This is a genomic window from Pseudomonas sp. RIT288, assembly GCF_000631985.1.
GTDB lineage: Bacteria > Pseudomonadota > Gammaproteobacteria > Pseudomonadales > Pseudomonadaceae > Aquipseudomonas.
Genome location: NZ_JFYN01000012.1, coordinates 112,229 through 168,428 on the forward strand (window position 1 = coordinate 112,229; position 56,200 = coordinate 168,428).

General features: G+C 59.8%; 55 protein-coding genes and 1 pseudogene (1 of these 56 only partly in view). 36 read left to right on the forward strand and 20 right to left on the reverse strand.

Annotated elements, in window-relative coordinates; genetic code table 11:
* The 13 genes from BW33_RS12210 to lpxC all read left to right on the forward strand — a co-directional run.
* Positions 1 to 127, forward strand: partial view of a peptidoglycan D,D-transpeptidase FtsI family protein gene (locus BW33_RS12210; protein ID WP_177325626.1) — the end only. 1,613 nt of this gene lie to the left of the window's left edge; only the last 127 of its 1,740 coding nucleotides appear in the window; its start codon lies beyond the left edge, outside the window; its stop codon occupies positions 125 to 127.
* Complete coding sequence (locus BW33_RS12215) at positions 127 to 1,590, forward strand: UDP-N-acetylmuramoyl-L-alanyl-D-glutamate--2,6-diaminopimelate ligase (RefSeq protein WP_047599225.1); 1,464 nt, start codon at positions 127 to 129, stop codon at positions 1,588 to 1,590. Before BW33_RS12210 ends, BW33_RS12215 begins: the two co-directional genes overlap by 1 nt.
* The gene (locus BW33_RS12220) at positions 1,583 to 2,950 is read left to right on the forward strand and encodes a UDP-N-acetylmuramoyl-tripeptide--D-alanyl-D-alanine ligase (RefSeq protein WP_047599226.1); all 1,368 of its coding nucleotides are present in this window, start codon (positions 1,583 to 1,585) and stop codon (positions 2,948 to 2,950) included. The genes BW33_RS12215 and BW33_RS12220 overlap by 8 nt, the downstream gene beginning before the upstream one ends.
* Positions 2,950 to 4,032 carry a phospho-N-acetylmuramoyl-pentapeptide-transferase gene (mraY, locus tag BW33_RS12225; protein WP_025109289.1) on the forward strand — a complete coding sequence of 361 codons (1,083 nt, stop codon included), beginning with the start codon at positions 2,950 to 2,952 and terminating at the stop codon, positions 4,030 to 4,032. The genes BW33_RS12220 and mraY overlap by 1 nt, the downstream gene beginning before the upstream one ends.
* 5 nt (positions 4,033 to 4,037) lie before the next feature.
* Entirely contained in the window at positions 4,038 to 5,384 is a 1,347-nt protein-coding gene (gene murD, locus BW33_RS12230; RefSeq protein WP_047599227.1) for a UDP-N-acetylmuramoyl-L-alanine--D-glutamate ligase, read from the forward strand.
* Positions 5,381 to 6,598: a putative lipid II flippase FtsW gene (ftsW, locus tag BW33_RS12235; RefSeq protein ID WP_047599228.1), complete on the forward strand. Its 1,218-nt coding sequence runs from the start codon at positions 5,381 to 5,383 to the stop codon at positions 6,596 to 6,598. Before murD ends, ftsW begins: the two co-directional genes overlap by 4 nt.
* Positions 6,588 to 7,658 (forward strand): undecaprenyldiphospho-muramoylpentapeptide beta-N-acetylglucosaminyltransferase, encoded by a 1,071-nt coding sequence (gene murG, locus BW33_RS12240; protein WP_027612180.1) that lies wholly within the window; start codon positions 6,588 to 6,590, stop codon positions 7,656 to 7,658. Before ftsW ends, murG begins: the two co-directional genes overlap by 11 nt.
* Positions 7,651 to 9,111, forward strand: coding sequence for a UDP-N-acetylmuramate--L-alanine ligase (gene murC / locus BW33_RS12245; RefSeq protein WP_047599229.1), 1,461 nt, complete (start codon positions 7,651 to 7,653; stop codon positions 9,109 to 9,111). The genes murG and murC overlap by 8 nt, the downstream gene beginning before the upstream one ends.
* A complete protein-coding gene (locus BW33_RS12250) occupies positions 9,108 to 10,082 on the forward strand; it encodes a D-alanine--D-alanine ligase (protein WP_027612179.1) in 975 nt (324 codons plus the stop codon). The genes murC and BW33_RS12250 overlap by 4 nt, the downstream gene beginning before the upstream one ends.
* Positions 10,083 to 10,086: 4 nt before the next feature.
* A complete protein-coding gene (locus BW33_RS12255; protein ID WP_007961636.1) occupies positions 10,087 to 10,953 on the forward strand; it encodes a cell division protein FtsQ/DivIB in 867 nt (288 codons plus the stop codon).
* Between the two features lie 15 nt (positions 10,954 to 10,968).
* Positions 10,969 to 12,228 (forward strand): cell division protein FtsA, encoded by a 1,260-nt coding sequence (gene ftsA, locus BW33_RS12260; RefSeq protein ID WP_003228014.1) that lies wholly within the window; start codon positions 10,969 to 10,971, stop codon positions 12,226 to 12,228.
* Positions 12,229 to 12,296: 68 nt separating this feature from the next.
* Positions 12,297 to 13,493: a cell division protein FtsZ gene (gene ftsZ / locus BW33_RS12265; protein ID WP_047599230.1), complete on the forward strand. Its 1,197-nt coding sequence runs from the start codon at positions 12,297 to 12,299 to the stop codon at positions 13,491 to 13,493.
* A gap of 112 nt (positions 13,494 to 13,605) precedes the next feature.
* A complete protein-coding gene (gene lpxC / locus BW33_RS12270; RefSeq protein ID WP_007961638.1) occupies positions 13,606 to 14,517 on the forward strand; it encodes a UDP-3-O-acyl-N-acetylglucosamine deacetylase in 912 nt (303 codons plus the stop codon).
* Between the two features lie 149 nt (positions 14,518 to 14,666).
* Here lpxC and BW33_RS12275 read toward each other — a convergent pair whose 3' ends face one another.
* The 7 genes from BW33_RS12275 to BW33_RS12305 form a co-directional block, all read right to left on the reverse strand.
* On the reverse strand, positions 14,667 to 16,172 hold the full coding sequence (locus tag BW33_RS12275) for a sensor domain-containing diguanylate cyclase (protein ID WP_047599723.1): 1,506 nt from the start codon (positions 16,170 to 16,172) through the stop codon (positions 14,667 to 14,669).
* A gap of 141 nt (positions 16,173 to 16,313) precedes the next feature.
* Positions 16,314 to 17,630 (reverse strand): OprD family porin, encoded by a 1,317-nt coding sequence (locus BW33_RS12280; RefSeq protein ID WP_047599232.1) that lies wholly within the window; start codon positions 17,628 to 17,630, stop codon positions 16,314 to 16,316.
* Between the two features lie 197 nt (positions 17,631 to 17,827).
* Positions 17,828 to 18,049, reverse strand: coding sequence for a hypothetical protein (locus tag BW33_RS12285; protein WP_047599235.1), 222 nt, complete (start codon positions 18,047 to 18,049; stop codon positions 17,828 to 17,830).
* A gap of 287 nt (positions 18,050 to 18,336) precedes the next feature.
* Positions 18,337 to 19,701 carry a heavy metal sensor histidine kinase gene (locus BW33_RS12290; protein ID WP_047599236.1) on the reverse strand — a complete coding sequence of 455 codons (1,365 nt, stop codon included), beginning with the start codon at positions 19,699 to 19,701 and terminating at the stop codon, positions 18,337 to 18,339.
* Positions 19,691 to 20,368, reverse strand: a complete 678-nt coding sequence (locus tag BW33_RS12295) for a heavy metal response regulator transcription factor (protein ID WP_047599237.1) — start codon at positions 20,366 to 20,368, stop codon at positions 19,691 to 19,693. Before BW33_RS12295 ends, BW33_RS12290 begins: the two co-directional genes overlap by 11 nt.
* 9 nt (positions 20,369 to 20,377) lie before the next feature.
* On the reverse strand, positions 20,378 to 23,479 hold the full coding sequence (locus BW33_RS12300) for a multidrug efflux RND transporter permease subunit (protein ID WP_047599239.1): 3,102 nt from the start codon (positions 23,477 to 23,479) through the stop codon (positions 20,378 to 20,380).
* Entirely contained in the window at positions 23,476 to 24,636 is a 1,161-nt protein-coding gene (locus BW33_RS12305) for an efflux RND transporter periplasmic adaptor subunit (RefSeq protein WP_047599241.1), read from the reverse strand. The genes BW33_RS12300 and BW33_RS12305 overlap by 4 nt, the downstream gene beginning before the upstream one ends.
* 1,019 nt (positions 24,637 to 25,655) lie before the next feature.
* On the opposite strand from BW33_RS12305, the gene BW33_RS12310 reads away from it, so the two are divergent.
* Positions 25,656 to 26,018 carry a DUF6124 family protein gene (locus BW33_RS12310; RefSeq protein ID WP_047599243.1) on the forward strand — a complete coding sequence of 121 codons (363 nt, stop codon included), beginning with the start codon at positions 25,656 to 25,658 and terminating at the stop codon, positions 26,016 to 26,018.
* A 291-nt stretch (positions 26,019 to 26,309) separates the two neighbouring features.
* Positions 26,310 to 26,549, forward strand: coding sequence for a hypothetical protein (locus BW33_RS12315; protein ID WP_041071739.1), 240 nt, complete (start codon positions 26,310 to 26,312; stop codon positions 26,547 to 26,549).
* 187 nt (positions 26,550 to 26,736) lie between these two features.
* Here the strand turns inward: BW33_RS12315 and BW33_RS12320 are convergent, their stop codons facing one another.
* From BW33_RS12320 to norR, 5 genes are all read right to left on the reverse strand, one after another.
* Positions 26,737 to 27,486: a YkgJ family cysteine cluster protein gene (locus BW33_RS12320; RefSeq protein ID WP_047599245.1), complete on the reverse strand. Its 750-nt coding sequence runs from the start codon at positions 27,484 to 27,486 to the stop codon at positions 26,737 to 26,739.
* A gap of 86 nt (positions 27,487 to 27,572) precedes the next feature.
* Positions 27,573 to 27,896 carry a hypothetical protein gene (locus BW33_RS12325; protein WP_047599247.1) on the reverse strand — a complete coding sequence of 108 codons (324 nt, stop codon included), beginning with the start codon at positions 27,894 to 27,896 and terminating at the stop codon, positions 27,573 to 27,575.
* A gap of 142 nt (positions 27,897 to 28,038) precedes the next feature.
* Positions 28,039 to 28,497 carry a GNAT family N-acetyltransferase gene (locus tag BW33_RS12330; RefSeq protein ID WP_047599248.1) on the reverse strand — a complete coding sequence of 153 codons (459 nt, stop codon included), beginning with the start codon at positions 28,495 to 28,497 and terminating at the stop codon, positions 28,039 to 28,041.
* 27 nt (positions 28,498 to 28,524) lie between these two features.
* Positions 28,525 to 29,427, reverse strand: coding sequence for a chemotaxis protein CheV (locus tag BW33_RS12335; RefSeq protein WP_047599250.1), 903 nt, complete (start codon positions 29,425 to 29,427; stop codon positions 28,525 to 28,527).
* Between the two features lie 261 nt (positions 29,428 to 29,688).
* A complete protein-coding gene (gene norR / locus BW33_RS12340; protein WP_047599251.1) occupies positions 29,689 to 31,245 on the reverse strand; it encodes a nitric oxide reductase transcriptional regulator NorR in 1,557 nt (518 codons plus the stop codon).
* A gap of 162 nt (positions 31,246 to 31,407) precedes the next feature.
* On the opposite strand from norR, the gene hmpA reads away from it, so the two are divergent.
* From hmpA to BW33_RS12395, 11 genes and pseudogenes are all read left to right on the forward strand, one after another.
* Positions 31,408 to 32,589, forward strand: coding sequence for an NO-inducible flavohemoprotein (hmpA, locus tag BW33_RS12345; RefSeq protein ID WP_047599253.1), 1,182 nt, complete (start codon positions 31,408 to 31,410; stop codon positions 32,587 to 32,589).
* Positions 32,590 to 32,807: 218 nt separating this feature from the next.
* On the forward strand, positions 32,808 to 33,368 hold the full coding sequence (locus BW33_RS12350) for an ester cyclase (protein WP_047599255.1): 561 nt from the start codon (positions 32,808 to 32,810) through the stop codon (positions 33,366 to 33,368).
* A 25-nt stretch (positions 33,369 to 33,393) separates the two neighbouring features.
* Positions 33,394 to 33,903 (forward strand): disulfide bond formation protein B, encoded by a 510-nt coding sequence (locus tag BW33_RS12355; RefSeq protein ID WP_025109264.1) that lies wholly within the window; start codon positions 33,394 to 33,396, stop codon positions 33,901 to 33,903.
* A gap of 826 nt (positions 33,904 to 34,729) precedes the next feature.
* Entirely contained in the window at positions 34,730 to 35,671 is a 942-nt protein-coding gene (cyoA, locus tag BW33_RS12360; protein WP_027612162.1) for a ubiquinol oxidase subunit II, read from the forward strand.
* A 3-nt stretch (positions 35,672 to 35,674) separates the two neighbouring features.
* Positions 35,675 to 37,702, forward strand: a complete 2,028-nt coding sequence (cyoB, locus tag BW33_RS12365) for a cytochrome o ubiquinol oxidase subunit I (RefSeq protein WP_007968380.1) — start codon at positions 35,675 to 35,677, stop codon at positions 37,700 to 37,702.
* Positions 37,703 to 37,705: 3 nt separating this feature from the next.
* On the forward strand, positions 37,706 to 38,329 hold the full coding sequence (locus tag BW33_RS12370) for a cytochrome o ubiquinol oxidase subunit III (RefSeq protein WP_047599257.1): 624 nt from the start codon (positions 37,706 to 37,708) through the stop codon (positions 38,327 to 38,329).
* Positions 38,329 to 38,664 (forward strand): cytochrome o ubiquinol oxidase subunit IV, encoded by a 336-nt coding sequence (gene cyoD, locus BW33_RS12375; protein ID WP_047599258.1) that lies wholly within the window; start codon positions 38,329 to 38,331, stop codon positions 38,662 to 38,664. The genes BW33_RS12370 and cyoD overlap by 1 nt, the downstream gene beginning before the upstream one ends.
* A gap of 10 nt (positions 38,665 to 38,674) precedes the next feature.
* Positions 38,675 to 39,562, forward strand: a complete 888-nt coding sequence (gene cyoE, locus BW33_RS12380) for a heme o synthase (RefSeq protein ID WP_003227980.1) — start codon at positions 38,675 to 38,677, stop codon at positions 39,560 to 39,562.
* A 126-nt stretch (positions 39,563 to 39,688) separates the two neighbouring features.
* A pseudogene (locus BW33_RS12385) lies at positions 39,689 to 40,033 on the forward strand (toxin).
* On the forward strand, positions 40,030 to 40,344 hold the full coding sequence (locus tag BW33_RS12390; protein ID WP_047599259.1) for a helix-turn-helix domain-containing protein: 315 nt from the start codon (positions 40,030 to 40,032) through the stop codon (positions 40,342 to 40,344). The pseudogene BW33_RS12385 and the gene BW33_RS12390 overlap by 4 nt, the downstream one beginning before the upstream one ends.
* Positions 40,345 to 40,542: 198 nt before the next feature.
* Positions 40,543 to 41,034: a RidA family protein gene (locus BW33_RS12395; protein ID WP_047599260.1), complete on the forward strand. Its 492-nt coding sequence runs from the start codon at positions 40,543 to 40,545 to the stop codon at positions 41,032 to 41,034.
* 67 nt (positions 41,035 to 41,101) lie between these two features.
* On the opposite strand, the gene BW33_RS12400 is transcribed toward BW33_RS12395, so the two are convergent.
* From BW33_RS12400 to BW33_RS12410, 3 genes are all read right to left on the reverse strand, one after another.
* On the reverse strand, positions 41,102 to 41,803 hold the full coding sequence (locus BW33_RS12400) for a hypothetical protein (protein WP_047599261.1): 702 nt from the start codon (positions 41,801 to 41,803) through the stop codon (positions 41,102 to 41,104).
* A gap of 159 nt (positions 41,804 to 41,962) precedes the next feature.
* The gene (locus tag BW33_RS12405) at positions 41,963 to 42,367 is read right to left on the reverse strand and encodes a GNAT family N-acetyltransferase (RefSeq protein ID WP_047599262.1); all 405 of its coding nucleotides are present in this window, start codon (positions 42,365 to 42,367) and stop codon (positions 41,963 to 41,965) included.
* A 55-nt stretch (positions 42,368 to 42,422) separates the two neighbouring features.
* The gene (locus tag BW33_RS12410) at positions 42,423 to 43,328 is read right to left on the reverse strand and encodes a LysR family transcriptional regulator (RefSeq protein ID WP_047599263.1); all 906 of its coding nucleotides are present in this window, start codon (positions 43,326 to 43,328) and stop codon (positions 42,423 to 42,425) included.
* Between the two features lie 102 nt (positions 43,329 to 43,430).
* Between BW33_RS12410 and BW33_RS12415 the strand changes: the two genes are divergently transcribed.
* The gene (locus BW33_RS12415) at positions 43,431 to 44,603 is read left to right on the forward strand and encodes an aspartate aminotransferase family protein (protein ID WP_047599264.1); all 1,173 of its coding nucleotides are present in this window, start codon (positions 43,431 to 43,433) and stop codon (positions 44,601 to 44,603) included.
* A 237-nt stretch (positions 44,604 to 44,840) separates the two neighbouring features.
* Here BW33_RS12415 and BW33_RS12420 read toward each other — a convergent pair whose 3' ends face one another.
* From BW33_RS12420 to BW33_RS12435, 4 genes are all read right to left on the reverse strand, one after another.
* Positions 44,841 to 45,224, reverse strand: a complete 384-nt coding sequence (locus BW33_RS12420) for a hypothetical protein (protein ID WP_047599265.1) — start codon at positions 45,222 to 45,224, stop codon at positions 44,841 to 44,843.
* 32 nt (positions 45,225 to 45,256) lie between these two features.
* Positions 45,257 to 47,176, reverse strand: a complete 1,920-nt coding sequence (locus BW33_RS12425; protein WP_047599266.1) for an alkaline phosphatase D family protein — start codon at positions 47,174 to 47,176, stop codon at positions 45,257 to 45,259.
* A 72-nt stretch (positions 47,177 to 47,248) separates the two neighbouring features.
* A complete protein-coding gene (locus tag BW33_RS12430; RefSeq protein WP_047599267.1) occupies positions 47,249 to 47,980 on the reverse strand; it encodes a hypothetical protein in 732 nt (243 codons plus the stop codon).
* Between the two features lie 109 nt (positions 47,981 to 48,089).
* Positions 48,090 to 48,464 (reverse strand): hypothetical protein, encoded by a 375-nt coding sequence (locus BW33_RS12435; protein ID WP_047599268.1) that lies wholly within the window; start codon positions 48,462 to 48,464, stop codon positions 48,090 to 48,092.
* 120 nt (positions 48,465 to 48,584) lie between these two features.
* Here BW33_RS12435 and BW33_RS12440 point away from each other — a divergent pair, with 120 nt between their 5' ends.
* On the forward strand, positions 48,585 to 49,334 hold the full coding sequence (locus BW33_RS12440; protein ID WP_047599269.1) for a hypothetical protein: 750 nt from the start codon (positions 48,585 to 48,587) through the stop codon (positions 49,332 to 49,334).
* A gap of 38 nt (positions 49,335 to 49,372) precedes the next feature.
* Here the strand turns inward: BW33_RS12440 and BW33_RS12445 are convergent, their stop codons facing one another.
* On the reverse strand, positions 49,373 to 49,702 hold the full coding sequence (locus tag BW33_RS12445; protein ID WP_047599270.1) for a hypothetical protein: 330 nt from the start codon (positions 49,700 to 49,702) through the stop codon (positions 49,373 to 49,375).
* A 116-nt stretch (positions 49,703 to 49,818) separates the two neighbouring features.
* Between BW33_RS12445 and BW33_RS28470 the strand changes: the two genes are divergently transcribed.
* The 8 genes from BW33_RS28470 (at position 49,819) to BW33_RS12480 (ending at position 56,182) form a co-directional block, all read left to right on the forward strand.
* A complete protein-coding gene (locus BW33_RS28470; RefSeq protein ID WP_236645216.1) occupies positions 49,819 to 50,121 on the forward strand; it encodes a DUF7079 family protein in 303 nt (100 codons plus the stop codon).
* A 61-nt stretch (positions 50,122 to 50,182) separates the two neighbouring features.
* Positions 50,183 to 51,166, forward strand: a complete 984-nt coding sequence (locus tag BW33_RS12450; protein ID WP_047599271.1) for a helix-turn-helix domain-containing protein — start codon at positions 50,183 to 50,185, stop codon at positions 51,164 to 51,166.
* A gap of 159 nt (positions 51,167 to 51,325) precedes the next feature.
* Positions 51,326 to 51,571 carry a DUF1254 domain-containing protein gene (locus BW33_RS30200; RefSeq protein WP_052032714.1) on the forward strand — a complete coding sequence of 82 codons (246 nt, stop codon included), beginning with the start codon at positions 51,326 to 51,328 and terminating at the stop codon, positions 51,569 to 51,571.
* A gap of 348 nt (positions 51,572 to 51,919) precedes the next feature.
* Positions 51,920 to 52,954: a DUF1254 domain-containing protein gene (locus BW33_RS12460; protein ID WP_047599272.1), complete on the forward strand. Its 1,035-nt coding sequence runs from the start codon at positions 51,920 to 51,922 to the stop codon at positions 52,952 to 52,954.
* Between the two features lie 71 nt (positions 52,955 to 53,025).
* Complete coding sequence (locus BW33_RS12465) at positions 53,026 to 53,868, forward strand: MipA/OmpV family protein (RefSeq protein ID WP_047599273.1); 843 nt, start codon at positions 53,026 to 53,028, stop codon at positions 53,866 to 53,868.
* Between the two features lie 14 nt (positions 53,869 to 53,882).
* Positions 53,883 to 54,698 carry an acid phosphatase gene (locus BW33_RS12470; protein ID WP_047599274.1) on the forward strand — a complete coding sequence of 272 codons (816 nt, stop codon included), beginning with the start codon at positions 53,883 to 53,885 and terminating at the stop codon, positions 54,696 to 54,698.
* 16 nt (positions 54,699 to 54,714) lie between these two features.
* On the forward strand, positions 54,715 to 55,482 hold the full coding sequence (locus BW33_RS12475) for a hypothetical protein (RefSeq protein WP_442965400.1): 768 nt from the start codon (positions 54,715 to 54,717) through the stop codon (positions 55,480 to 55,482).
* Between the two features lie 280 nt (positions 55,483 to 55,762).
* A complete protein-coding gene (locus tag BW33_RS12480; RefSeq protein WP_047599276.1) occupies positions 55,763 to 56,182 on the forward strand; it encodes a hypothetical protein in 420 nt (139 codons plus the stop codon).
* The last annotated feature ends 18 nt before the right edge of the window (positions 56,183 to 56,200 follow it).

A 56,200-nucleotide genomic window follows, 5' to 3' on the forward strand; every position in this document is an offset into this window, starting at 1 on the left:
GGTGTTCAGCCGTGTGATGTCCGGCACCCTGCGTCTGATGAACGTGACCCCGGACAACCTGCCGACCACCCAACAGGCCAACGCTACCCCGGTCGTTCCGCTGAAAGCCAATGGAGGGCGCGGCTGATGTCTCTGAGTCTGAACAAGATATTTCCCCACGCCGGCCACGATCTGTTGATCCGTGAATTGGCGCTGGACAGCCGCAACGTACGCGCGGGTGACCTGTTCCTCGCCGTGCCGGGCGGCAAGTTCGATGGCCGTGCGCACATCGCCGATGCCTTGCAGCGCGGCGCGGCGGCGGTTGCCTATGAAGTGGACGGCGCCACCGTGCTGCCGATCACTGAAGTGCCGTTGATTCCGGTCAAAGGCCTGGCGGCGCAGTTGTCGGACATCGCCGGGCGTTTCTACGGCGAGCCGAGCCATCACTTGAACCTGATCGGCGTCACCGGCACCAACGGCAAAACCAGCGTGACCCAACTGGTTGCGCAGGCACTCGATCTGCTCGGTCAGCATTGCGGCATCGTCGGTACGCTGGGTTCCGGCTTCTATGGCGCGCTGGAAAGCGGCCTGCACACCACGCCGAATCCGATCGCCGTGCAAGCGACCCTTGGCGACCTGAAAAAGGCCGGGGCCAAAGCCGTGGCCATGGAAGTTTCGTCTCACGGTCTGGATCAGGGCCGGGTCACTGCATTGGCGTTCGACGTCGCGGTGATGACCAACCTGTCCCGCGATCACCTGGATTATCACGGCACCATGCAGGCATACGCCGAGGCCAAGGCCAAACTGTTCGCCTGGAATGACCTGAAGTGCCGCGTGGTCAACCTCGACGACGATTTCGGCCGGCAACTGGCTGCCGAAAAACGCGATTCGCGCCTGATCACTTACAGCCTGCTCGACAGCAGCGCCTACCTGTTCTGCCGTGAAGCGCAGTTCGATGACCACGGCGTACGCGCCACGCTGGTCACGCCGCAGGGCGAACATCATCTGCGCAGCACGCTGCTCGGCCGTTTCAACCTGAGCAACGTCCTGGCGGCGGTCGGCGCCTTGCTCGGTCTGGATTACGCGCTCGACGAAATTCTCAAGGTGCTGCCGAAACTCGAAGGCCCGGCCGGACGCATGCAGCGTCTGGGTGGCGGCACTCAACCGCTGGTGGTGGTCGATTACGCCCATACCCCGGATGCCCTGGAAAAGGTTCTGAGCGCACTGCGCCCACACGTCAAAGGCCAGTTGCTGTGCCTGTTCGGCTGCGGCGGTGATCGTGATCGCGGCAAGCGTCCGCTGATGGCCGAAGTGGTCGAGCGTCTGGCTGATCGCGTACTGGTCACCGATGACAACCCGCGCACGGAAGACCCGGCGCAGATTTTCGACGACATCCGCGCCGGTTTCACCGCTGTGGATAAAGTGATCTTCGTCGCCGGCCGCGGTCAGGCGATCGCCCAGCTGATCGCCGGTGCTTCGGCGGATGACGTGATCGTACTGGCCGGTAAAGGTCACGAGGACTATCAGGAAATCAACGGCGAGCGGCACGCTTTCTCCGATCTGGTCGAGGCCGATCATGCCCTCACCGCGTGGGAGGTGGCCCATGCTTAAGGCCCTGACATTGAGCGAGCTGACCAACGTGCTCGACGCACGTCTGATCAGCAGCGATGCCAGTTTCGATGGTGTCAGCATCGACAGCCGCGCGATCACTGCTGGCCAACTGTTTATTGCCCTGACTGGCCCGCGCTTCGATGGTCACGACTATCTGAACGATGTCGCCGGCAAAGGCGCGGTGGCGGCACTGGTCGAGCGCGAAGTGCCCGACAGCACCTTGCCGCAGTTGCTGGTCAAGGACACCCGCCAGGCCCTCGGCCAGTTGGGTGCCCTGAACCGTGCCGCGTTCACCCAGCCAGTCGCGGCCATCACCGGCTCCAGCGGCAAGACCACGGTCAAGGAAATGCTCGCGAGCATCCTGCGTACCCGCGGTCCAGTGCTGGCGACTCGCGGCAATCTGAACAATGACCTCGGCGCACCGCTGACCCTGCTCGAACTGGCGCCGGAACACACCGCTGCCGTGATCGAACTGGGCGCTTCGCGTCTGGGTGAAATCGCCTACACCGTCGGCCTGACCAAGCCACACGTGGCGATCCTCAACAACGCTGGCACCGCCCACGTTGGCGAGTTCGGCGGGCCGGAAAAAATCGTCGAAGCCAAAGGCGAGATCATCGACGGTCTGGCGGCGGATGGCGTCGCTGTGCTCAATCTCGATGACAAGGCCTTTGGTATCTGGAAGCTCCGCGCCGGCGCACGCAAGGTGCTGACCTTCTCCCTGAACAATCCGCAGGCAGACTTCTACGCCAGCGACCTGAGCACCGATGCCCGGGGTTGCCCGGCCTTCAACCTGCATACACCTGAAGGTGTGGAGCACGTTCAGCTGAATCTGCTCGGCACCCATAACGTCGCCAATGCCATGGCTGCCGCCGCAGCCGCTCACGCCCTGGGCGTGTCGCTGTTCGGCATTGCCACGGGGCTTGGTGCGGTACAACCGGTCAAGGGTCGCACCGTCGCGCAACTGGCGAAAAACGGCATGCGCGTGATCGATGACACTTACAACGCAAACCCCACCTCCATGTGCGCTGCCGTTGATATACTCGCCGGCTTTTCCGGCCGCACCGTCCTGGTGCTCGGAGATATCGGCGAGTTGGGCGACTGGGCGGAGCAGGGGCACCGCGACGTGGGCGAATACGCCCGGGGCAAGGTTTCCGCGCTTTACGCGGTCGGGCCGAACATGGTTCACGCCGTGAACGCATTCGGTAAAGAGGCGCATCACTTCGGCACGCAAGCCGAACTGATCAAGGCCCTCGACGCCGAGCAGGACACAAACACCACCATTTTGATCAAGGGTTCGCGCAGTGCAGCGATGGAAAACATCGTTGCGGCTCTGTGCGGGTCCAGTCTGGAGAAACATTAATGCTGCTGCTGCTAGCGGAGTATCTGCAACAGTTCTACAAAGGCTTCGCGGTCTTCCAGTACCTGACCCTGCGCGGGATCCTCGGTGTGCTGACCGCGCTGGTTTTGTCGCTGTGCTATGGCCCGTGGATGATCCGCACCCTGCAGAACCGTCAGATCGGCCAGTCCGTACGCAATGACGGCCCGCAATCGCACCTGTCCAAGTCGGGTACGCCGACCATGGGCGGCGCGCTGATTCTGTCCTCCATCGGTGTCAGCACCCTGCTTTGGGCTGACCTGAGCAACCGCTACGTGTGGGTCGTGCTGCTGGTGACTCTGCTGTTCGGCGCCATTGGCTGGGTCGACGATTACCGCAAAGTGATCGAGAAAAACTCTCGCGGCCTGCCAAGCCGCTGGAAGTATTTCTGGCAGTCGGTGTTTGGCCTGGGCGCAGCGATCTTCCTTTATATGACCGCCACCACGCCGGTGGAAACCACGCTGATCCTGCCGATGCTCAAGGACTACAGCATTCCGCTGGGCGCCGGTTTCATTGTGCTGACCTACTTCGTGATCGTCGGTTCGAGCAACGCGGTCAACCTGACTGACGGCCTCGACGGCCTGGCGATCATGCCAACCGTGATGGTCGGCGGCGGTCTGGGGATTTTCTGCTACCTGTCGGGTAACGTGAAATTCGCCGAATACCTGCTGATCCCTTACGTGCCGGGCGCGGGCGAACTGATCGTGTTCTGCGGCGCACTGATCGGAGCCGGCCTGGGCTTCCTCTGGTTCAACACCTACCCGGCGCAAGTGTTCATGGGCGACGTCGGTGCTCTGGCACTGGGCGCGGCACTGGGCACCATCGCAGTGATCGTGCGTCAGGAAATCGTCCTGTTCATCATGGGCGGCGTATTCGTGATGGAAACCCTGTCGGTGGTTATCCAGGTTGCCTCTTTCAAGCTGACCGGTCGCCGTGTATTCCGCATGGCTCCGATTCACCACCACTTTGAACTCAAGGGCTGGCCCGAGCCACGCGTGATCGTCCGTTTCTGGATCATCACCGTGATTCTCGTGCTGATCGGCCTTGCCACCCTGAAGCTGAGGTAGAACGAGTGTCTCTGATCGCTTCTGACCACTTCCGCATCGTTGTCGGCCTCGGCAAGAGCGGCATGTCCCTGGTTCGCTTCCTGGCGAACCGGGGCGTGTCGTTTGCCGTCGCCGATACGCGGGACAATCCACCGGAACTGGCCACGCTCAAGCGTGACTATCCGCACGTGGAAGTGCGTTGTGGCGAGCTGGACGTCGAATTCCTGTGCCGTGCCGACGAGCTCTACGTGAGCCCCGGCCTGGCGCTGGCGACCCCGGCCCTGCAAGCCGCTGCAGCCCGTGGCGTGAAAATGGCCGGCGACATCGAGCTGTTCGCGCGTAACGCGCGGGCGCCGATCGTGGCCATCACCGGTTCCAACGCGAAAAGTACCGTCACCACTCTGGTCGGCGAGATGGCGGCTGCGGCCGGCAAACGCGTCGCGGTGGGCGGTAACCTCGGTACGCCAGCGCTGGAATTGCTCAGCGATGACGTCGAGCTGTACGTGATGGAGCTGTCGAGCTTCCAGCTGGAAACCACCGACCAGCTCAACGCTGAAGTGGCCACCGTGCTGAACATCAGCGAAGACCACATGGACCGCTACAGCGGCCTGCCGGCGTATCACCTGGCCAAGCACCGGATCTTCCGTGGCGCGAAGCAGTTCGTGGTCAACCGTCAGGATGCACTCAGCCGTCCGCTGATCGGCGAGGGCCAGCCATGCTGGACCTTTGGCCTGAACAAACCGGATTTCAAGGCCTTCGGCCTGCGCGAAGAAGAGGGCGAGAAGTACCTGGCCTTCGAATTCCAGAACCTGATGCCGGTGCGCGAACTGAAAGTACGCGGCGCGCACAACCAGGCCAATGCCCTCGCGGCGCTGGCGCTGGGGCATGCGGTGGGTCTGCCGTTCGACGCCATGCTCGATGCCCTGCGCAATTTCACCGGTCTTGAACACCGCTGCCAGTGGCTGCGTGATCTGGACGGCGTGGGTTACTACAACGATTCCAAGGCCACCAACGTCGGCGCCGCTCTGGCTGCCATCGAAGGCCTGGGTGCGGACATCGACGGCAAGGTCGTGCTGATCGCCGGTGGCGACGGCAAAGGCGCTGAGTTCAACGACCTGCGCGATCCGGTGGCGGCCAACTGCCGCGCCGTGATCCTGATGGGCCGGGATTCGGACAAGATCGGCGCAGCCATCGGTGACGCCGTGCCGCTGATTCGCGCCAGTTCGCTGGTCGACGCCGTCGAGCAATGCCGCGCGGTCGCCCAACCGGGTGACGTGGTGCTGCTGTCGCCGGCCTGCGCCAGTTTCGACATGTTCAAGAATTACGAAGACCGTGGTCACCAGTTCGTCCGCGCCGTGGAGGATCTGGCATGAGCCTGCGCAATATCATCAAGCCGTACCCGTCGCCGATCATCACCGGCCGTGGCATCGACCTCGACTTCCCGATGCTCGCCGGTTGCCTGGCGCTGCTGGGCCTTGGCCTGATCATGATCGCCTCGGCCTCCACCGAAGTGGCGGCGGCGCAGTCGGGCAGCGCGCTGTACTACATGATTCGCCACCTCATCTATGTGGCGCTGGGCCTGGGTGCCTGCATCGTTACCATGATGATTCCGATCGCCACCTGGCAGCGCCTGGGCTGGATGATGCTGATCGGTGCATTCGGTCTGCTGGTGATGGTGATCATCCCGGGGATCGGCCGTGAAGTGAACGGATCGATGCGCTGGATCGGTTTCAGCTTCTTCAACGTGCAGCCGTCCGAGATCGCCAAGGTGTTCGTGGTGATCTACCTCGCCGGTTATCTGGTGCGTCGGCAGAAAGAAGTGCGCGAGAGCTGGATGGGCTTTTTCAAGCCGTTCATCGTGTTGCTGCCGATGGCGGGCCTGTTGCTGATGGAGCCGGACTTCGGTGCCACCGTGGTAATGATGGGGGCTGCGGCAGCGATGCTGTTCCTTGGCGGGGTCGGGCTGTTCCGTTTCTCGCTGATGGTGGTGCTGGCAGTCGGGGCCGTGGTCTTGCTGATTCAGATGCAGCCGTACCGTATGGCGCGTCTGACCAACTTCGCCGACCCGTGGGCCGACCAGTTCGGCGCCGGTTATCAGTTGTCGCAGGCGTTGATCGCCTTCGGTCGCGGTGAGTGGCTGGGCGTCGGCCTCGGCAACAGCGTGCAGAAACAGTTCTACCTGCCTGAAGCACACACCGACTTCGTGTTCTCGGTACTGGCCGAAGAGCTGGGCGCCGTCGGTTCGCTGTGCACCGTGGCGCTGTTCGTCTTCGTGTGTATTCGCGGCATGTACATCGGTCTGTGGGCCGAGAAGGCCAAGCAGTTCTTCGCCGCGTATGTGGCTTACGGTCTGTCGTTCCTGTGGATCGGTCAGTTCCTGATCAACATCGGGGTGAACGTCGGCCTGCTGCCGACCAAGGGCCTGACCCTGCCGTTCCTCAGTTATGGCGGCAGTTCCCTGGTGATCTGCTGCGCCTGCCTCGGCTTGTTGCTGAGGATCGAGTGGGAGAGTCGAACCCACCTGGGCAGTGAAGAGATGGAGTTCCATGAGAGCGACTTCGCCGAGGAGCCGAATCATGGGCGCTAACGTATTGATCATGGCCGGCGGCACCGGTGGCCACGTGTTCCCGGCACTGTCCTGTGCCCGCGAATTCCAGGCGCGCGGCTACACCGTGCACTGGCTCGGCACGCCACGCGGGATCGAAAACGAACTGGTGCCGGCTGCAGGTCTTGAACTGCATCGCATCAATGCCACGGGGTTGCGTGGCAAAGGCAAGCTGTCGCTGCTCAAGGCACCGTTCATGTTGCTCAAGTCGGTGTGGCAGGCGCGGGCGGTGATTCGCAAGCTGCGTCCGGTCTGCGTGGTCGGCTTCGGTGGTTATGTGACCGGGCCTGGCGGGATTGCCGCGAAACTGGCCGGTGTGCCGGTGATCGTTCACGAGCAGAACGCCGTGGCCGGCACCGCCAATCGGTTGCTGGTGCCGTTCGCCGCTCGGGTGTGTGAAGCGTTCCCCGACACCTTTACTCTGTCGGACACCCGCCGTACCACCGGAAACCCGGTGCGCAGCGAGCTGTTCCTCGAAACATCGCGACCGGCTCTGGCCGGTCGCAAAGCGCGTTTGCTGATCCTCGGCGGAAGCCTGGGCGCAGAACCGTTGAACAAGTTGCTGCCTGAAGCCCTGGCGCAGGTCCCTGCCGATTTGCGTCCGGAAGTGTTTCATCAGGCCGGCAAAAACCACGATGAAGTGACTGCAGAGCGCTACCGCGCCGCCGGCGTGGATGCGCAGGTGCAGCCGTTCATCAAAGACATGGCCCAGGCCTATGGCTGGGCTGACCTGGTGGTGTGCCGCGCTGGCGCGCTGACCATCAGTGAGCTGGCTGCCGTTGGTCTGCCCTCGATGCTGGTGCCTTTGCCCCACGCGATCGACGATCACCAGACCCGCAACGCCGATTATTTGGCCCGTGAAGGCGCAGCCTTCGTGATGCCGCAAAGAACGACTGGTGCCGCGGACCTTGCCGCGCGCCTGACAGAGGTCTTGATGCAACCGCAACGACTCGAAGAAATGGCCCAAGCGGCCCGCCGTCTGGCCAAACCCGATGCCACCCGTAGCGTGGTCGATACCTGCCTGGAGGTGGCCCATGGTTGAGAATCAGAAAGCCATGCCACAACCGGAAATGCGCCGCATCCGTCGCATCCACTTCGTCGGTATCGGCGGCGTGGGCATGTGCGGCATCGCTGAAGTGTTGCTGAACCTGGGCTATGAAGTGTCCGGTTCCGATCTGAAAGCTTCGCCGGTGACCGAGCGTCTGGAATCGTTCGGTGCGCACATCTATATCGGCCACCGTGCAGAGAACGCCGCCAACGCTGACGTGCTGGTAGTCTCGAGCGCCGTCAACACCTCCAACCCGGAAGTGGCGACCGCCCTTGAGCGCCGCATTCCGGTGGTGCCGCGTGCCGAGATGCTCGCCGAGCTGATGCGCTATCGCCACGGCATCGCCGTCGCCGGTACTCATGGCAAAACCACCACCACCAGCCTGATCGCTTCGGTGTTCGCGGCCGGTGGCCTGGACCCGACCTTCGTGATCGGTGGCCGTCTGAATGCGGCGGGCACCAATGCCCAGCTCGGCACCAGCCGCTACCTGATCGCCGAAGCCGATGAAAGCGATGCGAGCTTCCTGCACCTGCAACCGCTGGTGGCCGTGGTCACCAACATCGACGCCGACCACATGGCGACCTACGACGGTGACTTCAACAAACTGAAGAAAACCTTCGTCGAGTTCCTGCACAACCTGCCGTTCTACGGTTTGGCGGTGATGTGCCTGGACGATCCGGTGGTGCGTGAAATCCTGCCGCTGGTCAAGCGTCCGACCGTGACCTACGGCTTCAGCGAAGACGCCGACGTGCGCGCGATCAATGTGCGCCAGCAGGGCATGCAGACCTTCTTCACCGTGTTGCGCCCGGATCGCGAGCCGCTCGATGTGTCGGTGAACATGCCGGGCAACCACAACGTGCTCAACTCGCTGGCGACCATCTGCATCGCCAGCGACGAAGGCGTCAGCGACGAAGCCATCGTTCAGGGCCTGTCCGGGTTCCAGGGCGTTGGCCGACGCTTCCAGGTCTACGGCGAACTGCCGGTGGACGGCGGCAACGTGATGCTGGTCGATGACTACGGTCACCACCCGACCGAAGTCGCGGCCGTGATCAAAGCCGTGCGCGGTGGCTGGCCGGAGCGCCGTCTGGTGATGGTCTACCAGCCGCATCGTTACAGCCGCACCCGTGACCTGTACGACGATTTCGTCAATGTACTGGCCGACGCCAACGTGCTGTTGCTGATGGAAGTCTATCCGGCCGGCGAAGAGCCGATCCCGGGCGCGGACAGCCGCAAGCTGTGCAACAGCATCCGTCAGCGCGGTCAGCTCGACCCGATCTACATCGAGCGCGGTGTCGACCTTGCGCCGCTGGTCAAGCCACTGCTGCGTGCCGGCGACATCCTGCTGTGCCAGGGCGCCGGTGATATCGGCGGTCTCGCGCCGAAGCTGTTGAAAAGTGAATTGTTCGCCGGCGCCGTGGCTGCGTCGGTCGAGGGGAAGTTGAAATGACTGCTGCCTACGCCAACCTGTTCTCCACCATCGCGCCGAAAGACTTCGGCCGTGTCGCCGTGCTGTTCGGTGGCATGAGTGCCGAGCGTGAGGTTTCGCTGAAATCCGGTAACGCCGTGCTCGACGCGCTGCAAAGCGCGGGCGTGGACGCGTTCGGGATCGATGTCGGCGAGGATTTTCTGCAGCGTCTGCTGAATGAAAAAATCGACCGCGCGTTCATCATTCTCCACGGTCGTGGCGGTGAAGACGGCTCGATGCAGGGCCTGCTCGAATGCGCCGGCATTCCGTACACCGGCAGCGGCATCCTCGCTTCGGCACTGGCAATGGACAAACTGCGCACCAAGCAGGTCTGGCACAGCCTCGGGATTCCGACGCCGCGTCACGCCGTGCTGTGCAGCGAAGCCGATTGTATTTCCGCGGCGACGGAACTGGGCTTCCCTTTGATCGTCAAACCGGCGCATGAAGGTTCAAGTATCGGGATGGCCAAAGTGAGTTCTGCGTCCGAGTTGATCGACGCATGGAAAGCGGCCAGTACCTACGATTCGCAAGTCTTGGTTGAACAATGGATTCAAGGTCCGGAGTTCACCATCGCCACCCTGCGTGACCAGGTGTTGCCTCCTATCGCCCTGGGTACACCGCACACGTTCTACGACTACGACGCCAAGTACATCGCCAACGATACCCAGTACCGCATTCCGTGCGGGCTGGATGCCGCCAAGGAACAGGAACTCATGGATCTCACGGCCAAGGCCTGTGAGGCGCTGGGTATTGCCGGTTGGGGCAGGGCGGACGTGATGCAGGACGCCGACGGGCAGTTCTGGTTCCTGGAAGTGAACACCGCACCGGGCATGACCGATCACAGTCTGGTGCCGATGGCGGCCCGTGCTGCCGGTCTGGACTTCCAGCAACTGGTTCTGGCCATTCTGGCCGCCAGTGTTGAAGGCTCCGGTAATACAGAGGCGCGAGGTTAAGACCATGCAAGGCGCTCATCTCAGACATCAGCCACCCGCACCCGGCCGCAAGCCGGTGCCGCGGGGTGCCAGCCGAATGGTGGCCAAAGAGCCGATGTCCGCGCGCCTGCCGAAAGCCAATTTCGGCTTTCTGAAAAGCCTGTTCTGGCCGGTGCTGCTGGTGGCGCTCGGGTTCGGTACCTACGAAGGCGCGCAGCGTTTGCTGCCGTACGCCGACCGGCCGATCACCAAGATCGCCGTGCAGGGCGACCTGAGCTACATCAGTCAGCAAGCGGTGCAGCAGCGAATCGCCCCGTACGTGGCGTCGAGCTTCTTCACCATTGATCTGGCCAGCATGCGGACCGAGCTTGAGCAGATGCCATGGATCGCCCACGCCGAAGTACGCCGGGTGTGGCCGGATCAGGTGGTGATCCGCCTCGAAGAGCAACTGCCGGTGGCCCGTTGGGGCGACGAGTCGCTGCTCAACAACCAGGGCCAGGCATTCACGCCAAAGGAGTTGGCGAACTACGAACACCTGCCACAGCTGTTCGGCCCACAACGGGCCCAGCAGCAAGTGATGCAGCAGTATCAGGTGCTGAGCCAGATGCTCCGGCCGCTGGGCTTCTCGATCGCGCGCCTGGAACTGCGTGAACGTGGCAGCTGGTTCCTGACCACCGGTGCCGGCAGCTCCGGCCCCGGCATCGAGTTGCTGCTGGGACGCGGCAACCTGGTGGAAAAGATGCGCCGCTTCATTGCCATCTATGACAAGACGCTTAAAGACCAGATTACGAACATTGCGCGCATCGATCTGCGCTACGCCAACGGCCTCGCTGTTGGCTGGCGGGAACCAGTAGCGCCGACGACAGCCCAACCCGCTGTCGCAAAGAATTAAGAAGAGGCAGGACCCATGGCAAACGTGCAAAGCGGCAAAATGATCGTCGGTCTGGATATCGGCACCTCCAAGGTGGTGGCGCTGGTAGGCGAGGTCGCGGACGACGGCACGCTGGAAATCGTCGGTATCGGTACTCACCCGTCCCGCGGCCTGAAGAAGGGCGTGGTGGTGAACATCGAGTCCACCGTGCAATCGATCCAGCGCGCGATCGAAGAAGCCCAGCTGATGGCGGGCTGCCGCATTCACTCGGCGTTCGTCGGCGTGGCCGGCAATCACATCCGCAGCCTGAACTCCCACGGCATCGTGGCGATTCGTGACCGCGAAGTGAGCTCGGCTGACCTGGAGCGCGTACTCGACGCCGCCCAGGCCGTGGCGATCCCGGCTGACCAGCGCGTGTTGCATACCCTGCCGCAGGATTACGTGATCGATAACCAGGAAGGCGTTCGCGAGCCACTGGGCATGTCCGGCGTCCGTCTGGAAGCCAAGGTTCACGTGGTCACCTGCGCCGTCAACGCCGCACAGAACATTGAAAAATGCGTGCGTCGCTGCGGTCTGGAAATCGACGACATCATTCTCGAGCAACTGGCCTCGGCCTACTCGGTACTGACCGACGACGAAAAAGAGCTGGGCGTGTGCCTGGTCGACATCGGCGGCGGCACCACCGACATCGCGATCTTCACCGAAGGCGCGATCCGCCACACCGCGGTGATCCCGATTGCCGGTGATCAGGTGACCAACGACATCGCCATGGCGTTGCGCACCCCGACCCAGTACGCCGAAGAGATCAAGATCCGCTACGCCTGCGCCCTGGCCAAACTGGCCGGTGCCGGCGAAACCATCAAGGTGCCGAGCGTTGGCGACCGTCCACCGCGCGAACTGTCGCGTCAGGCCCTGGCCGAAGTGGTCGAGCCGCGTTACGACGAACTGTTCACCCTGATCCAGGCCGAGCTGCGTCGCAGCGGCTACGAAGACCTGATCCCGGCGGGCATCGTCCTGACCGGCGGTACGTCGAAGATGGAAGGCGCCACCGAACTGGCCGAAGAAATCTTCCACATGCCAGTACGCCTGGGCGTGCCGCATGGCGTGAAGGGCCTGGATGACGTGGTGCGCAACCCGATTTATTCCACTGGCGTTGGCTTGTTGATGTACGGCCTGCAGAAGCAGTCCGACGGGATCTCGTTCTCGGGCATCGGCAGCCGCGACAGCTACAGCAACGATGAGCCACAGGCGCCGTTGCTGGACCGATTGAAGAAGTGGGTTCAAGGCAACTTCTAAAGCTTTACCGCAACACCGCTACAAAAATGCAGTAGGCGAAAAAACTAGAGAATGTAAGGAGAGGGAAAATGTTCGAACTCGTAGACAACATCCCCGCAAGCCCGGTAATCAAGGTTATCGGTGTTGGCGGTGGCGGCGGCAACGCTGTCAACCACATGGTCAAGAGCAACATCGAAGGCGTTGAATTCATCTGCGCCAACACCGATGCTCAAGCGCTGAAAAACATCGGCGCGCGCACCATCCTGCAACTGGGCACCGGCGTGACCAAAGGTCTCGGCGCTGGCGCCAACCCTGAAGTAGGTCGTCAGGCCGCTCTCGAAGACCGTGAGCGCATTGCCGAAGTCCTGCAGGGCACCAACATGGTGTTCATCACCACTGGCATGGGCGGCGGTACCGGTACCGGTGCTGCACCGATCATCGCTGAAGTGGCCAAGGAAATGGGCATCCTGACCGTTGCGGTCGTGACCCGTCCGTTCCCGTTCGAAGGCCGCAAGCGTATGCAGATCGCCGACGAAGGCATCCGCATGCTCTCCGAAAGCGTCGACTCGTTGATCACCATTCCGAACGAGAAGCTGCTGACCATCCTCGGTAAAGACGCAAGCCTGCTGTCGGCTTTCGCCAAGGCTGACGACGTACTGGCCGGTGCCGTTCGCGGTATCTCCGACATCATCAAACGTCCGGGCATGATCAACGTCGACTTCGCCGACGTGCGTACCGTGATGAGCGAAATGGGCATGGCGATGATGGGCACTGGCTGCGCCAGCGGTCCGAACCGTGCACGTGAAGCGACCGAAGCGGCCATCCGCAACCCGCTGCTGGAAGACGTGAACCTGCAAGGTGCACGCGGCATCCTGGTGAACATCACTGCCGGTCCTGACCTGTCCCTGGGTGAGTACTCCGACGTGGGTAGCATCATCGAAGCCTTCGCTTCGGAGCACGCGATGGTCAAGGTCGGTACTGTTATCGATCCGGACATGCGCGACGAACTGCACGTCACCGTGGTTGCCACCGGTCTGGGCGCGAAAATCGAGAAGCCTGTGAAGGTCATCGACAACACCGTTCACACCTCCATGGCTTCCGCTCAGGTTCAACAACCGGCTCCTGCGCGTCAGGAAGCTCCGGCGGTGAACTACCGTGACCTGGACCGTCCGACCGTCATGCGCAACCAGGCTCAGGCCGGTGCTGCGACTGCCGCGAAGATGAACCCGCAGGACGATCTGGATTACCTGGACATCCCGGCATTCCTGCGTCGTCAGGCCGATTGATGGAATGTATCAGGGCTATGACGGTGATTGGTGTTCAGCAAAGGCTCGGTCTGCTATTATCGCCAGCCTTTGTTGATACCAGTTCGCAATTTGCGCTGAAGCGGCCCAAGCCATGATTAAACAACGCACACTGAAAAATATTATCCGTGCCACAGGTGTAGGCCTGCACTCCGGGGAGAAGGTCTACCTGACCCTCAAGCCTGCGCCTGTCGACACTGGCATTGTGTTTTGTCGCGCTGACCTCGACCCTGTGGTGCAGATTCCTGCCCGCGCGGAAAACGTCGGTGAAACCACTATGTCGACGACGCTGATCAATGGCGACGTCAAAGTGGACACGGTAGAGCACTTGCTCTCGGCCATGGCTGGCCTGGGCATCGATAACGCCTACGTCGAGCTCTCCGCGTCCGAAGTCCCGATCATGGATGGCAGCGCTGGACCGTTCGTATTCCTGATTCAATCGGCTGGCCTGGAAGAGCAGGACGCCGCCAAGAAATTCATCCGCATCCTGCGTGAAGTGACAGTGGAAGACGGCGACAAGCGCGCCACTTTCGTCCCTTTCGAAGGGTTCAAGGTGAGCTTCGAGATCGATTTCGATCACCCGGTTTTCCGGGACCGCACCCAAAGTGCAAGCGTGGATTTTTCCAGCACTTCGTTCGTAAAAGAAGTCAGCCGCGCCCGTACTTTCGGTTTCATGAGTGACATCGAGTACCTGCGCAAGCACAACCTCGCACTCGGCGGCAGCGTTGAAAACGCGATCGTGGTGGATTCCGATGGTGTACTGAACGAAGACGGCCTTCGCTACGAAGACGAATTCGTTAAGCACAAGATCCTCGATGCGATTGGCGACCTGTACCTGCTGGGTAACAGCCTGATTGGTGAGTTCAAAGGCTTCAAGTCCGGTCATGCACTGAACAACCAGCTGCTGCGCAAGTTGATTGAGCAGACAGATGCGTGGGAAGTCGTGACGTTCGAAGACGCCAGCACTGCACCGATCTCTTACATGCGCCCGGTTGCGGCGGTGTAAGTAAAAAACCTCTCTAGTTTTTTGAAGGCCATCCTCGGATGGCCTTTTTTTATGCCCCAATTAAAAGCAGAAGATCACAGCCTTCGGCAGTTCCTACAGGGAAATGTATTCCAAACGTAGGCGCTGCCGAAGGCTGCGATCTTTTGATCTTACGAACTGACTACGCGATTGCGCCCGCTCTCCTTGGCTTGATACAACGCCTTGTCCGCCGCAAACAGCAGTTGTTCCAGCGACATCTCGACGGTTGCCGTCCAGGTGCTGATACCGATACTGACGGTCATCGCCACGTCCGCGCCCTCGACCCTCGGCATCTGCTCGACCGCCTGACGGATATGTTCGGCAATCTGCCGGGCGCCGCTACTGTCGGTTTCAGCGAGGATCACCGAGAACTCTTCGCCGCCGTAACGGGCGACCAGATCCCCTGGTCGTCGTACGTTCGCGGTGATCACCCTGGCCAGCTCACGCAGCGCCTGATCACCGGCCTGATGCCCATGACGGTCGTTGAAGGCCTTGAAGTGGTCGGCGTCGATCATCATCACCGACAGCGGCTGGCCCGAGCGCTGGGCGCGGAACCATTCGTGGCGCAGAGCCTGATCGAGCATCCGCCGGTTGGCCACGCCGGTCAGCGCATCGGTGGCCGCCAGTTGTGCCAGTTCGCGTTCCGCGCGCTGGCGCAAGCGCAGCTCACGGGCGAGCAGCCAGGTCAGCCATAGCAGCCCGGCGCATAGCACGCCGGTGGCGCCGCTGATCAACAGCGCGGTGCGGCGCCAGGTGCCGAACACCTCATCACTGGAGAGCGCGACCATCACCGTCAGCGGCAGATTGCCGACCCGAGAATAGGTGTAGAGCCGTTGCTGATGATCCATGCTCGAGGTGCTGGTGAAACTGCCACTGCCATCCTTGTCGCCGAGAATTCGCACCACGTTGGGCCGGTTGCCGAAGCTCTTGCCGATGGAGTCGCTTTGCAGATAAGGCTTCTGCGCCAGCAGCACGCCGTCGCTGTTGATGATGTTCAGCGTGCTGTCTTTGCCGATGTCGAGGCTGTTGAACAACTGATCGAAGTAGTCGAGCTTCATCGAAGCCACCGCCACGCCGGCGAACTCACCGGTGTCCGAGGAGATCCGCCGGCTGAAGCTGATGCGCCATTGATTGGCTTCGTCGCAATCGCAGCGGGTCTTGAACGGGCGGCTGATGAACATGCCGGTATCGCGGTTGAAGGCATGGGCGAGGAAGTAATCGCGGTCGGCAAAGTTGCCTGGCTTGGGTTCGATGCGTGATGAGTCGGCCACCACATCGCCCTGCTTGTCGAGCAGCAGGATGTCGCCCTTGAAGCGTGCGGTGGTGGAGCGGTCGAACAGTGCCAGATGGCGGATCTGCGGGGTGACATCGCGCAAGTCGCCGCGCTGGGCGGCGGCGATCAGGCCTTGCAAGGTCAGGTCGTACAACTCGACCGTGCGCAGGACGTCGGCGTCGATCAACTGGGCGATGGTGGTGGCGCTGCGGGTGGCCGCTTCCTGAGCGTTGGCGTGCTCACGAATCAGCAGAAAAGTGACGATGCACAGAATTGCGATCACGGTCAGCGTACTGCCGCAGATCAGCAGCAATTCGGGGCGTCCGGTCTTGCCCGCCAGAGGTGGGGTACGGCTCGCGATCATGATGGGGGCTGTCGGTTGGGGGATCTTATAAGCGTAGGAGCTGCCGGAGGCTGCGATCTTTTGATCTTGGTTTTTTAAAAACAAGATCAAAAGATCGCAGCCTCCGGCAGCTCCTACAGGTTCAGTGTTAACTGATTGATCTTAGAAGACGTTGATCGGGTAGTCGACAATCACACGGTATTCATCGGTATCCGTATCAATCGCGCCGTAACCGTTGCCACCCCGGTTGGTCGCCCATTGCAGGCGTACCGCGAGGTCTTTTGCCTGGCCGCTCTGCACCACGTATTTCAGATCAAGGTCGCGTTCCCAGTGTTTGGCGTTGCGACCGTCAGCGCTGTACCACGAGGCATAGCCTTTGCTGTCCGGATCGACCTTGGTCAGGTCCACGGTGCCACGCGAATAGGAAACTGCCGGGGTCAGGCCCGGCAGACCGAGACCGGCGAAGTCGTAGGCGTACTTGAGCTTCCACGAGCGCTCGTTCGGGCCGTTGAAGTCCGAGTACTGCTGCGAGTTGTCGAGGTAAACGCTGTCGCCCTGGCTGATGTAGTCGAACGGCGTGTTGCCGTTGACCCGCTGGTACGCAGCCGTGACGCTGTGGTTGCCGATGCCGACGGTGAAATGCAGGCTGTAGGTGTTGTTGTCGATGTTACCCAGCAGCGCGTCGCCGGTGTCCTGCGTGTGATAGAAGTGCAGGCCCGGGTTGAGGCTGACCAGATCGTTCAACTGCCAAGTGTAGTCGAGATCGTAGTAGTACTGGTTCCAGATGTCCTTGAGCTCGGCGGCGTACAGGTTGCTGGTCAGGCCTTCGACGCCGCTCCAGGACACGCCGGCCCAGTTCAGGTGACGGCTTACGTCGCCATCCGCGAGTTTGCCGTAGGACGTGCCGATGCGCTGGCGACCGCTCTGGTTGTACGGCTTGGTGAAACTGGCCTGGCCACCTTCGATCATCCAGCCGTCGAAACTGTGGTTGTTCAGACTGACGCCACGGAAGGTCTGCGGCAGCATGCGCGATTCACCGCCGGCGATCACCGGGTTGGTGAGGAACAGGTCGCCGGCCTTCAGCTCGGTATCGAACGCGCGCATTTTCAACGTGCCGCCCGCGGTCGAGAACGAGCCCGGCGCTTTGCCGTTGCCATCGCTGATCGGCAGGATGCTTGAGCCATCGGTGCCGCCACCGCCGTCGAGCTTCAGCCCGAGCATGGCGTGGGCGTCGATGCCGAAGCCGACCGTGCCTTCGGTGTAACCCGACTGGAAGATCCCGAGAAAACCCTGGCCCCACTCGATGTTGTCGTCCGTCTGCTGCAGACGGTTGCGATTCATGTAGTAGTTGCGAGCGTTGAGGTTGAGGCTCGAGCCTTCGACGAAACCTTCCCTGGCGGCTTCGTCGGCATGGGCGACAGGGGCAATCGTTGCGGCAATTGCAATGAACAGCGGGGTGACGCGGACTGGGTAACGCACTTGCGATGGAGCTCCTTGGGTCAACTGACACTTCAATGTCTTGAGGTGCGGGATGTTTCTTGTTTTTTACAGACGAACCAGACGGCTTTCAGACCACAACGAAAAAAGGCCGCTGAAAGGCAGCGGCCTGGAAGGACGACGGTTGAACGGGAAGAGCCAAACAACCGCGTCGAGGGAAAGGTTTCGTGGTGCGCGACTCAGCTGTCTTTCTCGGATGCTTGAGCCTGGGAAGTGGCGGCTTGAGGGGCTTGCGAGGCGTCCTGCGACTTGACCATCACTTCTGCCTGAGACTGTTCGAAGGCGTGAGCGCGAGCGGCATTCTGCGCTACGAACGACTGCGATTCTTCAGCCATCGCCATTGGCGACAGGATCAACGAGGACAAAACGAAAGCGCTGGCAATACCCATACTGTTGGACATCTTGAAAACCTTCTTGCTTGGCAAGTGCTGTTTGGTGCGGGCAAAGATAAGGTCGCCGGGCGTTGGGAAACAGCGTGATTTTCATAAATGACTGTTACAGCAGAAGCAAAGATCAACCACGGGTGAACGCCATTCCTTGTGGCGAGGGAGCTTGCTCCCGCTGGGCTGCGAAGCGGCCCTAAACCCGGCAATCACGTTCATTCAGACAAACTGCGTGTGCAGGATTTACGACTGCTGCGCAGCCGAGCGGGAGCAAGCTCCCTCGCCACAGGGATTTTGCTTTTCAGTTAGACCGGGAGGTGGATGCCGAAAGTATTCATCCCCCGATCACTGCGCACAAACACATCTCCACCGTGCATCAGCGCAATCGCCTTGACGATCGCCAACCCCAATCCATGGTTGTTGCCGCTGTTGCTGCGCGAGGCATCGACTCGGTAGAAGCGCTCGAACAGACGCGGCAAGTGCTCGCTGGCAATCGGCGATCCCGGGTTGGCCACACCAATGCTGACCTGATGGTCTTCAACTTCGATGTGCACTTCGATCACCTTGCCCGGCTCGGTGTGCTGCACGGCGTTGCTCAGCAGATTGATCAATGCCCGGCGCAGATGCGCGATCTCGATCCGCACCTGCGCATCGCCACTGACGTGCACCTGCACTTGCGCGTCTTCGAGGATGAAATCGAGGTACTCAAGGGTCGTCGCCACCTCATCCGCCAGCGACGTGGACGTCAGTTTGGTCGCCTTGCTGCCCTGGTCGGCGCTGGCGAGGAACAGCATGTCGTTGATGATCGAACGCAGGCGTTCCAGCTCTTCGAGGTTCGATTGCAGCACTTCGAAATAGTGTTCGGCGGAGCGCCCGCGCGTCAGCGCGACCTGGGTCTGGCCGATCAGGTTGGTCAATGGTGAGCGCAGTTCATGGGCGACATCGGCGTTGAACGATTCCAGTCGCGAATAGGCCTGTTCGACCCGCTCCAGCGTCGAGTTGAACGACTCGACGAACTGTTCCAGTTCCGGCGGCAACGGCGACATCCGCAGGCGTCCGGCCCGTAATGGCGGCGCCAGGCGCTGGGCTTCGTGGGACAGTTTGATCAGTGGCTTCAGACCAATTCGGGCCACCCAATAACCCAGCGCCGAGGCCATCAGTACACCGACAATGGCCAGGCTGACGAGAGCGATCAGCAGGTTGTGTTGAGTCTCATGAAAGGTCTCGGTGTTGATGCCGATCATGAAGCGCAGCGGCGGGCGTTGATCCTTGGCCGGCAACTCGGTCAGCAGCACTTTCAGCGGATAAGGATGCTCGGGCAACTGCAGGTCATGCATGCCCGTCGGGCCTTGGGCGAAGGCGCGGATCCTGGCGTCCGGCGCACCGTACTCGTAACCGGGATCACCGCTGACCACCCAGAAACGAATGCGCTTGTCTTCCTCGCCGAGCAGCTTGAGCTTGGCATTGATCTTCACCCAATGCTCGGGTGTGCCATACCGGTTGAGGGCCGACTCAAGCACGCTGTAACGCGCATCCAGCTCGGCTTCCGGCAGCAGGCCCAGGCCCTTGTCGACCTGCTGATACAGCGCGCCGCCGATCAACAGAAACACCAGCAGTGCCACCAGGGTGAACATGCCACTCAGGCGCAGCGCGATGGAATTACTGGACACCACGGCTCTCCAGCACATACCCCATGCCGCGAATGGTGTGCAGCAGTTTCTCGTCGAATGGCCCGTCGAGCTTGGCTCGCAGACGCTTGATCGCGACTTCGACGACATTCGCGTCGCTGTCGAAATTGATGTCCCAGACCATCTCGGCAATCGCGGTTTTCGAGAGGATTTCACCTTGCCGGCGCGCCAGTACGCTGAGCAGCGAGAATTCCTTCGCCGTCAGGTCCAGTCGGTTGCCGGCGCGGGTCGCCTTGCGGCTGATCAGATCAATCCACAGGTCGGCGATGCTCACTTGCACCGGTTCATGGCCGCCGCTGCGCCGGGTCAGTGCTTGCAGGCGGGCGACCAGTTCAAGGAAGGAAAACGGCTTGCCGAGGTAATCGTCGGCGCCGTCACGCAGACCCTTGATCCGGTCTTCGACGCGCTCGCGGGCGGTGAGCATGATCACTGGGGTCTGCTTGCGCGCACGCAATGCGCGCAGCACGCCGAAGCCATCCAGGCCCGGCAGCATCACGTCGAGGACGATCACCGCGTAGTCGCTTTCCAGCGACAGGTGCAGGCCTTCGACGCCGTCGCGGGCCAGATCCACGGTGTAACCCTGTTCCGTCAGACCTCGGTGCAGATAGTCCGCGGTTTTTTCCTCGTCTTCGATAATCAGAACGCGCATGACCCTGCCTCAGTCTGTGGTCGCCAGTGCCGTCGTGGGCATTGGTCTGGGCCTGTGAAATAGCCGCTCAAGCCACAAGTATATGACCGGCGTGGTAAACAGCGTCAGCATCTGGCTGACCAGCAAGCCGCCCACCACCGCAATCCCCAGCGGCTGGCGCAATTCGGCGCCGGTGCCGTAACCGAGCATCAGCGGCAACGCGCCAAGCAGCGCGGCGAGGGTGGTCATGATGATCGGCCGGAACCGCGTCAGGCACGCTTCGAAAATCGCATCCTGCGGCGCGAGTCCGCGATTACGCTGGGCTTCCAGCGCAAAGTCGATCATCAGGATGCCGTTCTTCTTGACGATACCGATCAGCAACACCAGCCCGATCAACGCCATGATCGAAAAGTCCTGACCGCAGATCCACAGCATGATCACCGCACCGAGACCGGCTGCCGGCAGCGTCGAGATGATTGTCAGCGGATGCACGAAGCTCTCATAGAGCACGCCGAGAATGATGTACACCGCCACCAGCGCCGCGAGAATCAGCCACGGCTGACTGGCCAGCGAACTCTGGAACGCCTGCGCCGCGCCCTGAAAATTGCCGCTGATCGCGGTCGGCATGCCGATCTCGGCCTTGGCCTGATTGAGCAGGATCACCGCGTCGCCCAACGCCACGCCGGGCGCCAGGTTGAATGACAGGTTGGCGGCGGGGAACATGCCGTCATGGGCAATCGACAGCGGGCCGATGGTCGGCGCATCGAATTTGGCCAGCGCTGACAGCGGCACCATCTCGCCACTCAGCGGCGAGCGCAGGTAGAAATAGTTGAGGCTTTCGGCTTTGCCGCGTTGCTTGGTGTCCAGTTCCAGAATCACGTTGTACTGGTTGACCTGGGTCTGGAACTCGTTGATCTGACGCTGACCGAACGCATCGTACAGCGCCTCGTCGACATCACTCGCAGTGAGGCCGAAACGTGCGGCGGCGCTGCGGTCGATGCTGATGTGGGTGATGCTGCCGCCCAGTTGCAGGTCGTTGGAAATGTCGCGGAACGCCGGGTTACTGCGCAGTTTTTCCGTCAGGCGCTGGGTCCAGGTGGCGAGGGTTGCGCCGTCGTTGCTCTTGAGCACGTATTGGTACTGCGCGCGGCTCGGGCCGGAGCTGAGGTTGATGTCCTGGCCGGCGCGCAGGTACAGCACAATGCCCGGGACTTTCATCAATTGCGGGCGGATGCGGTCGATGAACTGGCTGGCCGATACGTCGCGGTCGCCGCGTTTTTTCAAAGCAATCCAGAAGCGCCCATTGGCGATGGTCTGGTTGCTGCCGGACACCCCCACCGAATGCGAGAACGCCTGCACGGCCGGATCGGCGGCGACGATTTCGGCCATCGCCAAGTGTTTTTTCACCATGTCGCCGTAGGAAATATCCGCAGCGGCTTCGGTGGTGCCGAGGACAAAACCGGTGTCCTGTACCGGGAAGAAGCCTTTGGGGATAAAGATGTAACCGGCAATCGCCAGTGCCAGCGACAGGCCGAACACGCCGATCATCAGTTTCTGGTGGGCGAGGGCGCGGCGCAGACCTTTTTCGTACCAGCCGAGCAGGCGTTCGCTGAAGCCCGGTTTGTCGTGGGCGTGGTGCACCGGTTTGCGCATGAACAACGCCGCCAGCGTCGGTGCGAGGGTCAGCGACACCACCACCGAAATCAAAATGGTCGAGGTCGCCGTCAGGGCGAATTCCTTGAACAGTCGCCCGACCACGCCGCCCATGAACAGCAGCGGAATGAACGCCGCCACCAGCGAAAAACTGATCGAAACCACGGTGAAACCGATCTCGCCGGCGCCCTTGATCGCCGCCTCGCGCATGCTGTCGCCGGCCTCCAGATGCCGGTGGATGTTCTCTACCACCACAATCGCATCGTCGACGACAAACCCGACCGCGACGACGATCGCCACCAGCGTCAGGTTGTTCAGGCTGAACCCCAGCAGGTACATCAGGGCGAAACTGGCGGTCAGCGACACGCCGAGTACCGCCGAGACGATCATGGTCGCCGACAATTGCCGCAGGAACAGCGCCATCACCGCCACCACCAGCAGGATCGCGATGAGCAGGGTGATCTCGACTTCATGCAGCGAGGCGCGGATGGTCTGGGTGCGGTCGATCAGGGTTTTCACCTGCACCGAGGCCGGGAGCATGGCTTCGAGGCCGGGCAGGGCGGCTTGAATGCGGTCGACGGTTTCGACGATGTTTGCCCCCGGTTGTCGCGAGATCACCAGGTTCACTCCGGGTTGATCACCGGCCCAGGCCTGCACGTAGGCATCTTCCGAACCGTTGACGACTTTGGCGACGTCACGCAGGTGAACCGGGGCGCCGTCCTTGTAGGAAACGATGAGTTGGCTGTAGTCCTCGGGTTTGAACAACTGGTCGTTGGTCGACAGCGTCGAGATGCTCGATTCGCCGTACAACGCGCCTTTGGCAAGATTAAGGCTGGTCTGCTGGATCGCCAGGCGAATGTCGGCCAGGGTCAGGCCGATCGCCGCCAGTTTGTCGGCCGAGGCTTGCACGCGGATCGCCGGACGTTGCTGACCAGTGATGTTGATCTGGCCTACACCGTCGATCTGACTGATCTGACGTGACAGCAGGGTTTCCACCAGATCGCTGAGTTCGGTGCCGGGCATTTGCGTCGAGCTGACGCTGAGGATCAGCACCGGGCTGTCGGCCGGGTTGACCTTCTTCCAGGTCGGCAGGGTCGGCATGTCCTTGGGCAGCTTGCCGGCGGCGGTGTTGATCGCTGCCTGGACTTCCTGGGCGGCGGTATCGATGCTCTTGTCGAGGGTGAATTGCAGGGTCAGCAAGCTGGAGCCGAGCGCACTGCTGGAGGTCATCTGGGTCATGCCGGGGATGGCGCTGAATTGCACCTCCAGCGGCGTGGCCACGGACGAGGCCATGGTGTCGGGGCTGGCGCCGGGCAACTGCGCCGAGACCTGAATCGTCGGAAATTCCGCTTCCGGCAGTGGCGCGATCGGCAGGCGCGGGAAGGCAATCACGCCGACCAGCACCAATGCGATGGTCAGCAGAATCGTCGCGACCGGGTGATCGATGCACCAGGTGGAGACGCCTTTGTGCGCCTTCATGGTTTCGGCTCCGCTTGCACTACTTGCGGCGGTTCACTCATGACCTGCACGGTCGAGCCGGGTTTGAGCCGCGACTGGCCATCGGTCACCAATACGTCACCGGCCTTCACACCTTTGATGATGTCCTGGCCGCTGCCCTGATACACCATCTGCACTTGTACGGCTTCGACTTTGTCACCATTCACGCGGTAAACGAAGTGTTGGTCGAGACCGCGCTGTACGACGGTGGGCGGTACCACCAGCGCATTCTTATCCAGCGCCGTCTGAATTTTTACCGTCACCAGCAGGCCAGGCCAGAGCTTCTGGCTGGCGTTGTCGAATTCGGCTTTGGCGCGGATGGTGCCGGTGTTGGCATTGATCTGGTTGTCGATCAGGGTCAGGTGACCTTCGCCAAGCAGGTTGCCGGTTTCGCCGTCGGTGTCGGCACCGATGTAGGCCTTGACCTGTGCGTGTTGCGGATCGTTGATCAGGCCCTGCAGGGTCGGCAGCATTTGTTGCGGCAGCGAGAATTCCACGGCGATCGGGTCGATCTGGGTCACGGTGAACAGGCCGGCGGTGTCGGTCATGCGCAGGAAGTTGCCTTCATCGACTGTACGAATACCGACGCGGCCGGTGACCGGGGAGCGGATCTGCGTGTAGGAAAGTTGTACTTGCGCCGCGTCGATCGAAGCCTGGTTGCCTTGGGCGGTGGCCTTGAGTTGGTTGACCAGCGCTTGTTGCTGGTCATAGGTCTGCTTGGAGACGCCGTCGTCGACGCTGAGCAGTTTGTAGCGCTTGAGGTTGACCAGGGCGACTTGCAGTTGTGCCTGGCTTTCGCCCAGTTGTGCGCGGGCCTGGTCGAGGCTGGCGCGGATCGAGCGGTCGTCGATGGTGGCGAGCAGGTCGCCGGCCTTGACCAGTTGGCCTTCCTTGACGAGGATTTTGGTGAGGATGCCGTCGACTTGCGGGCGCACTACGACGCTGTGTAATGAGAGTACGGAGCCGATGCCGGTGGTGTAGCGGGGGACGTCTTTTTCGCTGACCGCTATGACTCGCACCGGGATTGTGGTGGGGGTGGCGAGTTTGGTGGGGGCGGGTTTCAGGGCGTACCACAGACCTGCGCCTGCGAGGACGATCAATAGGATGGCGAGCAGGGCTTTGTTCTTTTGGATTCGCATGCGGGGTTGGCGCCGGACGGAGTTTGGGCTGGGTTGTTGTCTTTATAAACCTGTCTGCAGGTCAGTAGGGTGACGGCTGGCTGTCAGCGCTGTCAGTTTCGCCGGGGTGTATATCCGTTTCTGCGGGTGTTGCTGATTACGGTTTCGCCCTTACGGCGACTCACTTTTTTACAAACGCCTAAAAAAAGTAAGCAAAAAAACGCTTGCTCCTGCGTTCGGCCCGCTCGCCGGGGCTCGGGGTTCCTTCGCTGCGGGATCGATCCGGGCGCAGCGCCTACGGTTTGCTTCGCTGCACCTCCTCTCGCTGTGTTTGGCTTCGCCAAACGGTCGCTGCGCTCCCACGCCCGGATCAATCCCTCCACTCAGCCTTCCGACGTCGCCCGTGGATCAAGATCAAGAGCTGCAGCCGAGCTTGCGCTCATCCTGGAGTGGGGCGGCATGCGCCGCATGCGGGTTGTACTTATCTTCCCTGTAGGAGCTGCCGCAGGCTGCGATCTTTTGATCTTGCTTTTGCTCTTTTGTGGGAGCTGGCTTGCCAGCGATGGCGGCCTGACAGCCGACCAATCTTCAACTGAATGCACCCAGTCTCCCTGTAGGAGCTGCCGAAGGCTGCGATCTTTTGATCTCGCTTTTGAGTTGTGAAAGCCAAAGCCAAAAGATCGCAGCCTTCGGCAGCTCCTACAGTGAGTGGGTTTGTGTTTAAAAGTGTGTGAGCAAACCAGAACCTTCCCACAAGGTTTTCAGGTTGTCCGTCGGACATGCGGTCTCTAGTCTTTGGTTGTCGCTGCCAATTCAGCGATCGGGTGTGGAAACCCGATTCAAGTAGAAACAATGCACCAGCACCGTAATCGTTGCCGACGTCTTTTTTCGTCTGCAAACTGCGTCGCGGCGGCTGTGCGTGGGCAGACTTCGGTCTGGCCGGTTGCCTACTTATCGGTTTTCCACCCCGCGCACAGTCGCCACCTTTTGTCGTGTGGAAACGACAAAGGCTGGCTCCCCAATACAAGTAGGAGCTACTCATGGATAAATTGATTCCAGACCCACCCCCCGAAACCACAACCCCGCTCGCCGAAGCCATCCGCGCTGAAGACCTCGCCCAAAACCGCGAAGCCATCAAACGCGCGCTCGACTTTTACCTCTGTCCGCAACCCGCCCAGCCGCGACAGCCAAGCACAATGTTTCTGGTCAACCCAGCTATCGACACCGAAACCCTGCTCGCCCACGCTTACGAATCGTTGGCCTCTGCCAGTGCCATGGCCAGTAACTTCGCCAATGAACTCGGCGGTCCGCAACGCAGCACGGCGTTGGCGATCCAGCAAATTGTCATGCTCGCCGAACTGGCGGTGAACCGGGCGCTGGATCGGGTTGATCCACGCACTTGATCCGTCCGAGTACCGCGTCATCGTTCATCGCGAGCAGGCTCACTCCCACAGAGAAACGCGTTCCTCCTGTGGGAGCAACTGTCTTACTGCCACCGTTCGTCACCGCCACTCTTTGCCGACTAAGCCTCTAAGCTTGAGCCCCAGTGCGCAGATAAACGTTGCACCGTCACGTCCCTGTAAACCGTTCGGCGTGCGCTGCAAATCTTCAGGTGCCGAGTCTGGGCGCGCAGGTATACTGCGCGCCTTCGCGGCTCACTGTTCGGGCCCGACTTTTTGCTTTGCGGAGCTTTTATGACTTCCCCGACCCAACCGCCGGTTGACGACGCTGTGAGCGATGTCCCGGCCGAGCTGACTGACGCCAGCGAAACCAAACCCGAGATCCCGGCTTTCAAGTTCCCGTTCAAACCGGGTGAGCTGGCGGCCGCCAAGGGTTCGAATCAGCCGTGGTACAAGAACGGCGCCAAGAATGGTCACACCAAAACCCCGGGCATGGCGCCGCCGGGCACCCGGCGTTCGATGGGCAAGCGCTGAGTATTCGCAGAGCGGCGTGGGGATTTGTGTTTGTTGGCAAGGGAGTTGTGGGACGACGGCAGGTTCAGGATTGAGGTTGTTCAAGCTTGGCCTATCGCGAGCAGGCTCACTCCTGCAGAAGAACGCATTTCAATTGTAGGTCTTCACCTGCTCGCGATGAGCCACGGCGATCTCTGCAAAATCCGGATCAAGCCGCCCGCAGCGAAATAAACGCATACGTCTGCGCCGGCTCAGTCACCACCTGGGCCCCGGCGGCAAGCAACTGCCCGGCCACATCAGCCCCGGACAAATGAAACAACCATTCACTGGGCGTTTCACTCGGCGGCTGTGCTGAAACCTGATCGATCACTGCCGCAAAAGCGTCCATCTGCGGCAAATACGCGGTAAACCCGTCGCCCTTGAGCGCCGTGGTGCGAATCCCCAGCGCCGCGCAGATCGCATCCTTGATGCGGATGTCATCGCGATCCGCCTGGCGCGAACGCTGGATCAGCTCCAGCACTTCCTGATCGACCAGCTCCCCGCCGACAATCAGCAGGGGCCCCTGTTGCCACGACTCTGGCGGGCAATCCTTGGCCGCCGGGTTGAGCGGGATGTGCGGGTTGATTTCTGCCGGATAAATCCTGCACACCAACGGTCGGCGCTCGTAGATACGGCACAGGTTGTCTTCGTCAAGATTCCGGCAGCGACCGACGTTGTAGGCGGCGAAAGTGATTGCCACGTGGGCCTCGGTGGTACCGCTGCGCACTGCCGCTGAACGTCGTTCGGCGTGTTCACGCTGCTGCGCCGGCAGGCCCAGGCCGTTGCCGAGAAAGGCCTCCACCAGCACGATCACCTGACCGCCATCCGCCGCCCACATGCGGGCTTCAGCCAAGGTCAGGGGCACATGGTGGTCGGTGCAGCATTTGCCGCAACCGACGCAGGAAAATGTCGTATTCATTGCACGATCAATCTTCAATCAGAGTGTGAAGCGGCGACATAAAGTCGCCAGGTTGAAGCTGATCGAAGCAAGTTGTGCGCCAGTCCTCAAGGCTTACTGGTCGGACGGATCGAGTCCCATTCGGTGACGAAGGCTGTTTTCGACTTTTTGCTGTACAGGCACAGCTCGCTGCCTTGCTGGCCTTTCATGTGCTTTTGCGGGTATTGGCCTTGCAGCAGCACGGCGGTGTAGCCAACGCGGTCATCGAATTGCGCGGGTGTGCCGACCGGCTTGGCGTCTTTCAGCCCGCTGGCCTTGGTGCAACTGGCGAGCACGGTTTTGTCGTAGGCAGCCCAGGCGTCGGGGCTGGAGGCGTGGGCCTGGGAGGCGAGGGCGGTGAGGCAGAGCAGGCTCAGGGTGAGGGTTTTCATGGTTGGGCATCCTTGGTCGTGGTGGGCCAAGGTTGGAGTCTGCCTGAGTAGGGAAGTTGCCTGTTCTGGCCTCTTCGTGAGCAGGCTCGCAGTTTGAAATGCATTCCAGGGTGGGAGCGAGCCTGCTCGCGAAGACGGTCGATCAGTCCGTTACAAGTTCCCGGCGAACCACATACATCCCGGCACTTTCATACAAACGCTGCGCCCGCAGATTGTCTTCCAGCACCTTCAGATCGACAAATCCTTCACGGCGTTGCTGAAATACCTTGAATGCATTCAGTAGCAACGCTCGACCCAGTCCACGACGCTGCGCGCGCGGATGCACCACCAGATTCTTGATGTATGAACTGGTCCAGCATTGCGCCACGCCGATCACGCCTTCGGCGTCCGTGGCAATGAAGCACAATTCAGGATCGTATTCGGGATCGCTCTCGAAGCGCTGCTGCCACTCCTCCAGTGCCGGCACGCGGCCGCCACCCTCGCGGTAGCCGAGTTGCATCAATTGATGCACGGCCGCCGCCAGTTCCGGACGATAAGTGTTCAGCTCAATGCCTTCCGCCCAATGGATCGGTGGCACGTCCTGACGAAGGTCGCGCCGCATCAAAAAGCAGTACGTCTGGCCCAAAACTCAGTGACCGTTGGCGGCGACATGTTTGGCCGCTTCGATCAGGCGCTGGGTCAGTTCCGGTGAGGAGAACTTGGTCAGCACCGCGTTGGCCCCGGCCAGGCGTGCTTTCTCGCTGTTCATCGCGCTGTCGAGCGAGGTGTGCAGCAGCACGTAGAGGTGGGCGAAGTCCGGCGTCTCGCGCAGGGTACGGGTGAAGGCATAGCCGTCCATCTCGGACATTTCGATGTCGGAGACGATCAGGTTGATCTGTTGCGCGGTGCCTTGCAGGTCCAGCAGGCAGTCGATGGCTTCCTTGGCACTGCGCGCGGTGTGGCATTGCAGGCCGAGGTTGCGCAGGGTGTGCACCGATTGCTGCAACGCTACCTGGCTGTCATCGACCACCAGAATCCGTGCGTTGCCCAGCACTTCGGCGTCTTCCATGCTCAGATCGGTCGGGGCCATCTCGATCTGCGCCGGGGCGATGCTGTGGATAACTTTCTCGATGTCGAGCACTTGTACCAGTGTGCCGTCGACCGAGGTCACGCCGGTGATGTAGGCGCGCGAACCGCCGGAGCCGAACGGCGGCGGCTTGATGTCGGTGGTCAGGCAATGGACGATTTTGCTCACTGCCTGCACGTGCAGACCCTGCTTCGAACGGCTGACGTCGGTGACGATCAGGCAGCCGCCGTTCGGGTCTTCCAGCGGTCGCTCGCCGATGGCGCGGCTGAGGTCGATCACCGACAGCGCCGCGCCGCGCAGGGTGGCAATGCCTTTGATGTGCGGATGCGACTCGGGCATTTTGGTCAGCGGCGGGCAGGGGATGATTTCACTGACTTTCAGCAGGTTGATCGCCATCAGCTTGCCGCTGCGCAAGGTAAACAGCAGAAGCGAAAGTGAATCTGCGCGGGCTTTGTTGGAAGACATAAAAACCTTCTGTGGAAAAAGGTGATGGGCGAGGGTGCAAATCGCCAGAAACTATTGATGCCGGGTTATCGACTTGTCGGGGGCAGGCTTTAGGCTCAATCCCCAATCCGGGTCAAACGGTGTGGCGAGGGAGCTTGCTCCCGCTGGAGTGCGAAGCGCTCCCATAACCATCCACCGCGGTGTATCAGGTTGGTCATGTCCGCTGCTTTTGCGACTGCTGCGCAGCCGAGCGGGAGCAAGCTCCCTCGCCACAATGGAGGTCTATCTCATTCCAAGGCGTTTAGCCAGCCGTCCCAGATTCGCCCGATCCAGCCCCAGCTCCCGCGCCGCACTGGCCCAGTTATCCTGATTGCGTTCCAGCGCCGCACTGATCAAGCGGCGCTGATATTCCTCAGTGGCGCTGCGCAAGTCGCCATTGATCAGCGGCGCCACGGCTAAAATATCGGCAGCAGGCGCGGGCGAGTTATCCACAACCTCGCGTGGCAAATCCAGATCCGCCGCGCTCAAGCTGAGGATCTTCGGTCGCACCTTGCAATTGCCCAGCGCCTTCAACGCACTGCGCCCGATCAAGTGTTCCAGCTCGCGCACGTTGCCCGGCCAAGTGTAGGCGAGCAACGCGTCCTGGGCGTCGCTGCTCAAACGCAGGCTGTTGAGGCCCATGCGCGAACGGTTCTGTTCCAGAAAAAAGCCGCTGAGCAGCAACACATCGCGCCCGCGATCGCGCAGCGCCGGCACTCGCAGCGGGTACACGCTCAGGCGGTGATAGAAGTCGGCGCGGTAGCGGCCGCTGCGCACTTCTTCGGCCAGATCGCGGTTGGTCGCGGCGATCAGGCGCACGTCGACCTGATGTTCCTTGTCCGAGCCGAGCCGCTGCAACTGGCCGCTTTGCAGCACCCGCAGCAACTTGGCCTGTACGGTCAGCGACAGCTCACCGACTTCATCGAGAAACAGCGTACCGCCATTGGCCAGTTCGAACTTGCCGCGGCGGTCGCTGGTGGCCCCGGTGAAGGCGCCGCGCACGTGGCCGAACAATTCGCTCTCGACCAGGGTGTCGGGCAGGGCCGCGCAGTTGAGGCTGATGATCGGTTTGTCGGCGCGCGGGGAGGCGGCGTGGATCGCTTGCGCCACCAGTTCCTTGCCGACCCCGGTTTCGCCGGTGATCAGCACCGTCAGGTCGCTGCCACCGACCAGATTGATTTCCTCCACCAGATGTTTGTGCGCCTTGCTCTGGCCGATCATTTCGCGCTGCTGCTGACCGCTGGCCTGGCGGTAGACCTCGGCCCGCTGGTGTTCGTCTTCGGCACGCAGCGCCAGGCGTTCGATGCGCTCGGCAGCGTTGACCGTGGCCGAGGCGAGGCTGGCGAAGGCGTGCAGGGCGTCGAGTTCGACCGGCTCGAAACGCTCCGGATCGAGCGCATCCAGGGTGATCAGGCCCCAGAGTTTTTCATCGACGAACAGCGGACAGCCGAGACAGTCATGTACTTCAAGGTGATCGCCCAGACCATCGACCAGGCCGTCGTAAGGATCGGGCAAGTCGCTGTCGGCGGCAAACCGCGTTGGCCCGGCGCCGTCCAGCAGGATCTCGAAGCGGGGATGCTCGCTGACCTTGAAGCGCCGGCCGAGGGTGTCGGTACTCAAGCCGTCCACCGCAAGCGGCACCAGCCATTCGCCGTCCAGGCGCAGCAACGCGGCGGCATCGCACGGCAGCAGGGCGCGCATGGCTTCGAGCAGGCGTCGGTAGCGCTCGCCTTCGGGCAGTTCGCGAGACAGGTCGGAAACCAGTGGCAGTAAAGCGGTGAGCAAGGATTTGGCGGTCATGGTCTTGTAGTCAAAGAGACTCGATGTAGTCGAGATGACTATAAATCGCTTTGCGTCTAAATGACTATGTAAAAAATAAGTAATTGATTTATAAGGATAATTAATCTGGCACGAAAACTGATAAGCCTAAGGTAATTCTCAAAAAGCTCAGGAGTTACTCTTATGCTTAGCGTCCAGGATCGTGCCATCATCAAATCCACTGTGCCACTGCTGGAAAGCGGTGGTGAAGCGCTGATCACCCACTTTTACCGCATGATGCTCTCTGAATACCCTGAGGTTCGCCCGCTGTTCAACCAGGCGCACCAGGCCAGTGGCGACCAGCCGCGTGCCTTGGCCAACGGTGTATTGATGTACGCCCGACACATCGATCAGCTCGACCAGTTGGGCGATCTGGTGGCGAAGATCATCAACAAGCACGTCGCCCTGCAAATCCTCCCGGAGCACTACCCGATTGTCGGCACCTGCCTGCTGCGCGCCATTTCCGAAGTACTCGGCGACGAGATCGCTACGCCTGAAGTCATGAACGCATGGGGTGCGGCTTACGGGCAACTGGCCGAGATCCTGATTGGCGCCGAAGCAGCGATTTACGACCAGAAAGAACAAGCGGTCGGCGGCTGGCGCGGGGCGCGGGAGTTCATTGTGGTGGACAAAGTCGAGGAGAGCGCGGAGATCACGTCGTTCTACTTCGAGCCGGCGGACAAAGGTCCGATCCTTGCCGCCGAGCCGGGACAGTATATCGGCATGAAGCTGATTCTTGATGGCGAAGAAATCCGACGCAACTACTCGCTGTCGGCGCTGGCCAATAAAGGTCAGTACCGCATCAGCGTCAAACGCGAACCGGGTGGTCGTGCGTCCAACCACTTGCATGACCAATTGCACATTGGCGCGAGCATTCAGCTGTTCCCGCCATCGGGCGAGTTCACCCTGACTGCCAGCGACAAACCGTTGGTGCTGATCAGTGGCGGCGTCGGCATCACGCCGACCCTGGCGATGCTCGAAGCAGCGTTGCAAACCGAGCGCCCGGTGCACTTTATCCACTGCGCGCGCAACGGCAGCGTGCATGCGTTCCGCGACTGGATCGATGGGCTGGCGGCGCGTCATCCGCAGCTCAAGCGCTTCTATTGCTACGCCGAAGATGACGGCGTGAGTCCGGCGGCGGACAAGGTCGGGATCCTCAGTCAGGAGCAGTTGGGCGAATGGCTGCCGGTGCAACGTGACGTCGACGCTTACTTCCTCGGGCCGAAGGGCTTCATGGGCGCGATCAAGCGGCATCTGAAGGCGCTGGGTGTGCCGGAGCAGCAGAGCCGTTACGAGTTCTTCGGGCCGGCTGCGGCTTTGGAATAATCCAGAATCGGGTTGCCTTCATTCGCGAGCAGGCTCACTCCCACAGGATTTGTGTTCTATGCAGATCCAATGTGGGAGCGAGCCTGCTCGCGAAGGCCGTTACGCGGTCTCGATTCTTAAATTCTGTTTAAAGGTTAATCGTTTCTTAACCGGTTTATCGTTTATTCCCCGATGCTGATGATAGGCGCTCGTTCGTTTAACTGATCAGGATCGCCCCCATGTCGCACATCATCTTCTCCTCTCGTTCGAGCCTGGCAACACTTGGCTTGTCGGCTGTTTTGTTGGCCAGTCCGTTTGCTTCGGCCGAATCGGCCTTGATCGCACCACAGACCCTGGTCGTCGATCAGAGCCTGCCCAAGGCTCAGCGCGATGCAATGGAATTGGCGGCGCGACGTTACGGCAGTTTCTGGAACAGTGGGGAAGAGGCGCTGGCCACGGCAGCCTTGTCGCCGCAGTTTGTCGACAAGACCCCGCCCGAAGGTCGGGTGCAGGGGCCGACCGGGCCTTTGCTGGCGTCGAAGTTCTTTCGCACGGCGGTGCCGGACCTGAGCTGCGAGATCGAGCAAATGATCATTGCCGGTGACCGCGTGGTGGTGCATCTGCACTTTCGCGGGCACTTCAGTGGAACGTTCAAGACTCTTAAAGGGCAGGGCCAGCGTGTAGACTTCCGGGCAACCGATATCTATCAGATCGACAACGGTCGCATCGCCGCCAATTGGCATATCGAAGACAACATCAGTCTGATGGCGCAACTGCAAGCGCAGCCGCCAGCCAGCTGAACCATGGACATACAAGGGAAACGCGATGAGCGAGGAAACGATTCGACTGGGACGTGAGCGGCGCTTTCTGGTGCTGCTGGGCATCATCTGCCTGGCGTTGATTGGTGGCGCGCTGTACATGCAGATCGTGCTGGGCGAGGCGCCATGCCCGCTGTGCATCCTGCAGCGTTATGCGTTGCTGCTGATTGCGCTGTTCGCCTTTATCGGCGCGGCGATGCGCACCCGCCGCAGCATCACGGTGTTCGAAGTGCTGGTGGTGATCTGCGCGATCGCCGGTGCCGGCGTCGCCGGGCATCATGTGTACACCCAGTTCTATCCGGCGGTGAGCTGCGGCATCGATGTGTTGCAGCCGATTGTCGATGACCTGCCGCTGGCGAAGATCTTCCCGCTGGGTTTCCAGGTCGATGGTTTCTGCTCGACGCCGTACCCGCCGATCCTCGGTCTGTCGCTGGCGCAATGGGCACTGGTGGCGTTCGTGCTGGTGGTGATCCTGGTGCCGCTGCTGACCTCGCGTAACCGAAAAGCACTGCGCTGAATCAACTCTTCGGCAGATTGGCCGATACAGAAAACGCCCCGATTTGCGGATCAGCCGCTCGGGGCGTTTTGCATTTCAGAGTGTTTGTGAAATCACCGTGACGAACGGCAATGGAGAGTGCGACAGGTGTGCGACATGTTGTCACACGCGCCGTGTCGCAGGGCGTTTCGGCGACCCGGATTGGCGTAATGTTACAAAAAAAGATTGGTCTGTTTCGGCATTTTTCTGGTTTTGCACGCAGGTGCCAGATCAGGCAGTTTTAACAGGCTTTGGCAGATGGCCAGAGGCCTTTGAATATCGGGCTTTGCGCCGATTCGGCGCAGGGAAAAAGCCTTCGGAGCTGTCTGAACTGAGGTGTATAGACCTACATTTTTTGGTGTTTTTGTTGAGAATCGATTTCGATAACATGCGGAACTTTTGCAAAAACGGTGATGGATTGTTGCTCTGAGCGATAAAAATTATTTCGGGATAAGACATGGTGTATAGGGCGCTACCTATCTACAATCGCCCGCACTGAATTCCCGGCACTGTTCAACCTTTATTAAGGAACTGGACAGGAAGTCGGGTGTCGAGCGGGCCGAAAGGCTTTTGAGACACCCAGGTGTCGGTGCCTTCCAACTTTCCGCACCAAATGGAATTGGTCTGTAACAAGGCCTTTGACCACGAATTCGAATAAGAACTGACCGCTGTCCCAAGGTTTTGTCGAGCGTCTGACGCGCGACGGGCGGCCCTTATTCAATCCAAAGAAAATGCCAACCCTTGGCAGGGTGAAGTGTTGGCGATCAAAACCCAACTGCATTGCGCAAGCTGCTTTAGAGGTCGTGAGATGAGTAAAAACAGGTACCCCAGATTACTAGGCCTAGTGCCGCTGCTCGGCACGTTGTTGCTGGGAGGCTGCAACATGACCCTGCTCAATCCAACGGGCCAGGTCGGCCTGGAACAGCGCAACCTGATCATCACCGCCACGCTGCTGATGCTGTTGGTCGTTGTGCCGGTTATCGTCATGACCTTCCTGTTCGCCTGGAAGTACCGCGCGTCCAACAAGGATGCCGTCTACACCCCGAAATGGTCGCACTCGACCAAAATCGAAGTGGCGGTCTGGACCATCCCGGTTCTGATCATCATCGCCCTGGGTTACATCACCTACATTTCGACCCACAAACTGGACCCGTACCGTCCGATTGAATCCGACGTCAAGCCGGTGACCATCGAAGTCGTTGCGCTGGACTGGAAGTGGCTGTTCATCTACCCGGAACAAGGCATTGCCACGGTCAACAAGATCGTGTTCCCGGCGCACACCCCGGTCAACTTCCGGATCACCTCCGACGCCGTGATGAACTCGTTCTTCATCCCGGGCCTGGGCGGCCAGATCTACGCGATGGCGGGCATGACCACCAAGCTGCACCTGATCGCTGACCGCAACGCTGAAATGGACGGTATCTCCGCCAACTACAGTGGCGCTGGTTTCACCGGTATGAAATTCAAAGCGATCGCAACTTCTCAGGAAGATTTCGACGCCTGGGTAAGTGAAGTCAAAAAGGCACCTAAACAGCTTGAACAAGCTGAATACGCAGCCCTTGCCAAGCCAAGCCAGAACAATCCAGTCGAGCTCTACTCCTCGGTCACGCCGAACCTGTTCCAGACCATCGTCGACAAGTACGAAGGCATGAAACCGGGCAAGCCGCTGAAGCACGAGAAGAAAGAGAAAGAAGTGGCGGCAACGGACATGGACTCGAATTCGCATTCAGCTGCCGGGGCAGAGGAGTAAACGATGTTTGGTAAATTAAGTTGGGAAGCGATCCCTTTCCACGAGCCGATCGTGATGGTCACCATCTCGATGATCGCGCTCGGTGGTCTGGCGTTGTTCGCTGCAATCACCTACTTCAAGAAGTGGACCTACTTGTGGACCGAGTGGCTGACGTCGGTCGACCACAAGAAAATCGGTGTGATGTACATCATCGTTGCCATGGTCATGCTGCTGCGTGGCTTTGCCGACGCCATCATGATGCGTACCCAGCTGGCCATGGCCACCGAGGGTTCGCCTGGCTACCTGCCACCTGAACACTATGACCAGATCTTCACCGCTCACGGTGTGATCATGATCATCTTCATGGCGATGCCATTCTTCACCGGCCTGATGAACCTTGCAGTGCCGCTGCAGATCGGCGCGCGTGACGTTGCCTTCCCGTTCCTGAACTCCCTGAGCTTCTGGCTGCTGGTGTCCGGCGTGGTGCTGATCAACCTGTCGCTGGGCGTCGGCGAATTCGCCAAGACCGGCTGGGTTGCCTATCCGCCGCTGTCGGGTCTGCAGTACAGCCCTGGCGTGGGGATGGACTACTACATCTGGGCGCTACAGCTATCCGGGTTAGGTACGACGCTGACGGGGGTCAACTTCCTCGCCACCGTGCTGAAAATGCGTACCCCTGGCATGAAACTGATGGACATGCCGATCTTCACCTGGACCTGCACCTGGGCCAACGTTCTGATCGTGGCTTCGTTCCCGATCCTGACCGCTACCCTGGCATTGCTGACCCTCGACCGTTACATGGATTTCCACATTTTCACCAATGAACTTGGTGGCAATCCAATGATGTACGTCAACCTGTTCTGGGCCTGGGGCCACCCTGAGGTTTACATCCTGATCCTGCCGGCATTCGGCATCTTCTCGGAAGTGATCTCGGCGTTCACCGGCAAGAAACTGTTCGGCCACCACTCGATGATCTACGCTTCGGGCGCGATCTCGGTACTGGGCTTCATGGTTTGGCTGCACCACTTCTTCACCATGGGTTCGGGTGCCAGCGTCAACGCCTTCTTCGGTCTGGCGACGATGCTGATTTCCATCCCGACGGGTGTGAAACTGTTCAACTGGCTGTTCACCATCTACCAGGGCCGTCTGCGCTTCACCAGCCAGGTTCTGTGGACCCTGGGCTTCATGGTGACCTTCGCCATCGGCGGCATGACCGGCGTACTGCTGGCCATCCCGGGTGCTGACTTCGTTCTGCACAACAGCCTGTTCGTGATCGCGCACTTCCACAACGTGATCATCGGCGGCGCAGTATTCGGCTACATCGCAGGTTTCGGCTTCTACTTCCCGAAAGCGTTCGGCTTCAAGCTGCACGAAGGCTGGGGTAAAGCAGCGTTCTGGTTCTGGATCTCGGGCTTCTTCGTCGCGTTCATGCCGCTCTATGCACTGGGCTTCATGGGCATGACCCGTCGTCTGAACGCCACCACCAACCCTGAGTGGGTACCGTACCTGTACGTTGCCATGTTCGGTGCGGTGATGATCGCTGTCGGTATCGCCTGCCAACTGATCCAGCTGTACGTCAGTGTGCGTGACCGCAACAAGCCAGAGAACATGTGCGAACACGGTGACCCGTGGAATGCCCACACTCTGGAATGGTCGACCTCGTCGCCACCTCCGTTCTACAACTTCGCTGTGCTGCCTAAGGCTGACTGCATCGACCCGTTCACCGAAGCCAAGGAAAACGGTACCGCGTACCAGGCTCCGGCCAAGTACGAGCCGATCCACATGCCGAACAACACCGCCACTGGCGTGGTGATGGGCGCACTGCTGACCGTCTTCGGTTTCGCGATGATCTGGCACATCTGGTGGTTGGCGATCGCCAGCCTGGCCGGCACTGTCATCTACTTCGTGATCCACGCGGCACGTGACGACCAGGGCTATATGGTTCCGGTTGAAACGATCGAACGCATCGAAGCCGAGCAGCACAAGCGTCTGGTCGCGGCAGGGAAAATCCCGGCCAATGCCACCCGTGTAACCTCGTTGGAACAGGCTTAAACCATGTCGAACTTAGTGACCAATGTTGGACACGCCCATGGTGACCATGGGCACGATCACCATCACCACGACTCGGGCGAGATGACCGTATACGGTTTCTGGCTCTACCTGATGACCGACTGCATTCTGTTTGCGTCGATCTTCGCGGTGTATGCAGTACTGGTAAACAACGTCGCCGGTGGCCCGTCGGGCCACGACATCTTCGAACTGCCATACGTGCTGGGCGAAACCGCTCTGCTGTTGTTCAGTTCGATCACCTACGGCTTCGCCATGCTGGCGTTGTACAAAGGCAAGAAGCAGCAGGTTCTGGGCTGGTTGTTCATGACCTTCCTGCTCGGCGCAGGCTTCATCGCCATGGAGATCAACGAGTTCCACCTGCTGATCTCCGAGGGCTTCGGTCCTAGCCGTTCGGGCTTCCTGTCGGCGTTCTTCACCCTGGTCGGTACCCACGGTCTGCACGTATCCGCGGGTCTGATCTGGATGGGCATCATGATGTACCAGGTCAACAAGCACGGCCTGACGGCGACCAACAAGACCCGTCTGAGCTGCCTGAGCCTGTTCTGGCACTTCCTGGACGTGGTGTGGATCTGCGTATTCACCGTTGTTTACCTGATGGGGACTCTGTAATGGCTAATGCACACTCCCATGACAGCCATGATGCTGGCCACGGCAGCGTAAAGTCGTACGCCATCGGCTTCATCCTGTCGGTGATCCTGACCGTCATCCCGTTCGGCCTGGTGATGTTCCCGACCTTGCCGAAGTCGACCACGCTGGCAATCGTCCTGTTGTTCGCAGTAATCCAGGTGATCGTTCACCTGTACTACTTCCTGCACCTGGACCGTTCGATTGCACAACGTAACAACGTGATCGCGTTTGTCTTTACGGCCATCGTGATCCTGCTGCTGGTTGGCCTGTCGCTGTGGATCATGTTCAGCATCCACACGTACATGATGGCGAAGTGAGGTAGACCCGATGTCGCTCAAGCACTTTATCCAAATCACCAAACCGGGGATCATTTTCGGTAACGTGCTTTCTGTGGCAGGCGGGTTCTTCCTGGCCTCGAAAGGGCATGTAGATCTGGCGGTGTTCCTGGCCGCCATGATCGGCACATCCCTGGTTGTGGCCTCCGGTTGCGTGTTCAACAACTGCATCGACCGCGACATCGACCTGAAGATGGAACGCACCAAGAACCGGGTGCTGGTGCAGGGCTTGATCTCCCTGAAACTGGCCCTGGTCTACGCGACCATCCTTGGTGTTCTCGGCGTTGCCTTGTTGTACAAGGTGGCCAACCCGTTGGCCGCCCTGTTCGCGGTAATCGGCTTCATCATCTACGTCGGCTTCTACAGCCTGTACCTCAAGCGCAAGTCGGTTCACGGCACGCTGGTGGGCAGTCTGTCGGGCGCCATGCCGCCAGTGATCGGTTACGTTGCCGTAACCAACAGCTTCGACATGGCTGCACTGACCCTGCTGGTGATGTTCAGTCTGTGGCAGATGCCGCATTCCTACGCCATCGCGATCTTCCGCTTCAACGACTACCTGGCCGCATCGATTCCGGTGCTGCCAGTCAAGCGCGGAATCGAAGTGGCCAAGAAGCACATCCTGCTCTACATCCTGGCGTTCCTCGTGGCGACCTTGATGCTGACCTTCAGCGGTTACGCCGGCATGAGCTACCTCGCCGTTGCCGCGGCCATGGGCATGTACTGGCTGTACATGGCCTGGACCGGCTACAAGGCGGTGGATGACACGGTCTGGGCACGCAAGCTGTTCGTGTTCTCGATCTTCACCATCACCGCCCTGAGCGTCATGATGTCCCTGGACTTCAAGGTGCCGGCCGAGCTGCTGCTGACGTACGCGCCGTAAGGCTGGATGGCTTCACGAAAAACCCCGCACATCGAGAGATGTGCGGGGTTTTTTGTTGATCGGAGGTTTATCAAAGGTGGAATTTGTTGATAGTCTGTCTATAGGCAAGTTGCCTATAGTTTGCCCATGCGAACCGTATTTTTTGAAACCACAATATTCACCGCGAGCGTTGGTCGTTACCTGACGGACAATGAGTATCGGGAGTTGCAGAATTATCTGTAGTGCAATCCAGCGGCGGGCGACGTAATACCGCGGACTGGTGGCTTCCGAAAAGTACGTTGGTCTGATGCACGACGTGGCAAAGGCCGACGAGGCGGCTTGCGGGTCATCTACTATTGGCTTATGAATGATCGCCAGTTCTGGATGTTTGCGATTTATGACAAAGATGAGCTTGATAATCTGTCCGCCGAGCAAGAGAAGGCGCTCAAAAAAGCCATTGAGATAGAGTTGAGAAAAAGAGGTGCCCCATGAAAAAACGCGACCTGTTTGCGGAATTGATGCAGGGCGTTGAAGAGATGGCCGCCCATCGCGAAGGTAAAATTACGCTGCGCAATACGGTCGTCGAGGACAAACCTGTTCCCGAGGTTGGTGCACAAGAGATCGTTGCACTACGTGAAAAATTGCACATGTCACAAGCGGTATTTGCAAAGCGAATCAGGACCAGCCCGAGCACATTGAGGAATTGGGAGCAGGAGAAGTCCAAGCCCAATGCTCAAGCGGCACTGTTGATCCGCTTGGTGGAGAAATTCCCTGATATGGTTGAGCGGTTGGGCGCTGTGTAGATAGTTCGTTGATATACGTCATCAAGCCCCGCGATTCGATAGAGTCGCGGGGTTTTTCGTCCAGAACGGCAGGTTGCGGTATCGCCGCAAACCACCTAGATTTGGATCCAGTCCTTAGTGATAGCGCCATGCCACTTCCTCGGCGCTCAACTGTTCCACTCCGCGATTCTTCATGCACTGATCAAAAGGCTGGGCGAAATGACTGAGAGGATGACCTGCGACGAACGCTTCATTGCCCTGGCACAAGAGCTGAACTACGACATCTATGGCGAGAACACCGCCGGCGGCAATTACGCGCCGCTGATCCGTCATCACGATGAGTTGTACATCAGCGGCATGGTGCCGAGGGTCAATGGCAGGATTCTGTATCCCGGTCGCGTCGGGTTGGAGTTGACGCTGAAGGACGCCCAGGCTGCCGCGAGCATCAGTGCCATGCGCTGCCTGGCGCTGATCGTCGATGCGGTCGGTTCGCTGGACAAGATTCGGGCGTTATTGCGGGTCACGGTGTACGTGAAGTCGACCCCGGACTTCGTTGACCTGAGCGAAGTGGCCAACGGCGCATCGGACGTGTTCAGCCATGTGCTCGGCGATGCCGGTCGGCACACCCGCACCACGGTCGGTGTCTATCAGTTGCCGAAGAACGCCGCGATTGAAGTCGACATGATCGCCGCGGTGCAGCCAGAAGTCTGACCGCCGCGCCGCTCAACAAAAAGCCCCGCCTGAATCTCAGAGCGGGGCTTTTTTGTCGGCGCCGGGATTACTGTGCGGCGATGCTGTAACCATCGAACGCGGTCTGCTGTTGCAGGGCGGTGATGATGTTCTTGCGGTTGATTGCGTGTTCGGCGCCAGCGTTGTCGACGAAGGTTTCGCCTTCCAGCTCGGCTTCTTCGCCTTCACCGACGAAGGTGAAACCGAGGAACTCCAGCGCTTCACGGTCAACGTTCAGGCGCGAACGCGGAGTGCGCAGCGGCAGGGTCACGCTGCTGCCGTCCTTGCTGATGGTGAAGATTTCCAGTTCTTTCTTCTTGGCAGCCTTGCCCTTGCCGCCACTCGGGTTACTGATCGCCTGATGGGTCTGATTCAGCACCTTGAGGGCCAGGCCGTAAACGATTTCCTGGAACGCCGGATCGTCCTTGAAGCAGGACAGGATGCGACCGATCGAGAACTTGCTGCTCAGGTCGTCAAGGGCGGCGAGGTCTGCGGCTTCGGCGTCTTTCAGCGCCTTGAGCTGACCCATCAGCTCGTAGGCCTTGTCATCATCGAAGCTGTCGTGCGCCTGACGGATCGCGGCGCGCAGCTCGCGGATCTGGTCGCTTTCGCGGGTCGACTGGAAAGCATCCAGCACCATCTCGCTGATGATTTTGGCTTGTGGAAGGTGTTGTGAAAGATTGATGGAGTTTTCGTATTCCGCTTTGGACGATTCGGTGACTACGGATTCAGCGGTGTTGAAATCGGACATTGAAATTTCACTACTTTTTAACTTGAGTGGAGACGAGAAAGCGCGAGGTCTTTTTCAGGCCGGTTAATTTAGGGGAGCGGGGCGGCGTTGTCACGGACCAACCGGTCTGCCGGTCGGTTTTTCTATCGGCCTCCCGCACATGAGCCGTAATGCGCCGCGCTATTTCAGGCGCGGACGCTCCATGGCTATTACCGATGACTGAAACCCCAGGCTCGCAAAAAAAGCATCCGCACCCTCTCGCCCTGCACGCAGCATCCAGGTTATTTCAGAGTTATCGCCCATGACGTGCTCGACGAGTGCGCGCCCGACGCCAGCGCGGCGATGCTGGCCAGCAACCACGACCATCGACAGATAACCGTTGGATAAACCATCGGTGAGGCCTCGGGCGAAACCGATGATCTGCTGGCCGCTCAGTGCGACGGCAGTGCGTTGGGAGTTTTCGATCAGTTGAGCGAAGTAATCGCTGGAGCCTGTTCGGTGTCCCCAGCCATGTTGGCCGAGAAACAGCCGGACTGGCTCCACTTCAGCGCGCAGCAGATTACGTATGGTGATGTGAGTGTTCATAGTCTGACAGCGTCCTTGGTGGCAGTTATTCGAGCGTAGTGGGTCGCGACCGGCGTCAGGCTCTGCCCCACGTCTGCATCGCGAATTCGACAAACCGACGCAGCTTCGGCAAACGATATCGATCCGGCGCGTACAGCAGATGCAATGGGCGGCTCGGGGGCTGGTAATCGGGGATCACCGTCACCAGTTTGCCGTCGCGCAGATCCTGCTCCACCAGCGCATCCGGCAGCATGACGATGCCCATGCCGGTGCGCGCCGCCTGATGCAGACCGGCAGAAGTGTTCATCAGCATCGGCCCGCTGACATCCACCAGAATCTCGCCGTCCGGGCCGCTGAGGCGCCAGCGTTTTTCCACTGATTGCCAGTCATCGCCGGCAGGGTAGGCGAACGACAGACAATCGTGTTGTTGCAGGTCTTCCGGGGTGATCGGCATGCCGCGTCGGGCGACGTAGGCCGGCGAGGCGCACACGGTCAGGGTGTAGTCGATCAGCGGGCGGGCGATCAGGTTCGACTGCTCGAAATGCCCCAGCCGAAACGCTACGTCGAGGCCGCTTTCCAACAGGTCCGGACGACTGTTGGTCAGCACCACGTCCATTTTCACCTGCGGGTATTGCAGGGAAAACTCGCTGAGCGCCGGGGCCAGACGTTCGACGCCAAAAGTCAGCGGTGCAGTGATGCGCAGCAGGCCGCGCGGCTCGTCGAGGGCCTGTTCGGCCAATCGCTCGGAGTCGGCCACCAGACCCAGTACGTCCAGACAGCGCTGGTAGTAAACGCTGCCGAACTCGGTCAGTCGCTGCCGGCGGGTGGTGCGCTGCAACAGTTGCACGCCAAGCCGTTGCTCCAGTGCGCGCAGGTGATTTCCGACCATGGTTGTGGACATTTCGCACTGCAACGCCGCTGCCGTCATGCTTCCGGCTTCCACGACTTTCACGTACACGCTCATCGCCTGCAACAGGTCCATTATCAAGTCCTGCTTTTAAATGATTGAAGTTTTTCCGAGTTTATCCAGTTCTGGTGGCTAACCATACTGCAAACACACCGACCTTCACTGGAGTTTGAAGTCATGACCGCCGCCCTGATGAACACCTACCAACCGCTGGCCTTGAGCTTCACCAGAGGCCTGGGCACTCGCCTGTGGGATCAGGCCGGTCGTGAATACCTGGATGCCGTCGCAGGCGTCGCGGTGACCAATGTCGGGCACTCGCACCCACGCATCGTCGCGGCCATCAGTGAGCAGGCCGCAATGCTGCTGCACACCTCCAACCTGTACAGCATCGACTGGCAGCAGCAACTGGCCAAACGGCTGACTGAACTGTCGGGCATGGATCGCGCATTCTTCAACAACTCGGGGGCTGAGGCTAACGAAACCGCACTGAAACTGGCGCGGTTGTACGGCTGGCGCAAAGGCATCGAACAGCCACTGGTGGTGGTCATGGCCAACGCATTTCATGGCCGCACCTTGGGTACCTTGTCGGCCAGCGATGGCCCGGCGGTTCGTCTGGGTTTCAATGATCTGCCGGGGGATTTCGTCAAAGTGCCTTTCGGTGATCTGGCGGCGCTGGATCAGCTGCAGCAAAAGCACGGCGAGCGCATCGTGGCGATTCTGGTCGAGCCGATCCAGGGCGAAAGCGGCGTACAACTCGCGCCACCCGGCTACATCAAAGCCCTGCGCGACCTGTGCAATCGGCACGCCTGGCTTTTGATGCTCGACGAAATCCAGACCGGCATCGGCCGCACCGGCCAGTGGTTCGCGTTCCAGCATGAAGGCATCGTGCCGGACGTCATGACCTTGGCCAAAGGCCTCGGCAACGGCGTGCCGATCGGCGCCTGTCTGGCGCGGGGCAGGGCGGCGGATCTGTTCACCCCCGGCAGCCATGGCAGTACGTTTGGCGGTAATCCGCTGGCCTGTCGGGTCGGCTGCACGGTGCTGGATATCATCGAAGAACAGGGACTGCTGGAGAACGTCAGAGTGCAGGGTGAGCGCTTATTGAGCCGCTTGCGCGCCGAACTGGCAGACAACCCCAATGTGTTGGCGATTCGTGGGCAGGGTTTGATGATCGGCATCGAGCTGAAACAGCCGATCCGCGATCTGACGCTGATTGCGGCGCGGGATCATGGGTTGCTGATCAACGTCACACGCGGCAAGACGGTACGGCTGCTGCCGCCGCTGACGATTGATGAGCGGGAGGTGGGGATGATTGCCAGGGGTGTTGCTCTGGCGGTTTCGCCTGACTGAGGGGCACGAAATCGAACGAAAAGGCGTCCGAATTTGCGCGAATTCCTTTGTGCATTTCTGCGATGGATTTCAGCAGCCTTCCAGCATTTGCCGGCGAGCTTAAAAGGTAAGTCGTTGTATCGATTTTAAAGGGTTTGGCTTTCTTTTTCGCATGGCCCTGCTTCCTGTGTAAGGGAAGCAAAGTATGAATCAGCGATTCAAGAGACGTTTCCTTAAAAACTGTAATCCCCCTTCCGACTACTTTGACGTCTTAAATCCGCTGTATTTGTCAGGAAGTTCGGCGCCTGTTAGCAGGCAGTCGAAAACAAGCTCCGGATCTACCTGGCACCAATATACAAACCTCAATTCTTCCAGATTGACCAGTGTCGACTGGGCATTGACCAGAAAACGAGGCTCCTGCCATTGCTGGGCAACTACGGCAAGTGCCTGAGGGCCGCGTACGATCCATGTCGCACATCCGCCAGCAATGCTTGGCAGATAACCATTGTGCAGCAGTAGATGCAGAGCATCCTCCAGGGTTTCACTCTCTTGCAGGTCGATCCAGCGCGCATGTGGCGCGTCGGAATCATCGCCGGCATGTACGCTGTCGCGGGTGATAAGTAATCGCGAAGGTGTCGTCATTGCAATCTCACCATTGGGCAATGGAGGCCATATCAATCAGGATAATCCGCCAACTCAGGCGCCAGCATCCGCGTCTTCACCGCCCCGTTCGAATTGTGCTGAATGATCTCGCTCGGCTGTCCTTGAGCATTGAAAAACACCTGCCCGATCCCCGCCGAATTCCACAGCCGCTCACCCGCTTCGGCATGTTCCGGGGTATAGGGCACGATGCGCATGCGTCGGCGTTTGGTAAACCAGTTCAACGGCGAGCGCGGCGAATAGAGCCAGCGGTTGAGGCGGTCGAACCATTCCAGCAGGTTTTTCGGAAACTCGTTCTTGATCCCGCTGCTGGTGATTTGCCAGATCCGTGGCCCGGCCTTGCGGTGTCGGATAAGCACTTCGTAGACGAAGGAATAATGCACATCGCCGGACAGCACCACGTAGTTCCCGGGTGTGCGGGTGTGTCGGAAAATGTTCAGGATCACCTGCGCGGCACCACGATGTGCCATCCAGTTTTCGGCGTCGACCAGCAGCGGATAGCCGCACCAGCTGAAAACCTTTTGCACGGTCTCGATCAGCTTCACGCCGAAGATCGGCGCGGGGGAAACGATGATTGCTGAAGGGTGATCGAGCAGTTCCTGTTGCAGTTCGCTCAGGGCTTCCCAGTCCAGCAAGCCGGAAGGTTGCTTGAGCGCCATCTCGCTGCGCCAGCGACGCGTGCGGGTGTCGAGCACCACCAGCGCGGGGCTGCTCGGCAGCACGAAATGCCAATGCTGAAAGCGCAACAGGTCGTCGATCAGCGCGTCCTGCACCGGGCTGTCGAGATACTGATCGTCACCACTGGCGCTCAGGCGTCGAGTGTTCTCCAGCACATCCTTGAACGCATCCGGATTGTTGCCCCAGCCCTGGCACAACATGTACGCGATCAAGGCGTTGCCGATGATGCGTTTGGAGAACGGATGGCCGTAGGCGGTTTCCTCCCATTGCGCGGAAAGATTCCAGTCATCGGTGATGTCATGGTCATCGAAAATCATCAGGCTCGGCAGGTGCGCCAGCGCCCGGGCGACATTGGTCAACCCGGCCTTGAAGCCCTCAATGCGGGTTTGCTCCAAGGTGTAGCGCTTCAAGCGTTCAGGCGTCAGCGATGGAACTGCAGGATTGATCAAAGCCCAGGCAACCGGCGACCACACCAGCAAATACATCGCCATCACTTCGGCGAACGTGACCAGATGATTGTCGGCGCTGCTGCTGGTGAAAATCGGCTTGCGCGCACCGCCGAAAAATCGCTCGCGCAAGGTCTCGTTGCTTTCCAGCGCGGGTAACAGATCCGCGCGGTGGTAGTAGCTGGCCGGGTGTTCGTAGAGCTTGGCGCTGTCGCTGACCACCGCGCCTTCGAGGTGTTCGTCGAACAGACCGAGGCGTTCGATCAAGGCATGAATGGCGCGCAGCATCGGGCCGGCTACGTCGTCGGCATAGACCTGATCGCCGCTCATCATCAGCAGCGCTGGGCGTTGTTGCGGATCGGTCTCGCCAGACAGCAGTTGATCGACGCACAGTAGGCCGTCTGCCGCCGGATGATGCGGCTTGCGGCAGGAGCCATGCAGTAACTGATCAATCCGCGAGCGCACGACAAGGTTCGGGCAGCGGGCATCGCCGTACAGCAGATGCGGCGCCCACTCGGCGATGGGCGTCTGGCCGTCGATCAGCAGGTCATAGTCGATGCGCGTGTCGCAAGGCAGGGCGCTGTCGAGCACAACGTCAATCAAATGGACGAACGCATGACGGCCTACAGGAATGACCGTGCATTTCCCGGCATCGAGAGGAATGTCTCCTACACCCTGCAAGCGCAGGGTCAGCGCCAGTTCGCGGGTGCCGACCAGCCACAGCACCACGCGCGTCGGTTCCAGGCGGCGCAGCAGCGGGCCGGCCAGGACGGGAGGCAGCGAATTCAGGTCAGCAGGTATCGAGGACATTCAGGGGCAAAGCTCAAGACGCACAGGCTGGCGATGATAGCGCAGCCGGCGCCTTGAACGCTTAAACGAGGCTTAAGAGGCAGCCTTCTGCAGCTTCAGCGCCAGCAGTCGCCATTCGGCGGACGCGGGTTGCTCCTGTACCGAGCAGTCGAAGCTATAAGTGACGTCATCGCCGTTCATGTTGCGCGCGGTGACCTTGTTGCTGAGGGTGTAGACCTGATCCTTGAAGCGCTTGGTGGCAATGGCAGAACTGTCAGCGAAGCGCACCGATGCCGGGAAGCGCAGCGTGCTGGTGACCAGTGTGCCGCACATGACATACGCGAGCATCGATTTATCGCTGTCGGCATTTTGCCCAAGCTTGTCGCGCAGCGCGGTGAGCGCTTTACGGCCCTGCGCGTCGCTCTGATCCAGGACGGTTTTTTCCGATATCGATTTCGGTGCCCGGCTGGCGTAATTCGGCAGCAGTGCGGAATCCGGCGGAGAAGGTTGGTTATCCGGCTCGATCGCGGCAAAGCCCGGCGCGTTCTCCAGCACGGCGGACGTCGAGTCCGACTCGGCTTCGGGCAACAGACTGGTGGCCACATCGCTCTGTGCGATCACCTCTTCGGCGGGCGGACGATCGTATTTATGCGCCGACGGGAACAGCGACAGGAAGATCGACAGCACCACCAAACCGACGATAAAACCGCCCGCCGCGCCAACGATGTTGCCGTAAAACAGATTCCAGCTGCCGCGGTTTTTCACCACCCAGCGCCACATGAAACCCCAGGCGGCGATAAATGCCAGAAAACTCAGAAACGCCATTGATCCTTTCCTTAAACCTGCAAAAACCTGAAATCAGCACACCGCGGATGATGAACCCTGACGATGGGCGGCAAGATACCAAAATAGAAGTCTGACGCCACGAAGACATTCACATGCCGAGTGTGGGCGGATCGATCTGTACAAAAAACACGATCGTCGTTATGCCCGCCACAGTGCCGCAAAGGCCGGCCAGCATTTGGCGAAGAACCGGATGTTCGACCTGCGAGCGATGGGCTACCAACATCCATACACCGATCACGGCGGCAGCGAGCGACAGCACTTCCAATACTGTTCTCATGAAGCCGAGTACAGGCGGACTGGAGGATCCGAACAGGCCGATGTAAAGCTGCCAGACCACCAGACCCACCATCAATCCGCTGGCGGCGCCCAGCAAGTTGGCGAGGAGCAGATTCCAGCCGCTACGGTTGCGGACGACCCACACCCACATGCCTGCCCAGGCGATAAAGAAAAACAAAACATCCATCGTATCCATCCTTCGCAATCAGTTGCAGTGCCTGTCTTAGACACGCTTACCGGCAGTGGACGGCAAGATAACAAAATAGTAGCGTCGCGCCACTTTCTTGATTCCTGTAATGGACTACTCATGTCAAAAGTCGCTTCTGCTTTGCGCACGCTCTGTGCAATCACACTCGCCAGCGCCATTACCCCGGCATTCGCCGACCGAAAAGAGCCACCGGAAAGCAGCTGGGAGTATTACCTCGCCAACTGCAAGCGAATGCAGGAAAAAATCGCCGACGTCCAGAGCGGTCGGATACCCAGCGCCTATGAGGTGATCGGTGATCTGGAGAACAGCCTGCGGAGCATCAATCAGCGCCGCTCGAACCTGACGCCCCAATACCTCGGCTCCCGCGAATTCGCTCAATGCGAAAACGTCGCCGCCCAGGCCGAGGCAACCATTGCTCAAGGCAATGCCCAATTCGCCGCCAGAATGAACCAGGCCGCCGAGCAAGGCCGCATCGCCCACCAGAACTCCCCCGAATACAAACGCGCGCGGTCACTCGGCTACAGCGACGTCGGCGACATCTCCTTCCTGAAACTCCACGAAGACATGGACGGCGAAGCCCGCCTGAAAACCATGCTGATCACCGTCGACGAAATCTGCGGCCAACACTTCCGCGCCACGCAATATGTGAAGCCATACGTGATCTACACCGTTCGCCCGTCGGATGGCGGCTGCGGCGAGGAAAAACGTGTGGCGATCGTCGGTGGCCGGTCGGTGGAGAAGGGCGATTACATCGATGAGCGGGGCGAGTTTCAGTATGTGGGCTGGAAGAAGCTCGTGGGGGCGGATGGGTTTCCCACGGATATTCGGGTGTTGAAGGCTCGACGCTGAAAGCTCAGCGCTGAAAGTTCAGCGCGTGGCGCAACTGATCAGAGAATATCTTTCAGATAACCCTTGAGTGCCAGGAGCGGCTGATCAAGCTGCTCCAGCGATTGCGCCTGACGGAAATCGGCTGACAGCTTGTGCAACTCTCGCCCCAGCGGTTTCTCAACACCGCCCAGCGAATCCAAGGCCAAGCCCAGGCACTCGTTTATCTTGAACTGAATCGTCTCGACATCCCCGCGGCGCACCAGTAATTCGAACACGTCTTTCTGATAATCACCCATGACCATGTCATCCCGCAGAATCGGGCTCAGGCCTTCTTCTTCGTAAGCAAGTTTGAGGGAGAACAGGGCGACGGTTTCCAGTGACGTTTCCATGGTTGGCCTTGGATGTGCTTGAGCATGAGTCTTGAAAGTCGGTACGACCAACGAAAGCTGCAACGGGCGGCAGACCGCCTGCGGGCGGGCGTGATTATACTGAGTGGACGCATCAGGTGCAGTCCCTGGGCAAAACAGGTCGCACCAACAGCGCCGGGATATTCAATGACCAATATGACTACGTGGCGGATAAGGTAAGAGGCGTCGCCCCTGAAATACTTTACGAAATTCTCTATTCAGAGGTCGCGCCGGTGTGCTTCACCAATCTCGTTGCAGCTGTGCCTCCGGTGTGGATCTGGTTCGATCCCGACAGACTGAGACAGTCGATTGGAATGTCGAAAAGTGATGATCTTGTCGCTGAATCAACTGGCGTGTTTACTGCTCTGTCGATAGCGCGACTTTGGCAAAAAAATTGCTAGTGTTTACCTTCGTGCCAAGACGGTTTCAAGTGCATTATTTTTAGAACAGGTTCGGATGCCCATGACGAATGCTATGCCAGCAATCAAACTCAGCACACTTAGGCAAATCGCCCCCTATCTAAGTATGCGAGGGGTGTCGCCACTGGAGTTCTTTCGGCGTTTTGGTATTTCCCCGCATGTTTTTCAAACCCCTGAAGCTTGGGTGCCGCGAGCAGCCTGCTTTCATATCGCCAATGAAATGGCCGCTATCGCACAGGACCCCTTCGGCGGGGCGGTTATCGGGCACCTGACCGATGTCCGTTCAACCGGCATGTGGGGCGAATTGATATTGGGCTCGACCAACCTCGCTCAGGCATGTGCGGCGGCGGCGGTTCATACGGATTTAGTGCATCAGGGAAGCGAAGTAAAAATCGTCACCGAAGGCCGCACGACGAAACTTGTCCAACACTTTACAGGGCACCACGGGGCTGATCCGAAGCAGGTCATTTTCGGCACCCTTGCGGTGCTTAGAAAAGTGCCGCTCATGTCCGGCGCGCCTGGTGCTATACGAGTACATCTAAAGAACCCCAGAGAGCGAGGCGACGAGGCGCTTGAAGAGTACCTGGGCCCGAATCTCGTAATGAATGCTGAGCACAACATGATCGAGTTTGATCGTGAGTTGCTCGAGATTCCCCTGCAGCCTGTTAGAGATGTTGCCTGGAAAACCACCCAAGCCTTGAAGTCGACCGCTGACGTCGCTGACGTGCTCGTCCAGCAGATAGCCGATCAGGAACTTTCCAAACTTGTCACTATTTCAAGAGAAATTGGACTGTCTGCTCGAACACTACAGCGGCGTCTCGAACATTGCGGCATCGACTTCGACGCTTTACGTGACGAGACACGTCGCAGTGAAGCCGTTCAGTTGATTGCCAGTGGCAGATACAGCGCGACCGAAATTGCATATATGGTCGGCTATAGCGATCCAGCTCACTTTACCCGTGCCTTCAAGCGTTGGATGGGGAGTACGCCGTCGCAGTATCGCAACCTCTTGAAACAAATCCGTTAACATCCGCGTCTAACCCACTCCCCCAAACATTTTGCCTCTTTCTGCGGCAGCCTTTGCGTGCGTGCGTGCATCGCTTTTGTCACCAAATGGCAAGTTTGCGCCAGGTCGTTCTTATACAGTCAAAAAAACCACGCCAACTTATAAGATCAAGAGGTTGAAATGTCTCTTTTATTAAAAACCTGCATCCTCACTATGGCGCTGTTAGCTTTCTACATGGGGAAGATGGCGGCAAGTGGCAGTTTGGGCCGGTTTATCCGTTGCCGTGAAGCGGTGCCCAACGACATCCAGAATGTGGTCCGGAGGAATCGGGACGCGCTCTATTTGTCAGCAGTGTTCGATCTCGATGCAGACCCCGTCAGGATTACTTTGCCTGAGACCGTTGATGTCGATGGCAGTGATCAATGAAGGTCACTACGTCCCTGTTGTCGCTTACGGCGTCGTATGCCGAAACAAAATAGGCTATCGGCACACGCTATCTATCTATTTGTTGCTGTACGCACGCTCTTCGATCCGGCAGATCGCAAAGACCTTGAAAAGTTACATTCACTGCATGATGCAGATGGGGGCGTCCTCCGTCGCAATATCGCACCGTAAAAAAACGCTCCAACTCTTCCCTTAAAACATTTGGCCCCTTTCCGGGTCGGCCTTCGCGTAGGTACTCGCTTTGCTTTTGGCACCAAATGGCAAGTTTGCGCCGAGGCGTTCTTATACAGTCAAAAAATTAACGCCAACTTATAAGACCCTGAGGTTTAAATGTCTCACTCATCCACCGCCTGCGTCCTTGCCATCGCACTGGCAACGTTTGGAAGTGCGAACGCCCAGTCATCCCCGGAGGCGGTAATACCGGTGGGCGTGGATAACTTTACCCGTGCCGAGTCCGATCTCTACCTGGGAAAAATGGTCGCGAGCGGCAGTTTGGGCCGGTTTGTTCATACCCGCGAAGCGGTGCCCATCGACGCCCAGGATGTGGTGCGGATGAACCGGGACACGCTCTATTCGTCAGCGGTATTCGACCTCGATGCAGGCCCCGTCACGATCACGTTGCCTGAGGCCGGTGGGCGGTTCATGTCGATGGCGGTGATCAATGAAGATCACTACGTCCCCATCGTCACTTACGGCACGGGCCGCCGGACACTGACGAAAGAGGCAATTGGGACACGCTACGTATTTGTGGCGGTGCGCACGTTCTTCGATCCCGCAGACCCCAAAGACCTTGAAAAGGTACATGCACTGCAGGATGCAATCACCGTCAGCCAGGCCAAGGTCGGGGAGTTTGTAGTCCCCAAGTGGGATCCGGCGAGCCAGACAAAAGTGCGTGAGGCCTTGGAAGTCCTCGGCTCGACGATTCCTGACTACAACCAGTCTTTTGGCCCCAAGGGCACGGTCAACCCTATCCATCACTTGATCGGCACTGCAACAGGCTGGGGCGGGAACCCGGCCAAGGATGCTATCTACCTCGGCGGCGTGATGTCGCACAACGACGGGAAAACCATTTACCGACTTAAAGTTGGGGAGGTCCCGGTCAATAGTTTCTGGTCTGTCAGTGTTTATAACGCCGACGGTTACTTCCAGAAGAACCCCTATGACGCCTATTCGTTGAACAACCTCACCGCCAAGAAAAGTGAGGACGGTTCGATTGTTATCCAGTTCGGTGGTTGCGACGGGAAGATCGCCAATTGCCTGCCCACTCCCCCTGGCTGGAACTACACCGTCAGGCTTTATCAGCCGAGCGAACAAATACTGAATGGCAAATGGAGCTTTCCAAAACCACAGCCCGTCGCACTCTAATCAGTAAATCCCGACTTTTATAACTTAAAAAAATTGCCAATACGTTTGGTTTTACACCAAGGAAAAAAGCGATGACAGCCCTCTATGGCTCAAACTTTCTCAAGTACACGGTGACGCTCATGACAGGCGCAACGATCGCCTTTGCGATGGTGTTACCTGCACACGCCGACGATTCAAGTGAGCCGTCCGTGACCGTCGGTGGCGGACTTGCCGTTGGCCCGCTGTACGAAGGCTCCTCACACTACGCCGCCTTCCCGTCACTGAAACTCAAAGCGTTTTTGCCTACCGAAAACTGGGGCAAATTTACCGCATCCTTCCCGGACGGACTGCGCTGGGACCTGCCGGGGTTGTCCCCTTTCGGGATCGCCCTATTGCTGGGTTACGACCAGGGCCGCAAGGAAAGAATCCACACCCTGGGCGGTCGTGATGACTACCTCAAGGGCATGGGCAACCTGGACAGCACCGCGCTTGTCGGGGCGGAAGCGTATTGGATGCTGCCGGCCGGACGCCTGTTCGTGCGCGGCCTGCAAGCCAGCCAGAGCCGCGATTACGGTGGCGAAAGCCTGGGGCGTACCGCGTTCCTGGAGGCCGGTTTCGCCACTGCCTACGCGCTGTCGTCCACATTGACCCTGGACTCGACCCTGTACGGCACCTGGAGCAATGAGAAAGACATGATGGCGCGCTTCGGCGTCACCGACCAACAAGCGGCACGCACCGGCTTCGACGAATACCACCCGGGCGGCGGCATGCGCGACGTGACCTTGAAGATGGGCCTCACCTGGCAATTGCAGCCACAGTTGGCACTGGAAGGCGGCATCAAGACCTACGCCCTGGTCTCCGACGCCCGCAACAGCCCGCTGACGGGTGAAAACGTGGGCGCAGGCGCCTATCTGAATGCCCTTTACCGTTTTTGATCAGGGAACACTCGATGAAAACAGTACATAAGCAGCTGGGTTTGGCCGGTCTGCTCTGGTCGGGGCTGGTACTTGCCGACGATGCCGCCACCAAGGTCACCGACCCTCACTTCAAGCTGGCCCCAGGCTATCTGAACTCGGCGGACTTGCCACTGCGCCTGGCATTGCTGGGCGCCCCGCCAAAGCCTGACTCTGCGGCGCTTGCACGGGATGAAGAAGCACGGAGAACCGCGCTGTCGCTGCGCGGGACGGCCCGGGAGAAACTCGCCGCAGCGGATGCGGAGCTGTCATTCCCGGGCCCGGCCAACGCATTCGTCTGCGCGATGGGCGCGCCGATCACCGAGAAAAGTACACCGCACCTCTACACCCTGATGCAGCGCACCCTGAGCGATGCGGGCGGCTCCACCTATGCCGGGAAAAATGCCTACAACCGCACCCGACCTTTCGTGGCCCATGACGAAGGAACCTGTCGCAAAGACATGGAACCGTTGCTGCGTACCGATGGCTCCTGGCCGTCCGGCCACTCCGCGGCGGGCTGGGCGTGGGGCCTGATACTGGCGGAAATCAACCCTGCACGAGCCACCGAACTGATGACCCGCGGGTTGTCCTTCGGCCAAAGCCGGGTCATCTGCGATGCGCACTGGCAGAGCGACGTGGATGCAGGCCGCATCATGGGCGCCGCCACGGTGGCGAGTCTGCATAGCAATCCGGCATTCCTGGCGGACCTGGCGGCGGCGAAGGAAGAGGTCAAGGCCGCTCAAAAGGCAGGTCTGAAGCCTGCAGAAGACTGCGCAGCCGAGAGCGTAGCGCTCTCGCTGACCCAGCACTGATCGGGGAAACACCATCATGCACAGCAACAACCCCCGCTCGGCCCTACGGTGCACGCAAGCGCGCCTGGCACTGCTGGCTGGAGCCTTTGTCGCCGCCGGGCCTGCCCTGGCGGCAGACAACGAAGGCTGGACATTCAACGGCGGACCTTACGTATGGGGCGCCGGCATTCGTGGGCACGTGGGTCACAGCAGCACCGGAACACAGTCCATAAAATCCGACTTCTCCGACATCGCCAAGACGGTCGATATGTCGGTGATGCTGATGGGGGAAGCGCGTCGCGGCCCCTACAGCGTGCTCGCCGACCTGATGTACATCGACACCGACACCCGCAACCGCCTGCCTGGAGGCGCCAAGCTTGAGGTAGAAAGCAAGACTGCCTCCGGGTTCCTGGGTGGCGGCTACACCGTGCTGGGTGATGAAAGCCGTCGACTGGATGTCGCCGGTGGCGTGCGCGTCTGGTACAGCGGTACGACCCTCACCTTTCATGGTGGACCTCTTGGTGGCTCATCGGGCTCTGATAATGCAACCTGGGCGGATGCCATGGCGGGACTGCGCGGGCACTATGCCGTGAATGACCGGTTCTGGTTGTCATCCTGGGGAATGGCGGGCGCCGGGCAGTCTCGGGAGGACTGGGACCTGGCCGCGCTGGCCGGTTGGGAGTTCTGGCCGGGATTTTCAGCGGTGGCCGGGTACCGGGCCATGGGGGTGAATTATCGTCACGATGGGTTTGTGTACGACATTGTCCAGAAGGGTCCACTGCTGGGTATTAGCGGGAGATTTTGAGGCGTTCATCGTATAGCTCCTACACAGCCCAAGGAGCTGCCTTTCCCAACTGTGAACAGGATGGATGTCCACTATTCAGCAGGCCCTTTAACCACGTCGAAGAGCAAAATGCCCCGAGTAGTCGGACATTTGCTTTAACCCGCAGCTGAGTGCGTCTCACACATCCTGGAATGCGGGCCTTTTTGTTGCCTGGAATTTACCCTGGCCGCAAATAGGTGTCGGGCTAAGTCGTAATCTTGTTTCGATTTCACTTGAAAAGACTGTCGCGGAGACCCGGAATATGGTTCAAGGATTCAATCACCATCGTGAATGGATAGCAGCGCTTGATAAGTACGAGAAACTTCTAATTGAAAACCCCGACCTCCGCTGGGAAGGGCTACCGGGCGATCAGCACACCCGTATGGCACTAGGTTTGTACAAGCTTAAGTGTTTCGCCGAACGGATGCTCGAAGGCAGCACGGCAATCTGGGCCAGACTGGACGCCATGGACGAACTTCGGCTCCATTTGATCAGCGAGCACCACTGGACCCTGCAGGAGGTGCGGCAGATACAGGACGAAGAGGATTTTGTGTTCCTTCTGCATGATGAGTTGCAACAGATGAAGCTGACCGAGCAAGAGGCTGGACCTGTTCGGCAGTGGACGGATCATCTTGGGTCAAGGGGTGAGTACCAGCAGCACTACAGGGATTCTGCTTCATAGCGGTACTCGACGTTCCAA

Excerpts from the sequence above, each read along its gene's own strand:
- murG (WP_027612180.1), top strand. The coding sequence starts at position 6,588 with ATGGGCGCTAACGTATTGATCATGGCCGGCGGCACCGGTGGCCACGTG.
- BW33_RS12470 (WP_047599274.1), top strand. The coding sequence starts at position 53,883 with ATGAAAACAGTACATAAGCAGCTGGGTTTGGCCGGTCTGCTCTGGTCG.
- BW33_RS12425 (WP_047599266.1), bottom strand. The coding sequence starts at position 47,176 with ATGTCCTCGATACCTGCTGACCTGAATTCGCTGCCTCCCGTCCTGGCC.
- BW33_RS12415 (WP_047599264.1), top strand. The coding sequence starts at position 43,431 with ATGACCGCCGCCCTGATGAACACCTACCAACCGCTGGCCTTGAGCTTC.
- cyoA (WP_027612162.1), top strand. The coding sequence starts at position 34,730 with ATGAGTAAAAACAGGTACCCCAGATTACTAGGCCTAGTGCCGCTGCTC.
- BW33_RS12275 (WP_047599723.1), bottom strand. The coding sequence starts at position 16,172 with ATGATCGCGAGCCGTACCCCACCTCTGGCGGGCAAGACCGGACGCCCC.
- BW33_RS12410 (WP_047599263.1), bottom strand. The coding sequence starts at position 43,328 with ATGGACCTGTTGCAGGCGATGAGCGTGTACGTGAAAGTCGTGGAAGCC.
- BW33_RS12325 (WP_047599247.1), bottom strand. The coding sequence starts at position 27,896 with ATGAAAACCCTCACCCTGAGCCTGCTCTGCCTCACCGCCCTCGCCTCC.
- BW33_RS12465 (WP_047599273.1), top strand. The coding sequence starts at position 53,026 with ATGACAGCCCTCTATGGCTCAAACTTTCTCAAGTACACGGTGACGCTC.
- cyoB (WP_007968380.1), top strand. The coding sequence starts at position 35,675 with ATGTTTGGTAAATTAAGTTGGGAAGCGATCCCTTTCCACGAGCCGATC.
- BW33_RS12445 (WP_047599270.1), bottom strand. The coding sequence starts at position 49,702 with ATGGAAACGTCACTGGAAACCGTCGCCCTGTTCTCCCTCAAACTTGCT.
- BW33_RS12255 (WP_007961636.1), top strand. The coding sequence starts at position 10,087 with ATGCAAGGCGCTCATCTCAGACATCAGCCACCCGCACCCGGCCGCAAG.
- murC (WP_047599229.1), top strand. The coding sequence starts at position 7,651 with ATGGTTGAGAATCAGAAAGCCATGCCACAACCGGAAATGCGCCGCATC.
- BW33_RS12475 (WP_442965400.1), top strand. The coding sequence starts at position 54,715 with ATGCACAGCAACAACCCCCGCTCGGCCCTACGGTGCACGCAAGCGCGC.
- BW33_RS12450 (WP_047599271.1), top strand. The coding sequence starts at position 50,183 with ATGACGAATGCTATGCCAGCAATCAAACTCAGCACACTTAGGCAAATC.
- BW33_RS30200 (WP_052032714.1), top strand. The coding sequence starts at position 51,326 with ATGTCTCTTTTATTAAAAACCTGCATCCTCACTATGGCGCTGTTAGCT.
- BW33_RS12315 (WP_041071739.1), top strand. The coding sequence starts at position 26,310 with ATGACTTCCCCGACCCAACCGCCGGTTGACGACGCTGTGAGCGATGTC.
- BW33_RS12320 (WP_047599245.1), bottom strand. The coding sequence starts at position 27,486 with ATGAATACGACATTTTCCTGCGTCGGTTGCGGCAAATGCTGCACCGAC.
- BW33_RS12480 (WP_047599276.1), top strand. The coding sequence starts at position 55,763 with ATGGTTCAAGGATTCAATCACCATCGTGAATGGATAGCAGCGCTTGAT.
- BW33_RS12215 (WP_047599225.1), top strand. The coding sequence starts at position 127 with ATGTCTCTGAGTCTGAACAAGATATTTCCCCACGCCGGCCACGATCTG.
- BW33_RS12370 (WP_047599257.1), top strand. The coding sequence starts at position 37,706 with ATGTCGAACTTAGTGACCAATGTTGGACACGCCCATGGTGACCATGGG.
- BW33_RS12430 (WP_047599267.1), bottom strand. The coding sequence starts at position 47,980 with ATGGCGTTTCTGAGTTTTCTGGCATTTATCGCCGCCTGGGGTTTCATG.
- BW33_RS12460 (WP_047599272.1), top strand. The coding sequence starts at position 51,920 with ATGTCTCACTCATCCACCGCCTGCGTCCTTGCCATCGCACTGGCAACG.
- cyoD (WP_047599258.1), top strand. The coding sequence starts at position 38,329 with ATGGCTAATGCACACTCCCATGACAGCCATGATGCTGGCCACGGCAGC.
- BW33_RS12250 (WP_027612179.1), top strand. The coding sequence starts at position 9,108 with ATGACTGCTGCCTACGCCAACCTGTTCTCCACCATCGCGCCGAAAGAC.
- BW33_RS12330 (WP_047599248.1), bottom strand. The coding sequence starts at position 28,497 with ATGCGGCGCGACCTTCGTCAGGACGTGCCACCGATCCATTGGGCGGAA.
- ftsA (WP_003228014.1), top strand. The coding sequence starts at position 10,969 with ATGGCAAACGTGCAAAGCGGCAAAATGATCGTCGGTCTGGATATCGGC.
- hmpA (WP_047599253.1), top strand. The coding sequence starts at position 31,408 with ATGCTTAGCGTCCAGGATCGTGCCATCATCAAATCCACTGTGCCACTG.
- BW33_RS12285 (WP_047599235.1), bottom strand. The coding sequence starts at position 18,049 with ATGTCCAACAGTATGGGTATTGCCAGCGCTTTCGTTTTGTCCTCGTTG.
- ftsZ (WP_047599230.1), top strand. The coding sequence starts at position 12,297 with ATGTTCGAACTCGTAGACAACATCCCCGCAAGCCCGGTAATCAAGGTT.
- BW33_RS12405 (WP_047599262.1), bottom strand. The coding sequence starts at position 42,367 with ATGAACACTCACATCACCATACGTAATCTGCTGCGCGCTGAAGTGGAG.
- BW33_RS12310 (WP_047599243.1), top strand. The coding sequence starts at position 25,656 with ATGGATAAATTGATTCCAGACCCACCCCCCGAAACCACAACCCCGCTC.
- BW33_RS12305 (WP_047599241.1), bottom strand. The coding sequence starts at position 24,636 with ATGCGAATCCAAAAGAACAAAGCCCTGCTCGCCATCCTATTGATCGTC.
- BW33_RS12350 (WP_047599255.1), top strand. The coding sequence starts at position 32,808 with ATGTCGCACATCATCTTCTCCTCTCGTTCGAGCCTGGCAACACTTGGC.
- norR (WP_047599251.1), bottom strand. The coding sequence starts at position 31,245 with ATGACCGCCAAATCCTTGCTCACCGCTTTACTGCCACTGGTTTCCGAC.
- BW33_RS12390 (WP_047599259.1), top strand. The coding sequence starts at position 40,030 with ATGAAAAAACGCGACCTGTTTGCGGAATTGATGCAGGGCGTTGAAGAG.
- ftsW (WP_047599228.1), top strand. The coding sequence starts at position 5,381 with ATGAGCCTGCGCAATATCATCAAGCCGTACCCGTCGCCGATCATCACC.
- BW33_RS12400 (WP_047599261.1), bottom strand. The coding sequence starts at position 41,803 with ATGTCCGATTTCAACACCGCTGAATCCGTAGTCACCGAATCGTCCAAA.
- BW33_RS12300 (WP_047599239.1), bottom strand. The coding sequence starts at position 23,479 with ATGAAGGCGCACAAAGGCGTCTCCACCTGGTGCATCGATCACCCGGTC.
- BW33_RS12440 (WP_047599269.1), top strand. The coding sequence starts at position 48,585 with ATGTCAAAAGTCGCTTCTGCTTTGCGCACGCTCTGTGCAATCACACTC.
- BW33_RS12220 (WP_047599226.1), top strand. The coding sequence starts at position 1,583 with ATGCTTAAGGCCCTGACATTGAGCGAGCTGACCAACGTGCTCGACGCA.
- BW33_RS12355 (WP_025109264.1), top strand. The coding sequence starts at position 33,394 with ATGAGCGAGGAAACGATTCGACTGGGACGTGAGCGGCGCTTTCTGGTG.
- BW33_RS12395 (WP_047599260.1), top strand. The coding sequence starts at position 40,543 with ATGACTGAGAGGATGACCTGCGACGAACGCTTCATTGCCCTGGCACAA.
- mraY (WP_025109289.1), top strand. The coding sequence starts at position 2,950 with ATGCTGCTGCTGCTAGCGGAGTATCTGCAACAGTTCTACAAAGGCTTC.
- BW33_RS12335 (WP_047599250.1), bottom strand. The coding sequence starts at position 29,427 with ATGTCTTCCAACAAAGCCCGCGCAGATTCACTTTCGCTTCTGCTGTTT.
- cyoE (WP_003227980.1), top strand. The coding sequence starts at position 38,675 with ATGTCGCTCAAGCACTTTATCCAAATCACCAAACCGGGGATCATTTTC.
- BW33_RS12435 (WP_047599268.1), bottom strand. The coding sequence starts at position 48,464 with ATGGATGTTTTGTTTTTCTTTATCGCCTGGGCAGGCATGTGGGTGTGG.
- lpxC (WP_007961638.1), top strand. The coding sequence starts at position 13,606 with ATGATTAAACAACGCACACTGAAAAATATTATCCGTGCCACAGGTGTA.
- BW33_RS12420 (WP_047599265.1), bottom strand. The coding sequence starts at position 45,224 with ATGACGACACCTTCGCGATTACTTATCACCCGCGACAGCGTACATGCC.
- BW33_RS12295 (WP_047599237.1), bottom strand. The coding sequence starts at position 20,368 with ATGCGCGTTCTGATTATCGAAGACGAGGAAAAAACCGCGGACTATCTG.